Here is a 57,671-nt window from a genome sequence, read left to right on the forward strand (position 1 = left end):
TCCACTGCCAAAATTAATCGCACTTGTTGTACCATCAGCTATATCCGTTGTGCCGTCTAATACTTGGATTTCTGGTACAGATACGTTGTAAGTGACACTATTATCCGTACTGGTACTAACAGTATTGTTATTGCCTACCGTATCAGTAACCCCGTTAGCTTTGATGCTGGCAATGACGTTCCCGCTACCTGTCATGCCGTTGACTGCAACAGTGTAAACAGGGCCGCTACCTGTGATAGTGGGTGTTAATGTTCCTGTTGCTGTACTCGCAGTTAAGTCGATATCAGCAGCATCGAAACCTGTGACAGGTTCGCTAAATGTGACGGTAAAGTTGATGGGTGAAGTAGCTGTCGGGTCGGTTTGTGCTACTGCTTGATTGATGGTGACAGTGGGTACAACAGTATCAATGACTATTGCTTTAGAAGCACCTAATGAGTTAGCCGCAGCAGGTGCCGGCAGAGTCAGTGTCGCATCGTTGGTGGCGGTGTCTTTAATCGTGCCGCCGTTGAGTGCCAGGGCAGCAGTTGAGAGATAATCTAAATCTGCACTGGTGTTGCCTGTGGCTACGGTGTAGTTGAAGGTGAGGGTGTTACTACCGCTACCGCTGGCATAGTTGACTGGTGTTCCTGCGCCTCCTGTGGCTAGGGTTAGTTGCGGAGTGCCTGTGACGGTGACGGGTTCGCTGAATTGTACGGTGATGGGGATAATCTGACCGACAGTATAAGTGCCATCGGTTGTAGTTGAGGTGATGCTAGTGACTGTGGGTAGAACGCCATCGACTAATACACCCGTGGTTGCACCGACGCTGTTGAGTGTCAATATGGCGTTGGCAGTGGCCGCATTTTGAATGGTTGCACCGCCACTGAGGGTTAAGGCTGTGCCGACTGCGATGCCGTTGGTGTCTAGGTTGCCGGATGCAACTGTGTAGCGGAAAATTTGGGTGGTGTTGCTGGCCCCTGTACCGACGAGGGTGGCGTTGACAGTGCCACCAGTGTCGAGGGTGATGGGGAGGACTGCACTACCTGTGCCTTGGGTGATGGTGACTGCTTGGCTGAAGGTAACGGTGAAGTCGAGGTTTTGTCCGATTCCGTAGCTGCCGTTGGCGACTGGGGTGACACTGGTAATTGTAGGTACGGGATTAATTGTAATATCGGCGGTTTCGGTGGCGGTACTGAAAACGCTGGATGTGGTGTTGTTGGTTCGATCTGTGGTGTAATCTGCTGTGCCACCATTGGTGCCTGTAATTTGATCCCAAGCGGCAAAGGTAATAGCATTAGCAACAGTGCCGTTATAACCTGCGTTGGGCACAAATCGGATTTTGGTGTTGGCATCACTGGCTAATTGTAGGGCGTTGGTGGCTGAAACGGCTGGGGCGTTTGTCCAGGTGGTGCCGCCGTCGAGGGTGTATTGCCAACTGCCGTTAGTGGTGTCTAAGGCGGTGATGGCGATGCCTTGTGCTGCACTGGCGTTGGGATCGGTGATGCCTGCGCTGTTAGCGATAATCGTGCTGACAAGTGTGCCTGTACTGGCGCTGTCGCCTTGATTTTGGGCGCTGAGGGTGGGGGTGCCGGAATTATCTAATACGGGGGAGTCGTTGACGAGGACGCTGACGGTGGTTGCGGCGCTGGTGCCGCTAGTGTCTTTGGCGGTGTAGGTGAAGGTGTCAACGCCGTTGAAGTTGGCGTTGGGGGTGTAGAAGATTTCTCTACCGGGATCGATCGCGATCGAATTCGGATAGACATCACTATTCGCATTCGGGTTAAAGGTGGGATCGGCGGCACCTGTTGTGGGATTTAATTTGGCGATATTGTTGCGGGCACTGCCACCGATGTTGGTGAAATTGCCGCCCACTATGGGGTTGCCGCTGCTGTCACTGGCGATCGCAGAGACATCACTATTCGCATTCGGGTTGAAGGTGGGATCGGCGGCACCTGTTGTGGGATTTAATTTGGCGATTCTGTTGCGGGTAGTGCCACCGATGGTGGTGAAACCGCCGCCCACTATGGGGTTGCCGCTGCTGTCACTGGCGATCGCATAGACATCACTATTCGCATTCGGGTTGAAGGTGGGATCGGCGACACCTGTGGTGGGGTTTAATTTGGCGATTCTGTTGCGGGTACTGCCACCGATGGTGGTGAAAAAGCCGCCGACTATGGGGTTGCCGCTGCTGTCTAGGGCGATCGCTAAGACATCACTATTCGCATTCGGGTTAAAGGTGGCATCGGCGACACCTGTGGTGGGGTTTAATTTGGCTATTTTGTTGCGGGGACTGCCGCCGATGTTGTTGAAATTCCCGCCCACTATGGGGTTGCCGCTGCTGTCTAGGGCGATCGCTAAGACATCACTATTCGCATTCGGGTTGAAGGTGGGATCTACTGTCCCATCGCTATTCAATCGAGCGATTCTGTTGCGTGCAACGCCACCGATATTGGTGAAAGCACCGCCTACATAAATCCAGTCGTTAATAATAGCTGTGCCGTTGGTGGGGGGGATGGCGATGCTTTGGACATTCAGTCTGCCGGTGCCGGTGTCGTTGGCTAAAACATCGATCTGGGTGGAAGTTGGGGTGGCGCTGACCAAGAGGGCTTTGTTATCTGCCGCCCCTGTTGGTAGGGTGTAGCTGTAGTTGGGAACGTTCAGGGATTGGGTTTCTATGTTCCCGATTTTTACTTCTAATTCCCAGTCTCCGCCGGCGGCTGAATTCCCGGTTTTGTTATTCGAGGCGGCGATATTTGCGCCTGTTAATTGATGCAGCTTTTGGATGAATTGCAATCCAGTTTCTTTGGCTGCTACATTGCAGCCGTAGAGGAGAATGTCGGCATTTTTTGTTAATGCTTTCCCCCACTGTTTAATTTTGTTGCTCCATTGGGGTAAGTTCTGATTGCTTAAGGTTTCTGAGCCGAAGTGTAAAGTGCCGGGGCTACCGTGGGAGAGGATATGAATTGCTTCTATATCGCTTTGATTGGCTAAGGTGTTGGTAATTTGTTCGATGGCGCTCAAATTTTCATTTAAAATGAAAATTTGAGCGCCATCGGCGCTGTTGGTAAGGGTTTGATAATCTGGGACGGTGGAGTCTACGAAAAGGATTTGCTTAGTCATGGTAGATTACCTGATTTAGTTTTGTTTGGGATTGTCAAGATTACTCAGCTTGCAGTTGATTTTTTGCGATCAAGATGCTCAGAATTAGTTACCGTTTTGTTGCAGCGGAAATAAATACGGAAAACTCGTTATTTTTGCTCATGGATTACCACATTCGATCTATACCACGAAGGAGGCCGTGACATCGCACCCTAAATTTAAATAATCTCTCTTTGACAAGAGATTGCATTCAGCATCTGAGACGGTATCTGCTTGAAGCTGGATGTTGCATAATTTTACGGGATTATCGCTGGTTTTTTTGCAAAATCTATCTGGCGGTAGATGGCTGTGCACTGATGCTGGGAATTATATTTTGGCGAGATCGAGATTAGTGCGATCGCTATCACGGCTTCTAATGACATCGGCAATTGCTTTATGTCGCACAATGTGGTATTGTAATTGGGATAAAAAATGATGAATCAAAAAAATTGCGATCGCCCATAAGTAAGTAATGACCATAAATGCGATCGCGCCTACGATAATTTGATAATCCTGCAATTCTCAATTACCAGCCAAACAATCTAATTGTGCTTGCATTTGATTTGTCACTAAATCGAAACAAGCATCAACATAATCGCGATCGCCCGCCGCCTCCTTACCGTACCTCTCAAATACAATCGGTTTGCACACGCGAGTCCGAATCTGCACGGGTAAAGGCAGATGTGGCAAAGGCCCAATACCCAACCCCCAAGGCAATCCCAAATACACCGGAAACACCACCGGATCGATGCCAAACAACCACGGCATCCCCAATTCATGCAATTGCTTAACTTCTTCGTACAAATCCGCCAAAACTATTAAAGTATCGTGGGCACCGTGGGATATAATTGGTACAATTGGCACTTCTTCTCGCAATGCTAATTTAATAAATCCCTTGCGTCCAGCAAAGTAGATTTTATTGCGTAAGTGATAGGGGCGAAAAGTATCTTCTGCGCCACCCGGATAGACGAGAACCGGGGCATTTTTTCGCAAAGCTGCGATCGCCATTTTAGGATGCGCCTTGATCGCGCCACACCGAACCGCCATGCTAGCAATCTCTGGCGAAACCTTCCAAACCGTGGGGTGCATCAATCCATAGGCCAAGCGTTCCGTACCGTACCTGTGGAACCATTCGTATAGGAACATAAACATATCAGGAGCGGCGATTCCTCCGTTGTGAGAGCCGACAACGAGCATTTTTCCGCTCGCTGGGACGTGGTGCCAGCCGTCGCTTTGTACGCGAAAATAGTAGCGGTACAGCCATTCCCAGATTGGCAGCAAAAGTTGAATGAAGTCGGGATTGCGATCGTCTAAGGATAAACCGTCCAAGCGAGAGGTTTGACTGTGGTTGCTGGGAGTGGATGCAGGATGTTTCATTGATTGGTGCTTAAGTGCGATCGGCAGAAAAAAGTTATCTTAAGTAATCACTAATCACAATTCAAGAGAAAAGTCAACACAGTTTCATCAATTCCCTTGAGTTTAAGCGGCTTATATTTAACAATTCGATCCTCCTCAACATAATCTGCAACCGCCGCCGAAATTAGCACAGTATTTGGTTCCGCCACCTCTTGCAAACGGGCAGCAATATTCACACTTGGCCCGATCGCAGTATAGTCCGATCGCTCCGGCCCACCAAACATCCCCACCACCGCAGTACCCTGATGAATTCCGCAGCGAAACCGCACCGGAGGCACCCCATTATCCCCAACAATTCCCTGCTCCATCCAGCGCTCGTTAAGCTCCTTGAGAGCTCGCAGCATTTGCCTTGCAGCAGCTATAGCGCGGCGTACTTGCTCATTCGGCGTTAGTTCCTCCGGCGCGCCAAAGAAAGCCATTACCGCATCTCCCACAAACTTGTCCACCGTACCACCGCTGTCAAAAATAGCCTTAGTCATTGCCGCCAAATATTCATTCAAAAGCTCAGCTACCCGGCGCGAGCGCAGCGTATTTGCCATTTCAGTAAAACCGACAATATCGCTAAACAAAATAGTAATCAATCGCGGTTCCGGGCGCAAATCCAAGGCCAAATCTCCAGCCGCTGCGGCCTTCACCATCGAAGGCGGCAAAAATCGGCGCAGCACCGACTCAGTTAAATAACTGTTTAACTGCTGCACTCGGCGCTCGTTTTGTTTGAGAGCGATCAAATTCCGCACTTCTGCCAACAATTCGCGATCGTTAAAAGGCTTAGACAAATAAGCATCAGCACCCCGTTCTACTCCTTCAATTCGAGTATCTTCGTCAGCTTTCGCCGTTAGCAAAATTACCGGAGTTCCCTTCAATTCTTCATCCTGTCGAATCATCCGAATCAAATCCAAACCCGAAATTAAAGGCATCATTAAATCCGTGACAATTAAATCCGGTCTGCGGTTTTTGGCCACGGCAAATCCTTCTTGTCCGTTGCGAGCGAGCAAAACTGCAAAGCCGGAATTTTGGAGAATTCCCGACACATAAAAGCGCAAATCTGGATTATCGTCAACAACCAAAACCGTGCCGGCTGCTGTTTCTGAACTTACCGGTTGGATCGCCTCAAAACTCTCATTGGCAAATTCAGCATCAGACAAATCACCTTCCACATCTGCCAGTTCCACCGCAGCTTTTGATGAGTGAAACTCCGCAGGTATTTCTAGTACCCGTTCCGGGGGCAAGTGAGTCGAACCGAAGTGCAGCCAGACGGTAAAAGTAGTACCTTCGCCGTAAACTGACTCCACGGAAATTTGACCGCCGTGGAGTTCGACTAATTCTTTGACAAGGGCCAAACCCAAACCGCTGCCTTCGTAGGAACGGTTGGCAGAACCTTCGGCTTGGCGAAAACGCTCGAACAAATAGGGAATTTGTTCGGTGCGAATGCCGATGCCGGTGTCTTTTACTTGCAGCAAGCAATGAGCGCCTGCGGGTTCAACTGTCAGGGTGATTGTTCCGCCTTCTGGGGTAAATTTGACAGCATTTGATAGCAAGTTGTAAATAACTTTGTCAAATCTTTCAATATCCAAATAAAGTAAAGGACATTCTTGCAGTTGGGTAATTAATTGCAGTCCTTTTTTATCGCAGTAGGCGCGGAACGACTCTGCGGTAGAGTAACAGAAACTGACTAAATCGCAGGGGCGAAAACTTGGCTGCATCCGTCCAGCATCGAGTCGCTGCAAGTCCAGCAATTGATTTACCAAGCGCAGGAGACGGCGCGAATTACGCAAAGCTATTACCGCTTGTTCGTAGGGTAAGTCTTCTTGGCGGCTGCAAGCTGATTCTAGGGGGCCGATGGTTAGTGTTAGAGGTGTGCGGAATTCGTGGGAGATATTTTGGAAAAATTCGGTTTTGAGCCGATCGGCTTCTAGGAGCCGTTCTGCCTGCTGTCTGGTAGTCTGGTAGAGGCGCGACTGCTGCACGGCTAAAGCAGCTTGAGTTGCGACTATTTGAGCCAGGTCAATGTCTGAGAGTTTCCAGTGGCGGATGGTGTGATTTTGGCGCAGGGAAATGCTGCCGATGATTTGGCCTTCGGAGATTAAGGGAACGACTAACAGGGCGCGGGCTGGCGATCGCACTTGCAGTTCTGTAACATTCATATCGGGGTGTTCGTCGAGGTCTTCGATCGCCACCGGCTCTTTTGATACCATAACTTGCAGCAGCACCGGATTGCCCCGAATCGGCACCAAAGATTGCGGCAAGGAAGGATGGGCAAAAACCCAGCCACCAGCGTTCGCAGCAGCACTCTCAGCAGCAGTTTCAGGGCCAGGAGGGTTCGCAACTACCTCTGGATTGTCAATAAAACCCGGTTCTACAGCCACGATATCCGTATGTGTGTCGTAGAGCCCGACGCACTGGACGTATTCATCATCTTCTGTCCACAGAGATAGGGCGCAGCCGTCAACTTGCAAAGCTTGGCCTAGTTGTTGAGTAATGGCTGCAAAAATATTTTGGGGGTCGAGGCTCGATCGAATTGCCGTAGTAATAGTATTGACTAAAGCCTCGCGCTTGGCCAGCGCCCGCACCTTTTCGTAAGCCCTCGCTTGAGAAAGCGCCAAAGCAGCTTGGTCGGCCACCGTAATTACCAACTGTACCTCATGGTCTTGCCACTGGCGCGGTCGATCGAATTGGTGCAGCGCCAAGACTGCCATCAGTTCCATTTTATAAAACAGGGGTACCATCAAGCTCGATCGAATATTCGCAGCTTGGTAAGCCTGCAATCGCCGCTGATTGTCCCAGTTTAAAACTCTCTCATCAGTTTGAGCATCTTGAATCACCTCCACATCCAGAGTTTTCCAAACCAAATCCGCCAGCAAATCCGGCGCAAGTCCAGAATCATCTAGGGGTATGGCTTCCGGCGCATGGTAAACGAACTGTTCATCAGCCGCCCGGCCGTCTTGGAAAGGTCGCAGCAGACAGCAACTCACCTCAAACATCTGCCCTACGCTTTCCACAATTCTTTGCAGCATTTGCTGGTAATTGGGAGCCGATCGAATAGTATTAGTAACGGCATAAAGCAGCGATTCTTGCGAGAGAGCCCTACGCAGCTCATTCGTGCGCGCTTTCAGGACATTGTGAGTATCAACAGCTTGACTGACAAGAACCCTGAGTTCTTCAGCATCCCAAGGCTTGGTAACGTATTTGAATACTTTGCCAGCATTAATCGCTTCAACTAAATCTTCAACATCCGTATAGCCAGTTAAAATAATTCGGATCACATCGGGGTATTGAGCCGCCGTCAGGCTGAGAAACTCCGTACCGCTCATTTTTGGCATTCGCTGGTCGGAAATAATCACAGCAACTTCTCCCGCTTTTGCCAAAATTTCAAGGGCGGCGGGGCCAGATTCGGCTCTGAGCACTTTGTAGTCTCGATGGAAGGTGCGGTAAAGCAAGTCGAGGTTATCCGGTTCGTCATCGACGATCAGAATTTTTAGCTTAGGATTTGATTGGGAATTCATGCACCGTTCTCCTGTGCCCCGGGGCAGTTCGATTTAATAAGTCTGATGAAAGGAAGAATTCGCGGGTTTCAATTGCTGAAGTCACAATAATTAGTGAATCTGAAGTTGTTGTGACTGTGCCGAAGCAAGCATCAACCTTGATGTTCGATGTCTGGGTTTTCAATTTGGAATTCTTCTGATTCATAGTTGTCTCTCGTGCACCCCAATTTTATTATTTAATGATATTCAGATAAACTCGTCTTGCGGGAAGTGTCCTTGACCTCTCACCTCTATCCTGATCGTGGAAACACGAATCGGGCACTTTTAACTGCCGTCTGGACATCTCATAATACATAGAAATAACCGTCCTGATTGTGAGTTGATTTACCAATTTTATGTGCTATTTTCGCTCCTTTGCCTGTTGTATTTGGTGTGTGAAAACTGTCTGTAGCACGATACAAGAGAGAAACAACATCTTCCCCTGTGTTTTTTCTGCCTAGATGACAGCAACTTTAACATTTCCCCTGATGATATGGCTTTCCTCTCCCGCGCCTGTGCCCCAGACTGATATTCGGGGGTGGCCCACAGACAACACAGGCGGGGAAGTGCGAGTGACGCAATTGCTGTACCATTTTAGTAAGACTGGCACTTTTTGGGCCTCGTGCAGACCTTCGAGAAGCCAATTACTGCGGCGAAACACCGCACTCTTGAGCATCCATCTGTTAATCTTAGCTAGGGATGTACTCTGTGGAAACCGATCGATCAACTCGATCGAAGTTTTGAAGGTCTCGATCGCGCGCAGCACAGTATCGCAGCACAAGACCTAGCCCCCCGGCGCAACAGGTAAGGCCAGTTCGCGAGGGGACGGGATTGCCTAGCACTGCTGAAAGCTGGGTTGTCTGGCTCTGGGGCTGGTGGCCAACATCCCACCTGCGATCATGCCCGGTATTAGTCTGGCAGATAGTTGAGTTGGTCAATTACCACTGGATGGATAAATTATATTCGATCGGGTATTTCCGCAAGCAGAGAGCGGTAGGCTTCCGGGAATCAGACGTTAAAACCTTTTTGATTGTTTTTAATAAGTTTCCCGCTACCCACAAATCTAGTATTAGGGGATAGGTTTTGATTGGCAATAAATTTAGTTTAAAATGCTGAATATTTCCAATTTACATCAGATAATAGTTAAAGTCAAGCACAAAAAAAATGTGATTTAATCGAGTTCATAAACTATGCCTATAAGTTATACCATTTTAAATTTGAGATTTGAGATTTGAGATTTGAAATGAGCAATGACTGATGAATATCATGGTTGGGAGTTCGTCTAAAGTTACATTCTTTTTTGGAAAGTGATATTACTTAACAGTTGACAGTTGACAGTTGACAGATGAGTGCGAAGTTTTTAGGCAGGGGCTTAAATCCCCTGCCTAAAAACAATCCACCTAAAGGTGGGGGCTTAAATCTCCTGTGATGCAGGTTATCACCAGAAGTGAAATTTCTCAGATGGGCAGATCGGAACCCGCGTATAAAAATTAATATAGTGACCTGGAATTGTGAATCCTTCCTTTTTTTCCTCACCTTCTCACCAACAACAAACTCCCGGACTTTCTGGGTTTTCGATCCGGGTGGCTGCGTCGAACGACTTGACACAGCTAGCCGATATTTTGGCAATGAGTTTTCACTCCCGCGAGGGGTTTGTAGAATGGGTGTATCCGGTGTTGCGTTTGGGCATTTACGAAGATTTAAAAAATCGACTGCGTTCTAAGGCAGAACACTACATTTGTCTCGTTGCTGAGCTAGTCTCGCGGGAGTCAGGAATGCAGAATTATCGATCGCACCAAACTCAGTCTATAGCAGGAACAATAGAAATGGCTCTGCGTTCTCGATTCCCTTGGCAAATCCCGAATTCAGACTATCCTTACTTGTCAAATTTAGCAGTTCACCCAGAGTATCGGCGGCAGGGAGTTGCTCAACAATTGCTCAACAACTGCGAGGATACAGCCAGAGAATGGGGATTTTCCGAGATTTACCTCCACGTTTTGGAAAATAATCACGCGGCGCGACAATTGTACTATCAAGCCGGCTATCGCTTGCAACAGGTGGATTGGCATTGGACTTATTGGCTGTTCGGCCAGCCGCGCCGGCTGTTTTTACGCAAGCAGATTTCGCTCTCATCAACTCAGTATGGGTAGTGGTACAGAAATAAGGCTTTTCGCACGCTCAATCGTCATGCAGAAAGAGTTGTATCGAATTGCATCATTGAAGAAAGTAGGACTACCCAATTTCTACCTGCTGCTTCACTTCTAGTTCAACTTGAGCCTCAACAAATGTAGTATAAATGGGAATATCCGATCTTATTGCTTCAAAGCTAATAACCAGAGAATAGGATGCTTCAGCATCTGGATCGTTATTCCAACCTTCATGTCCAACTACTGCAATGCAGAATGCTTCTGTGAGTTCAAATGACTTGACAACACTCCAATCCTTTTGAACAGTTCCCGCGCTTCTAGAGACACCATCAATTTTTCCATAGTTTTTGGCTCTTTTACCAATAGTCCACCTAAAACCTCCCTCTCCCTTTTCTGAATTCTCTGTAGCATCATACTCTTTTAAAATTCTAGCCAAAAACTTTTCTGGATCTTCTCCCTTTTTGCTACAATCCCAATCGAGCCAAGTTGAAAGATATTTTCGGCGATTTCTACGAGTTCGACGCGGTTGTGCTTTGTAAGACAGAGTAACTTCTACCAGAATCTCATGTTCTTCTCCCTGAGTCCGCAATTCTTCTGGCAATTGTACTTGATAAACATGAGCTTGTCTGGCTTTGATATGACGGTTTCCTCTGGTAATCAAAGTGATACGATTGGGAGAATTACCTAAAGCGCGATCGAGATTTGGAATGCCATAACCAATTTGACGAATAACGTGTAGCTTCTTCACATTATCTGCCATCGTCCACTCTGGCCATCTGGCCGATTGCACTATCAGCGCACGATACAAAAGGCAACTCTCATCAGGTAACTCAGCAGCAATACACGCAGCAATATGACTTACTTTTGGTGTCGCAAATGATGTTCCAACATTGTCAGAAGCAACGGCTGGCCCACCCTTCAAAGTCGATCGCACTAATTCAGGACAAACTTCTTTAGGATGAGTAAGATTAGGTGGTGTACCTTCATCTTTTACGAAATCTCCACCATATTCAACTACTTCGGGCTTAATAGTTTCCCAAATTCCAAATCCAGAGCATGAAAAAGCTGAGGGTTTATCCTTCTGTGAGATGGAAGAAGAGGATAGTGTATGATAAGAAGCTAGAGAAATTGAGCCAACAGTTAAGGCTTGAAAGCTTTGTGCAGGGTTAGCAATTCTACAAGAATCTTCTAAAAGATAATCGGGACACAGCCGATTTGCAGCAAGATGCTCTTGGACAGATAATCTTGTAGATCCTATTCTGCCATTTAAGGGTAAATTACCTGCTGCTACAATCAATAGGATATCCTTTTCCCATGTCAAATTATCAATCCCTGCCGCCCAAGCACTCATATATTGTGTGCGGCACGGAACAGACCCAGTGATAGAATGGTTGAAAATTCTTGTTTTTGTTTTACTGTGATAAAACTCCACAATATCACCTAGTAAGTTGGGTGGAAATAGCTGTGTAGGTAGTTGACACTTAGCATCAAGGATTCTCGCATTTTGAATCCAGCAAACAGCTTTTTCGTTTCCAGTACGAGGTATCGTGATGGGGTAAAGGACTGCACCAGCTACTCTTGTTCCGTGTCCGCCATGAACATAGTCAGCAGTTTTCTCAGTTTCTCCTGGAACCCAAGACCTTGAATTGCCTGAATCAATTGCTGCCTTTAGAAGAGAATGACTCTCTTGAATACCACTATCTATAACGCATACGTTAGGAGCCTTTGATTCGGGCGGTTGTAATTCAAAAGGAGGAGTATCAACATCAGATAAATTTTCCCGCTCAACGAACTCAGCAACCTCATCAGGCCAACTCACATCAAAAATATAGGGGAAATTGAAAACTAAGTCTTTTAGTCCCTTGCCAGAAATTTGAATGCGGCAGGAAAAACTATCTGGTAGTTGAGAAGATTTAGGAATAGCTCCATCCACAATATTTAAAATCTCTCCCCGATAAGCTTGGACAAATTCCGTAAACTCATCTTCTCTTTGCGACTTGATATCATCCCATTGCTGGTAATTTAAATCACGTTTTTTACTCCATCTGGTGAATCTTTGAATAAATTTTTCATTACTTTCATTAGGCTTTATTTCTGGGCAATCAGGCAATTGTGACTTAGTTCCTAGACAAGCGATGCCTAGATCCACAGTATATATTCGATCATCTCTAATTTGCTCCCATTCATTAAGTATTTCTGGTGAAAGGATGTACTCAGGTCGCTTAATTCCATCAACAATATCCCATATTCCTGGAACTTTACCACCACCTCGCTCAGCATTAATAAAATTTTCTATCTTTTTTTGTAGTTCACTAAAGTCTGTATCATCAGCAGAAGCACCAATAATATATCCATTTTCTAATTCAGCAATTACCTCAATGCCATATTTTCTGAGATCCTCTAAATCGAATGCAATAGGGTCAATCTGTAAAATGATAGGTATAGCTTTTTCCGGCAGTGGTGGCTTTTCCTCTTCCTCTCTTTTTTCTTGATTATTTTGCCAATTCAAAATTAACGAGTCTAACGAAGTCTTTAATCTACTTCCATGTCCTTGCCGATTGCTAGCATTTGCTGATGTTATTGGATTTGGTTTTCCTCCTCCGTTTTGAGGGGCAGCAATTCCTTCTCTTACAATTTTTAGTTGAATATGTGGAAATCTATCAGAACGTTCAACCATTTAGTTCTCCCAACACCAAAAATTAAGTTTATGTTACCTTGATTTCTTTAATTGCTTCTTGCAAATGTTCGTGAATGACTAGCTCCTCTCGCTCAAGAATTGCCCGTTTAGCAGCATCTTGTGCAACCCTCACGGCTTGAGCAGCAGAAAAATCTCTCATCATATCAACGATCGCAGGCCAGTCGATCGAGCCAACTTCAATGGCAGATAGTGTTTCCTTTAAGATAAATTCTAACTCTTTTTTCCCCGGTTTGGGTACTTCAATCAAATCATCAAAACGCCTCCAGAGTGCAGTATCAAGAGATTTATTCAGGTTAGTAGCTGCTACAAGAAGACCCGATGTCGGTTCATATTCATCCAAGATTTGCAGAAATGTATTGACGACGCGCTTCATTTCTCCTACTTCCTGATAATCTTCTCTTGACTTAGCAATTGAGTCGCATTCATCAAGAAACAACAAGCAGGGATTTTTTGACGCATCCTCAAAAACAACTCTCAAGTTGCTCGCAGTTTCTCCTAAAAAAGATGATACCATTGCATCAAATCGAACTTTCAGAAGTGGTAAACCTGTATTCCAAGCTAAACGTTCTGCTCCCAGTGTTTTGCCACAGCCGGGGAGACCATACAGCAGAATTTTTTGCCTGTAGCGGAGCCCGTGATGAGCAAGCCTATCTCTTGCTGCATACTCGCGCTCAATTCGCTGGAAACGTTTCTCAATAACTTCAGGCAGTACCATGTGATGCCGCAGTTTTTCTCTTGGTATGACAGTAACTAAAGGAAGATTAAATCGCTTACTGGTTGGCAGCTCACTTAGGGCTTGTAGGCTTTTTGGTACTGCCGAAGTAGATGAGCTTTTGGAGGTAGATTTCTCTTTCTGGCTCTTCTTCGTAATATTCTCTAATTGGTCTGCTAGGAGCGTGTGTCCCTTTTTGCGTTCTTCCTCGATAACTAGATATGTCAATTTGTCGATCGCCTCTGTGTCGGAACTGGCGATCGCTTTAAATAGCCTTTTAAGAACTTCTGCTTTCATAGCGCCTCTCACTATAGTAGAGAGTACACTACTAATGATAACTTGATTTATTAATCAACGTACAAAATCAATTAAATTAGGTGGGGGCTTGCGCCCTCACCTAATTTAGAGATGATTAGGTAGGGGCTTGCACCCTCACCTAGTCTACAGATGATTAATAATCGAAGTCGCCGCCGCCCATGCCGCCGCCGCCGCCAGAAGCAGCGCCTTCTTTGGGTTCGGGCTTGTCAACAACGATGCACTCGGTTGTCAACACCATGCCGGCAATAGATGCAGCATTTTGCAGAGCAGAACGAGTTACCTTAGCTGGGTCAACGATACCAGCTTCAAACATATCGACAAACTCATTTGTCGCTGCGTTGAAACCGACGTTGAACGGCTTTTCTTTGACGCGCTCAGCAATGACAGCGCCATTCAAACCAGCGTTTTCAGCAATGCGCTTCAGAGGAGCAGCCAGAGCCCGTGCCACAATCAAAGCACCGGTCAATTCTTCGCCCTTCAGATTGGCGTTCGCCCACTCTTCCAATTGAGGAGTTAGGTGAGCCAAAGTTGTACCGCCGCCGGGGACGATGCCTTCTTCGACAGCAGCTTTGGTGGCGTTGATTGCATCTTCAAGACGCAATTTGCGATCCTTCATTTCGGTTTCGGTAGCTGCGCCGACTTTGATGACTGCGACGCCGCCAGCCAATTTGGCCAAACGTTCTTGCAGCTTTTCTTTGTCGTAGGAAGATTCGGTTTCGTCCATTTGACGACGAATTTGTTCGCAACGCGACTTGACGGCGACTTCGTTACCTTCGGCAACAATTGTGGTGCTGTCTTTGGTGATGGTGACGCGGCGAGCTTTGCCGATCATTTCGAGCTTGGTATTTTCCAGTTTCAAACCGGCGTCTTCGGTGATTAGTTGACCGCCGGTCAATACGGCGATATCTTCTAACATGGCTTTGCGTCGATCGCCAAAACCAGGTGCTTTCACAGCAGTCACGTTCAACACACCGCGCAGCTTGTTGACAACGAGAGTAGCTAAAGCTTCTTTCTCAATGTCTTCTGCAATGATCAGCAGCGGGCGGCCGGAACGAGCTACTTGTTCGAGCACGGGTACTAAATCCTGTACCATACCGATTTTTTTGTCGGTCAGCAAGATGAAGGGTTCTTCTAGAACTGCTTCCATCCGTTCGGTGTCGGTGACGAAGTAGGGAGAAATGTAGCCTTTGTCGAAGCGCATCCCTTCGGTGATTTCGAGTTCGGTGGTCATAGACTTCCCTTCTTCCAGGGAAATTACGCCTTCCTTGCCCACTTTGTCCATTGCGTTGGCAATCATTTGGCCGACTTCATCGTCGTTACCAGCAGAGATTGAGCCTACTTGAGCGATGGATTTGGAATCTACTACTTGTTTGGCGTGTTCGGCAATTTTTTCTACCAAGAAGCCGGTTGCTTTGTCAACACCGCGTTTGAGGGCGATCGCATTTGCGCCGGCTGCTACGTTCCGCAGGCCTTCTTTGACCATTGCGTGAGCTAGAACAGTAGCTGTTGTGGTACCGTCGCCTGCTGCGTCGTTGGTTTTGGAGGCTGCTTGACGGATCAAGGCAACGCCTGTATTTTCTACATGGTCTTCTAGTTCGATTTCTTTGGCGATGGTAACACCGTCATTGACGATTTGAGGAGCGCCAAATTTCTTTTCGAGAACCACGTTACGGCCTTTGGGGCCGAGGGTTACTGCTACTGCTTCGGCGAGAATGTCCATACCGCGTTCGAGGGCGCGACGTGCATTTTCGTTATAGATGATGCGCTTAGCCATAGTTTTTGGGGATGATAGGGTTTGAGATTTGGGATTGGGGGGTGGATGTTAGTCATTTGTCCTGTGTCATTAGTTGTTTGGCGGCGTTCGCTTTAAACTAATGACTGATGACTAATGATTGATGACTAATGATTAATTAGTTAACGATCGCCAGAATGTCTTTTTCGGCTAGCAAGACGTATTCGTCGGTGCCGAGTTTGATGTCGGTGCCTGCGTACTTCGAGTAGAGAACTTTGTCGCCGACTTTGACTTCCATTTCCACGCGCTTGCCGTCGTCATTGCGCTTGCCGGGGCCCACGGCCGCGACTTCGCCTACTTGGGGCTTTTCCTTTGCTGTGTCGGGCAGAAGGATGCCGCCGGCGGTTTTTTCTTCGCTAGCGCTTACTTTCACGAACACGCGCTCGCCTAAAGGTTTAACGGTAGAAACACTCAGTGATACTGCTGCCATAAATAAATCTCCAGATTACAGTTCCTAGTCAGTTAGCCGTTCGGAGTCGCTCTGAAAGCAACAGCCGACTGCTTACTACTGACATATTAGCACTCTCGACTCCTGAGTGCTAATTTAGCTTTAGTTAGGGGCGATCGCAACTTATCTGTCTGTACGGGTTCCCGAACCGAGAATGAGTGGAAGGGGCTGAAATGGGGACAGGGAGAGCGGGAGAGTGGGAGAGTGGGAGAGTGGTGATGACTTTCGATCGCCGAAAAATTAGTGTTGACAAATGAATATAATGACAAAAAATCAGGATGAATCTTGCAGCCAAGGCTTGAGGGCTTGTGTCAAAAGCCTGGGAATCGATCGAATTGATCGACATATTTTTATCTGCGCCGACCAAACCGTACCCAAGTGTTGCGATCGAGAAAGCAGTCTGGTGGCTTGGAATTACTTAAAAAAACGCTTGCAAGAATTGGGGTTGGACAAGCCAAATCCCGATCGGCCGAGCTGCATTTTTCGGACTAAAGCCAACTGCCTGCGAGTGTGCTCGTCTGGCCCGATTATGGTAGTGTATCCAGACGGAGTGTGGTACCGCGATGTTACGCCCCCCGTCATCGAGAGAATTATTCAGGAACATCTCCTAAACTCAAAGGTGGTTGAAGAATACGCTTTTTTAACTCATCCTTTGCCGGAGCCTGCTGAGGCGAAAGCAAATATTTAACGATAGCGCTGTGAAAAAGCACAGCATGATAAGTAAGGTGTTAGCTTTAACGCGGTAAAGTAGAGAGCGTGAGCGCGTTGTTCGATCGCACCTGAGTCGCGATCGAACAACTGTAGTTTCCTGTCTTTGTCTGGTAGTCCTGCTTCTCGCTTTGGTTTTTTTTAGGAGGTACATCGAAGTAGTTCGATCGCCCTCTGGCGAAAGTTTACCCAAAAGTTTCTCAGTAGCGGACATCAGGCAGTTTGCCAAACTACACTATAAATAGTTAAATACGTAAGTAGGGAGCCTGCTTAAATTTCTCTATATCAGAAGTATCATTTAAAACCGGGGCATCAACTTGTAATTGAACCGATCGAGATTAAATATTTAACTTGGACTCTCTAGCAGGAGTCTTCCATCAATCAAGGCCGATCGTGACGACGGGCGATCGTCCATTACAGGTTTTGGCTCCGTTCCCAGTCGCAAGACATTCACAAACGGGCATCGAACACTGGTTGGGAAGCGGTAATACCCGCCCCGCTTTCCCCTCGCCACCATCCCTTCACCCCACCGCAGTCCTCCACCCCCAGCCGGGGTGACAGGGGACTGACGGCAAAAACAGGAGTGAAAACAAGGAATTGTGCGGGATACTTTAGCGGGAAAAAGCATGAAGGACAATAATTCAGGAGACCAAAAACGGCTGATGCTGGTTGACGACGACCCAAACTTGATCTTGCTAGTCAAAGATTACTTAGAATTTCGGGGTTACAACGTCTTTACAGCAGAAAACGGCAGACACGCTCTAGAAAAACTCGAACAAGAAGTCCCCGATTTGATCATCTGTGATGTGATGATGCCGGAAATGGACGGGTACACTTTAGTCAAACACATCAGAGAAGACCCTCGCACGAGCTGGATTCCAGTTCTTTTCTTGTCGGCCAAAGGTCAAAGTTCCGATCGAGTAAAAGGCTTGAGCACAGGGGCTGACGTTTATATAGTCAAGCCTTTTGAACCGGAAGAACTGGTAGCCCAAGTAGAATCTTCTCTGAAAGCAGCATCCCGCTTGATTCGCCACTCAAATCCAGGTATTGAGAGCGGCCCGAAAATTAAGGCGCGCCGCAATGTCGAATTGACTCCCACGGAGTTAAAGGTGGTACAGTTGCTAGCCCAGGGTATGGCAAACCGCCAGATCGCAGAGGTGATGAATGTCAGCCAGCGGACGATAGAGAGCCACGTTAGTAATATGTTGGGCAAAACAGGTTTGCACAACCGGACAGAGTTAGCTCGCTGGGCCCTGGAAAGCAAAAAGGCTTGATCCTAGACCCTCTGCTATCAGATCAGGGGAGCATTCATCGACTGCAATGGGCTGCTGTATCCCAGCCTGCTGGGCGGTACGTCGGTAGTTGGAAGCCCTATTAACCTTGACACCGCAGTCGCCCTGGAGTTACTGGGCGTCGGGTTTGATCGGGGCCTGTCGATGGAATCCAAGCAGCCTTCAAAGAACCCTCTGGCGGTAGAGCCGAAAATATGAAATACTGAGGGGATAGAGTTTTCTGAAGTTTAATCTATTGCCTCAGTTAGCTCCATATTGCTAAAATGTGATATTTAGATTAATTTCTTTCTACAATTATTAGGTCTAAGTTCTATGACAAACTTAATGAACCGCCTTTCTATTTTTGTGGACGGGAACAATATGTTCTACGCTCAACAAAAGAACGGTTGGTTTTTTGATCCACGCAGGGTGCTCGAATATTTCAAAACTTCGCAGCCGAATGTCATCTTGATTAATGCTTTCTGGTATACGGGTTTGAAAGACCCGCAAGATCAAAGGGGATTTCGAGATGCTTTGATTAGTCTTGGTTACACGGTTCGCACTAAGATTCTTAAGGAATATTACGATGATGCTTCGGGCCGATATTCTCAAAAGGCTAATTTAGACATCGAGATTGTGGTTGATATGTTTAATACGGTGGATCAGTACGACCAAGTTGTGCTGTTTAGCGGAGATGGGGATTTTGAGCGGGCTATAGAGCTACTGCGATCGAAAAATACTCATATTACTGTGGTATCCACCGAAGGCATGATTGCTAGAGAATTGCGAAATGCTACTGATAGGTATATCGACCTAAATGAAATTCGGGAACATATCGAAAAGATGGATTATTAGTCAGTTGACAGTTGACGGTTGACAGTTGACAGTTGACAGTTGACAGGGAAGCAGTACGATTTCATTAGTCATTAGTTATTAGTTATTAGTCAGCAGTCAGCAGTCAGCAGTCAGCAGTCAGCAGTCAGCAGTCAGCAGTCAGGCGTTATGGGTTGTTAATTATTAATTATTCGTTATGGGCGCGAAACACAAGACTGGTGACTGGTACTAATTGCCCAGAACAGCGGACAAGTAAAAATCAGGAGAACACTTTTTTAGAGCTATGAAAACTCAACCAAGTCAAGACCGGATTATTATTTTCGATACGACTTTGCGGGACGGAGAACAATCTCCGGGTGCATCTCTGAATGTGGATGAAAAGCTGACTATTGCTCGCCAGTTAGCAAGATTGGGCGTGGATGTGATTGAAGCTGGTTTTCCTTTCACCAGCACGGGAGATTTTGAGGCTGTCCAAAAAATAGCCCGATCGGTTGGTACGGAAAATGGGCCGAGAATTTGCGGTTTGGCAAGGGCGAGAAAGCCGGATATTAAAACAGCAGCCGAAGCTCTGAAACCAGCCGTAAATTCGCGTATTCATACGTTTCTGGCTACGTCTGATATTCACTTGGAGTATAAGCTGAAAAAGACGCGGGCTGAGATTCTGGAAATTGTGCCGGAAATGGTGGCCTACGCTAAGTCTTTTGTGGATGATGTGGAGTTTTCGCCGGAAGATGCTTGTCGTTCGGAACCGGAGTTTTTGTATCAAGTTCTGGAACGGGCGATCGCAGCCGGTGCAACTACTGTTAATATTCCCGATACTGTGGGCTACACTACTCCGAGTGAGTTTGGGGCTTTGATTCGGGGAATTAAGGAAAATGTGCCGAATATCGATCGCGCAATTATTTCGGTTCACGGTCACAATGACTTAGGATTGGCTGTTGCTAACTTTTTGGAAGCTGTGAAAAATGGCGCCAGACAGTTAGAATGCACGATTAATGGTATTGGCGAACGGGCGGGAAATGCGGCTTTGGAAGAGTTGGTAATGGCGCTTTACGTGCGCCGCCAATATTTTAATCCGTTCTTGGGCCGGCCTGCGGATTCTGACGAACCGCTGACAAATATTGACTCGCGCCAAATTTACAAAACTTCCCGCTTGGTTTCCAATTTAACGGGAATGTTGGTGCAGCCAAATAAGGCGATAGTCGGGGCCAATGCTTTCGCCCACGAGTCGGGAATTCACCAAGACGGGGTGCTGAAAAATAAGCTGACATACGAGATTATGGACGCTGAGTCGATCGGCTTAACGGAAAATCAAATCGTATTAGGCAAATTATCCGGCCGCCACGCATTTCACACTCGCTTGAAAGAGTTGGGTTTTGAAATGGCCGACGATGAGCTGAATAAGGCTTTTGTCAAGTTTAAGGATTTGGCGGACAAGAAAAAAGAGATTACTGATTGGGATTTGGAGGCGATCGCCAATAACGAAGTCCACCAAGCGCCGGAACTTTTCCGGTTAGAATTGGTGCAGGTTTCCTGTGGCGACAAATCTCGCCCGACAGCAACCGTCACGGTGCGGAATCCGGCGGGGGAAGAATTGACCGATGCTGCGATCGGCACTGGCCCCGTGGATGCCATTTACAGGGCCATTAACCGCGTGGTAAATGTACCGAACGAGTTGATCGAGTTTTCTGTACAATCGGTGACAGCGGGCATAGATGCGATCGGCGAAGTAACAATCCGCTTACGTCATGAAGGCAAAGTATTTTCTGGACACTCAGCAAATACCGACATCATCGTAGCCTCCGCAGAAGCATACATCAGCGCCTTAAATCGCCTGTATCAAGTCTTGCAAGCTAATACTGAAAAATTCTCCGAAAAGCCAACTCAGATCAGAAATGAAGTTGTTGCAGAAGCACAGCGCTGATAAATTGATTATCAGCCATCTTGCTTAAAACAAACCGCAGACGAACCCAGAGGAAAGCAGATAAATATCAATTAATCTGCGTTAATCGACGTTCATCTGCGGTTTAAAATTAATTATGTCATTAATAACAAACCCTTAAAAAATGCAAGAAGAAACTTTAAAAAAAGAGCGACAATTCCACGATGCTTGGGCATCTACCATCGACATTGACGGCATTCGAGTCAATGATTACTTTGAAGCTTGTACCGCCCCGGAAAATAGATTTATCCTCAAACAAATGGGCGATATTACAGGTAAACGCCTGTTAGATTTAGGCTGCGGCGCGGGGGAAAATAGCGTTTATTTTGCTAAAAAAGGCGCGCATTGTGTAGCCGCAGACTATTCTCAGGGCATGGTAGATGTAGCCCTGAAATTGGCAGAAAAAAACGGCGTTATCATAGAAGGTTGCACTGTCAATGCAATGGCGCTAGATTTCCCGGATAACTGTTTTGATATTGTTTACGCTTCTAACTTGCTGCACCATTTACCGGAACCAGAAAAGGCAATTCGCGAAATGCAGCGCGTGCTAAAACCGGGTGGAAAAGCTTGTTTTTGGGACCCGATGAAGCACAATCCGGTGATTAATGTTTACCGCAGGATGGCTACTGAGGTGCGGACTGAGGATGAAACTCCTTTGGATATTAATATTGTGAATTTTGTCAAGTCTTTGTTTTCTGAGACGACTTATGATACGTTTTGGCTGACGGCGCTGTGGATTTTTTTGCGCTTTTATTTAATCGAAAAAGTGCATCCGAATGATGAGCGTTATTGGAAGAAGATTATTCTTGAACAAGAAAGGTTGAAACCAGAATATTCTCGGTTGGAAGGGTTGGATGGGTTTTTGAAGAAGTTGCCTTTGATGAAGCGCTTGGCTTGGAATTTGGCTGTGGTAGCAACGAAGTAGTTAAAATAAGGAAGAAGGAAGAAGGAAGAAGGAAGAGGGAAGAAGGAAGAAGGAATAAGAAGGCTTTAGTGGTAGGGTGCGTCAGTTTTTAGATTCTTGCATCAGCGCCGAAAGTATGATTTTGACGCACCATTTATTGTCCGGTGCGTCAGTTGTGAGATTGTTGGTTTGTCGCAAAAATAATCCTAGCTGACGCACGCTACTGAAAACTATAAAAAGAAGTACAATAAGTCTAAGCATTTAATTAAGAGGCTAATTATGCCAGAAACTATTACTGCTGTCTACGAAAATGGGGTTTTTCGCCCTTTGAGTTCTGTGTCTTTCCAAGATGGGGAAACTGTGCTACTCAAAATAGTGCCGGAAGTTTCAGCGGAACAGCTTAAGAACGATCGCGAATTAACGATTAAGCTGATGGATAAACGCGGGTTAATCCGTTGGCCAAATAAGCAGAGTCAAATCGATCCAGCCGAATTAGCGCGACGCGAAAAAAATTGGCGCGAACTGTTTGAAAAACTAAAGGGAAGACCTGGAACACCTGTCTCTGAAATAGTTATCGAGGATCGCGGCCCGTGGTAAATGCTTATTTTCTCGATACCAGCGCTTTGGTTAAACGATATGTGCCGGAAATAGGAAGTAATTGGATTCAATCAATTGCTGATGTGGATAGCAATAACGATTTAGCTATTAGTCAGCTTACATGGGTGGAGGTACACAGCGCATTTGCGCGCCGTCAGCGCGAGGGAAGTCTGTCTGCTGGTGAACTCGATTTATTGTTGGAAAAGTTTCGCAATGACTTTAATACTCAATACCGAGTAATCGAAGTTGACCCAGCGTTGATTGAAAGGGCGGGTCAACTGGTTATTCAATACCCGTTACGCGCCTATGATTCTGTACAATTGGCATCGGGTTTGTACGTTCAATCTGTTTTAGCATCAATGCCAGAAACTCAACTAATTTTTGTTTCGGCGGATAACAGGTTGCTGAATATTGCTCATTCTACCGGGTTGGCGATTGATAATCCTAATAATTATCCGTAATCAAATGGTTTGTAGTGAGGACTTTAGTTCTCCGATAGATGCGGACTGAAGTCCTCACTACGAACCTATATTGCTGGGGTGGTTATCTAGAGGATTTCTTTCAAGGTTTTAAGTAATATTTGATTTTGTTCTTCCTTACCTATACTAATTCGCAATTTGTCTTTTAATCGCGGCTGATTGAAGTATCTAATCAATATTCCCCGTTTTTTCAGTGTTTGATAAATCCTTTCTGCATCGCCGTTGGGCGGCCTGACTAACAAAAAGTTGGTTTGCGATGGCCAAACTTCAAAGCCTAATTCCTTGAAAGTAACGGCTAGTTGTACTCTGGAAGCCTTAATCTTTTCGGCGTTGGCTGTTTTGTGGTCTTGATCTGCGATCGCCCCCGCCGCCACCGCATAGGCTACAGCATCCACATTATAACTGTCTTTAATTTTATTTAACTCAGCTAACAACATCGGATTTGCTATAGCAAAACCTAACCGCAATCCTGCTAGCGAATAACCTTTTGAAAGCGTCCTCAAAACTATAACATTACTATACTTCTTTGTCAAGTCCAAAGCATGATTTTCTGCGAAATCTACATAAGCTTCATCGATGACAAGAATGCCCGATAACTCTTGAGCCAGTTTCTCCAAATCTGCCACAGATATCGCTGTTCCCGATGGACTGTTTGGCGAAGCTACAAATGTCACAGCACCTTGAGATGCTATTAGCAAATCTACTGGTAACTTGTAGTCATCGGGATAGGGAACTTCGACAAATTCTACATCCTGAATTTGTGCCAAAGTGCGGTACAATACATAGGTAGGTGAGGGACAAACAATTTGTTTTCCGGGTTCGCCCACAGCGCGAACAATCAAGTTTAATAAATCATCGCTGCCATTACCTACCGCAATCCAATCGTCAGGAACTCCCAAAACTTGACTAGCAGCAATGCGGAAAATTTTACCAGTGGGATCTGGATAGCGCCGCAACATTTCTCCGTCTATTTCCTGAAGCACTTTTAAGGCTTTTGGAGAAGGTGGATAGGGATTTTCATTAGAATTTAATTTAATAATTTTTGTGTCTAGCGGTGGCTGTTCCCCCGGCACGTAACCGGACATTTCGTGGATGCTTTGGCGAAAGTAATTCATCTATTATTTGCGTTAATCTGCGGTAAAAAAATCATATCAAACAATTAGTAACAATCCGAGTTACACCCAAATCAATTAACTTTTGCATATCTGCTGGATCGTCCACTGTCCACGCCACAATGTCAACTCCTTGAGTGCGGGTTTCTGCAATCAGTGCGGGATTTTCCAGCAAGACGCGATACTGGCTGCTAATCAAATTATCGCAATTCACCACAGCTTGAGACAATTGAGTTTTGTATGCTTCTAGATTAGCAACGATTTGCCCGATCGCCAAATCGCCATCTACCCGCCGCACTTGTGCCAAAAATCCATCATTAAACGAGGTAATAACGCATTTTTCTTTGATTCCTGCACCATTCAAAGTATTGACAAAATCCGCAACTTCTGCATCTGACCATTCGCAGTGCGGTTTGACATCAAAGTAGAGAAATTTGTCAACATTTTTCAGGATAGCTAAGGCGGCTTTTAGGGTAGCGATTTTTTCTGCTGAAAATTCATCGCTAAACCATTTTCCCGCATTGAGTGTCTGCAATTGTGACAGGTTTGTTTCCCTGACTTTACCGGAAACTCCGGTGATTCTATCCAGTGTTGCGTCGTGAAAAATTATCGGTATGTTGTCGGCGGATAGCTGGATGTCAAATTCGATCGAATCGGCTCCACGGGCGATCGCCTGTTCAAATGCTGCTAAAGTGTTCTCAGGGGCGATCGCCGAAAATCCCCGATGTGCGATAATTTCTAAATTCACTGTTTCGCGCCCTCTAAAAAATCTGCCACAGTTTGATTAAAAGTATCCGGTTGAGTCAAAAAACACCAGTGATTCCCCGGTACTTTTTGAATTACTAGATTTTTCAAGTATCTCTGATAGGGTTGCATTTGCCAATCCATGCGATTTACGCCTTTTTCCGGCTGTACAAACAAAGTTGGAATCTGAATGTTTTCAGTTAAACCGGCAACTTTCATGACTTCGGCAAATATCTGATTTCTAGCGGGAATCACAAATTTACTTCCCCAACTTCCGTCTGACTTTTGTTCGATTTGGTGTTGGAATATCATTTGCTGCACTTCACTCCAACCCGCGTATTCTCCCGATTGTTTGGCTGCTGCTTCTGCTTGGGCTAAAGTCGCAAACGGGCCCATACATTTGAGACAGTCTAATTTTCGGTAAACTATTGGTAGACTGAGTTTCATCACAGCGGGCAGCTTGGTGATGAAGATTGGGTCTACTAAAATCATACTGGAAAAGCGATCGCCATTCTGCCGCGCCCAAATCGGTGCTAGTTTTCCCGTCCAAGAATGTCCTACAATATGGGCATCAGGCCAGTTGAGGTGTACCATCAAAGCTTCCAAATCTGCGATCGCCCTTGTAAAAGTATAGTCTATTTCCGGTTTACTGCTCTCTCCGTGACCGCGCATATCTGGCGCTACAATATGATAGCGGTTCGACAAGTAATTGCCCAAGCTATTCCAGACAACCGCACTATCCGCTAAACCGTGCAGCAGCAGCAAACGCGGAACTTTTTCAGTCCCTGTTTGTGACTTCCATTCTAGGTAAGAAAGTTCGATATCTGGCAATTTTAAGCTGTGGCGTTTAGGCATGATTAGCGGTAATTTTTAGTATATTTTTCCCCAAAAAAAGAGGGCGGATTTTGTACGGAGATTATTTGTTCGTTGTTGAGATTTATCGCTAAACCCGCCCCAACAAAAAAAATGAGGTGAGAAACCCGGTTTCTTGCCAGATCCTTCGCTGTCAAACCAAAGATTTCGAGAAACCGGGTTTCTGAGGCTGAAAATCCTAAATCTTCCCTTTTAAGCTAAACAAAAGAAACTGAGTTTTCTGCGCTTCTTCAAAATTGTCATCGCTGACCAAAACTACACTTTTGCTGCCATCTGGCAACTGCGGGCCGAGAGTCATCCCCTCTAAATTGTACAGCGGAATTCCCAGTTCGCTCAAGTCTAACAGTAACTTTTTTCTCACAGGTTCGACCATTCCCACTTGCCCCTTAAAACTCTGGATTCTGGAAGTATCTGTAGCCGCCCCAACCGCTACTTGATAAATTTTAGCACCGTATCCCGACAGTCCAAAAGAACGCTCTAAACTCAAAAATTGACCGCCACCAATAGTTACCAATTCTGTTAATCCGTTCAAAACAGTCATCGGAACTTGGTCTAGTTTGTAAAGATTTTCTGAGACTAATTGCGGTGTTTTATCGACGATGATATAATGTAAAAGACGGAGTTTGGTTGCCTGTTCCGGGTCTAAATCTTGAATTAACGGTGCTGCCGTCGCTGTAAACAATCGAAACGGATCGAGACCGCCCGGACTAAAGGTTTCTGGATCGATACTTAAAGATTCAAAACCTAAATTTTCCTGGACTCCTTGCTGTTGTTTTTCATCGCTGGGATCGGGAATGTAGCGCTTTGGGATCGGCAAATTTCCTCGCAATTTCCCGGTAGTGAGGTCAAATTCTCCTAGAAAAGGAGGGCTGCCTTCGCTGGCAACAAATACTGAATTCCGGGGAGAAAGGGCGATGCCTTCGGGATTGATGGAACCCCAAGGGAAGGTTTCACCGTCTGCTTTTTTGAGGGAGGTAACGCCTTCAACTGCAACTTTTTTCAGGCGAATATTTGCTGGATCGCTGGATGTAAGATCGAGTCGGAGACTGTAAAATCTGGCTTCTCCGTTTTCGCTTTTGTCGTCGGAAAGAGCGTAAAAACGATAAGCTTTGGAAGTTACTCCACTAATACCTTTTGCGTCGTAGGTGATTCCTGAGAAACCGCCGACTGGTGCTCCTTCAAAATTGATTTTGGGCAATTGGTACTCGCCCAAAAAGTCTAGGGATATTTCGGGAAAAGAGCGGTCTTTAGCAACTGCGGGAGGCGCGCAAGCTGTGCAAACTGTTAACAAAATTAGGGCTAAACTGAATAAGCGCAAAATGCGTTGGCGAAGCCCGCCCCTACGGGGGCTACGCCAACGAAGAGGATCGCCCAACGCCTTTAAATGCCAAGAATTGCTCAGTGCGGTAAGTTTTATTTTGTTGCTCTTGTTCAATTGTTTGCTTTTGTGCCATCTTTGTGACATAATTTATACCCTTTTGTAAATATGCAAAACTTGATGTTTCGTGCGGGGCTGCCGAATCGCGGCAACCAAATTTTGAGAATGAGAAATTCTGTACCAATTGGGTGCTTGCTTTTCTTGTGGCTGTGTGCTGGTTCTGTTGCTAGCGCCCAAACTAATCCACCAGGCCTCGATCAATTTTCTCCTAATCCTCTAGAAATTACCACCCCCGATCCCCTAAAACCCGCCAGTGAATCTTTGAGTAACACTCAGCGGGACGAACTGACAGCGGCTTTGGAACAGTTAAACTTAGAAGCAGCGGCTAAACTGCAAGCTGGAGATGGGGCTGGTGCTTTTGATATTTGGTTCCGAGAATTACGGCTGCGTAGGTATCTTGGCCCGGCGGCGGAAATTGCTGCTTTGAGTCGGGTGGGAAGTATTGCTTGGAGTAGCAGTAAAAACCTTGAACTACAGCTTATTACTAAACGGTTGCAAGCAATTCACAAACAAGTCAAATCCCAAGTACCAATTAATACTGAGTTGCTCCCGGCTTTGGCTGCGGCTTTTCAGCAGGTGCGCGCTAAAGGCCCGACTGTAGAAGTTTACCAACAAATTCTCGAAAATGCGCGCCAAAATCAAGATATATTGGCTGAGGGTCGGATTTTAAAGGCGATCGCACTTATTCACATCAATTGGCTGAGTTACGATAAAGCCGCTCCCGTGTATGAGGAATTGGCAACTTTAATTCAGGAAAACCGCGCTTTATTTGTGGCTAATGCTGCTGTACCAAATTCTGCTATAACGGCGGGAAACGGTGCGCCGCCACAGCCTGTAACTCCTCCTACTGAGGTGGATACTCTGAAACAGTTAGCCTACGCTTACCAGCAGTCGAAACAACCCCTAAAGGCGATCGCAGCTAGGGAAAAACTAGCATCTGTGTATCTTAACCTGCAAAACCCGACTGCTATACCACCGCTCAAAATTGCGATCGCCAACGATTACCAAACTATAGGTCAAATCAACTTAGCAGCTCAATACTATCAGGAAGCGTACAATTTAGCCGTCCCTATTCAACAGTATGCCCAGGCTAGCGAAGCTTTGGATAAATTAGCATTGCTTTATCGATCACAAAAACAGTGGGAACCGACTGTGCGGATCTATCAAATGCAGTTGCTGCTGGAAGAACGCGCTTATAATTGGTACGGATTGATGAGTGCTTACGACAATCTCGGTCAAGTTTATCAGGAGATGAAGGCTTACGATAAAGCTTTGGAAGCTTATCAAAAAGGGTTGGAAGTGGCTCAAAGATTGGGACACCGAAAAGAGTATTTTGACAAAAAGATTATTAAGGTTAACAAGCAATTGCAAAGGACTTCGTAGTTATCAGATCCGGCTTGATTAGTTCTTATATATTCAATGTTTGTAGGGGCGGACTTAGCACCAAATATTAACATTTGGCAAACAATCTTAATACAAAAACCGCCCTTCCGATGTTTGGTCGAGCCCACAAACAATTCAATCCAAGGTGTGGATTTCGCACCCTAGAAAATATTAATTAAGGTGCGCAATTCGCACCAGAAACATTATAAAATGTCGTAATTCTTGATAAAGATTCGCAGCTAGCTTAGCACTGAGGCTTGCAGAGAGCAAATAGGATTTTATCTTTGCTGAGGGCGATCGCCTAACTTAACTGATTCTATTTGTTACAATTACTATTTGGATGTATTGTACCATTTTTGCGATCGATGACCATTTCCTCACCCGTAGCAGACACCGAAAACGAACCCCGTCGCGAAACAGACTGGCGGTTATTCATGAGGTTGGCATCTTACGCAACCCGCAGCAAACGCTTGCTGATTATTTCGATCGCACTATTAGTACCGCTAGCAGTCTCAGGAGCAATTCAACCGATTCTGATCGGACAGGCAATTTCGGTAATTCGAGCGGAACCTACATATCAATTCTTGCGAGGATTGCCTTTATCTGCTGCATTAAACATTTTAGCAGTTTTGCTGATGCTAACCATAACATTTAGATTAGCACTGCAATCAGTCCAAGGATATTTAGTCACGAAAGTAGGGCAAATTATTACTACTGACATTAGAAATGATTTGTTCGCCCACGTCACATCGCTAGCAGTGAGATTTTTCGATCGCACTCCTGTCGGTAAATTGATGACTCGCCTCACTAGCGATGTCGAAGCATTGGGGGAAGTATTTTCAAGCGGGGCGATTGGGATTGTTAGCGATTTATTTTCAATTTTAGTGATTGCCATTTTCATGTTTACCATGCAGTGGCAATTGGCTTTAATGTTAGTGCTGATGATGATACCAATTACCGCCCTCATAATTTATTTCCAGTATCAATATCGCATCGCCAATTATACTACCAGAGAAGAACTTTCCGATCTTAACGCCCAACTGCAAGAAAACCTGACTGGTATTGGCGTAGTGCAGCTATTCCGCCGCGAAAGATTCAACTCCGAATTATTTAGTGTCACCAACAAACGCTACATTAAAGCAGTTGATAAAACTATCTTTTACGACTCAGCCGTATCTGCGACATTAGAATGGATTGCTTTAGTGGCAATTGGAGCCGTTTTGTGGCTGGGCGGTGAAAAAGTTCTGCAAGGTACTCTTAACTTTGGTACTCTGTCTGCATTTATTTTATTTGCTCAACGTCTCTTCGATCCGCTACGGCAATTTGCGGAGAAATTCACCGCCATTCAAGCAGGATTTACCGCCGTCGAACGGATTAGCGATATTCTCAATGAACCAATCGAAATTAAAGATCCAACTAGCGGGGAGAAGGAAGAAGGAAGAGGGAAGAAGGAAGAAGGAAGAGGGAAGAGGGAAGAGGAAAGAAGGAAGAAGGAAGAGGGAAGAAGAGAATATTATTCGCCGTTGCTGATGGCAGGTCATCCAGAGGCACTTGCCTATAATTTATCTTCAAATGAGGAAGAATTGGTAGAGAATAATCAAACTCCTGTAACTTCTGAATATCGCCTATCAAGTAACAATCAAAAATCCCTAGTTTCCCATGCCCAATCAAAGCAATCTGAATCGGGAGAGATCCAATTTGACAATGTGTGGTTTGCCTACAAAGAAGACGAATATGTACTGCAAGACCTTAATTTTACCATCAAATCTGGCGAAAAAGTAGCATTAGTTGGCCCCACTGGTGCGGGTAAAAGTTCGATCATCCGTCTCCTGTGCCGCCTTTATGAGCCGACACGAGGACGGATTCTGGTTAATCATGTGGATATTCGCGATTTGCCTCAAGCAGAATTGCGCAGACACGTCGGCGTGATTATTCAAGATGGCTTTCTATTTGCTGGCGATGTGAAGAGCAATATTAGCCTGGGCGAAAGTTACTCGATGGAGGAAATTCAAGCCGCAGCAGAAAAGACGAATGTTGCTCGTTTAATTGAAGAGTTGCCCCAAGGTTATGATACGCAATTGCGGGAACGGGGAACCAATCTTTCCGGGGGACAAAAGCAATTGTTAGCGTTTGCGCGCGCCGCCATTCGCAACCCCAGTATTTTAGTTCTAGACGAGGCAACTGCTAGTTTGGATGTAGGGACGGAAGCTTTGATTCAAGAGGCTCTGGAGCGTTTAATGGTGGACAGAACGGCTATAATCATTGCCCACAGGCTCTCGACCATCCGAAATGTCGATCGCATTTTGGTACTCAAACGCGGGCAGTTAGTAGAGTCTGGCAGCCACGAAGAATTGTTGCAGCAAGAAGGTTTGTATGCCAGTTTGTACAAGCTGCAAATGCTGGGAAGTTGACAGTTGACAGTTGACAGTTGACAGTTGACAGTTGACAGTTGACAGAAGGAATATTTTTCCTAAACTTGGCAAATTTGCGGTTTTAGATTTTAGATGAGAGAACAAATCTGAAAGTTGAAATCTAAAATCTAAAATCGGATCACTTGCCAAAAATGATTTTCGACAGAGTTTCGGGCAGGTGAGTTATATGTTGGAAAAGCTGATTTGGCCCGATGCCAAACAATAACTGCATCGCCAGCACAATTGCTGCTAGAGCAATCGCTGTACCCACGCTGGCTTTCAATACTTTAAAAGCCCAATTGAATACCAGCCAAGATACAAGTAAGGAAGCAATTAAGATAATTAATTCTATTGGCATATAACATTTTTTACTCTGATGTTTAATTCAAGCAATACTGCCACGCTTCCGGGTTTCCTTATTAGAAATGCCGACATTTTTCAAGCCGGCTTTAATCATTTGCTGCTCTAACAAAGCGAAAAAGCTACTTCGATCGCCTCCGGTGACAACTGCTTGGTTGTGGGCTTCTGCTAGCGTCACCGGATAGCCACCGCCTTTGTGTACTTGAGCCAGCATCATTCCTAATGCTAAATCTAGCTGTGCGCGATCTTGTGCTACCCATTCCGGCACTTCTATTCTAGCAATTTCTGTGCCAACATGAACGTAACAAAAATAGATGGGATTAAGGCCGTATAAATCTAAAATTCGAGAGTGGGATTTCCATAATGGGCTTCTTTGTCCGGGGGACAAAATTGTTGCCCACAAGATGGCATCTCGCAAGGGTTCAAATTCTTGACAAGGTGCTTTTTCGTCAAAAGCACTGGTGGCGGAAAATCCGACGTTGGGGCAGTTTGTCATGCAGTCTGGTACTTCGTGGGTGCAAGCTTGAAATCGCAAAAAAGATAAGCTTTCGCTGCTGCGAGAGGCGCTTAAGTATCCTAATAAGGGAATTTTTACTAAGCGCAATTTGTCCCACGCTTCTAAAATTGGCGGCAAAATTCGATCGCGCGCTTCGCTAGGTAACTGTTCCAAAAACCAATAAATCAGGGAACCATCTACCATTGCCAAAGTTGGCGCTGGCAGTTGATTGTCGTTAAATTTTGCCCAATTGCAGCCCATTTCTGCGAGGGCAATGGCTTCGGAAACGGCGCGTCGGTATCCCATCCACTCTTCGGTTCTAATGCCCCACTGGCGCGAAGCATACAAGTCTTCGGGTTTGTAGAAAACTTCGGGCACGCTGTCTAAAACTGGGTGGCGACTTTGGCCGTAGTGCAGCATGACTGTACCGACGTTGATCAGGTAGCAGTAGGCGATTTCGTGGTGGCTGGGCGAAATTTGCGATCCGTCTGTGGCGAAGACTGTGTGAGCGGCGGGGGGTGCGGTGATGTAAGTGCGATCGGACAAAGGCTCGATCGGCGTGGCAGCATTGAATAAAGTGCGATCGTTCCAACTTTCTTGCAATTCCACCAAATTTTCCTGTCCCGCAGCCGCCTGCAACAGTAAACGTTGAGCTACTTCCAAGCGTTTGCGAGCCGCCAGAGCCTCCACATTCAAATGTTGGCTCATTCCCTGCATTCCCTTCGCTGCTTTAGTTAAATCGAGCATTGGTTTAGTTGACAGTTGACAGTTGACAGTTGACAGTTGACAGTTGACAGTTGACAGTTGGGGCGATGCCAAGAATGCCCGCCCTCAGTTGACAGCGACCTCTTCCTGGAAGGAAAAGGATTGGATGAATCAATCGTCTTCTTTTAATTTCTCCCGATCGGGGCTCCGGCTTTAAACCAATTCTTTCTGGCAATTTATCTGACTTACGACACTCAAAAAATCGGTTTATGTATACTTCTTGCCTAATTTTTTGATTCCAGCTCAACCACAGATCTAAGGCAGATTAACGCAGATATTTTTCTATTTCTGCGATAAATTTTATCTCAAAAAAAATCGATTTTTTTTTCGGGGCTTCCTTGCTTTTGTCTGAAATTAGTGTTATATTTACTTTATAATGGGATGGTTGCAAAAATAATATTTTGACAACCATCCCATTATTAAATAATACCATGTCAATGGTAAGAAAGTCAACAAAAAAATGAAAAAGTTTGAGGATTTTTTTTGCTTTTTACAAGCAAAAAAAACTACCTGAAAACAAGTCTAACATCAATCTTTGTCGGGCAGCCAATCGGCAAAATCTCCGGCAAACTGCGACAGAGAAAGCAATTGAACGGGTGGATTTTGAGCCACAGATTGCCGTTCTGCCAAAGTATTGTAACCCCAATCAGCCAAAAATAACTTCACCTGAGATAAATCCGGCTGCTGCTTCACAGAGAGCAAAGTTTTTAACCGGTCTTCCACAAACCAAATAGTCGTATCTTTGCCAGAAGTGGCCAAAAACTCCCGCAAAATTTGGTGTTTTGGCTTGTTGTATTCCTTGCCAAAAATCAACTCCGACGGCATTTGTACGCCCGCTAGCTGCAAGAGTTCTCGCACAAAACGTCCTTCCTTGGTTGTGACGATCGCCACTTTTACCGAACTTTCCTGCAATAATGATTTCAGGCGATCGGCTACTCCTGGATAAAAGCGGTGCAAAGACAGCCACCCAGCTAAATCCTCAGCAATCCAATTATCGCGCAGTCCGTCTAACATTGCGCCGACAGACTGGGCTTTTAAATTATTTTCGGTCAATAAATGCGGGACAATATTCGGCCAATCTAGCAAAATTTGCTTTTCGGTAATTCCTGTCACTAGGGCGCGAATCAGCAGGGGCATTTCCCAACCGGTTTCGATGGCGGGCCGCACTCGGTAGAAACTCAATGCTAAATCTGGATCGGGGACTGTTTCGATTGGTTTCCAGATTTGACAGTAGGTACGCCAAGCGGTTTGGAAATATTCGATTAGTCCGTCACAAATTACACCGTCAAAATCAAGGGCTAGAATTGTGGGAAAGTTGTTAGTCATCAAGCGATTTTAGATTTGGGATTTGGGATTTGGGTGAATAGTCTCGATTAAAAAGACTGAACTAGCGGTTGATCCGCAACTGATTCTAGTTTTTGGGACTGCAACAATTGCGTCCACTCTGCTTTCAGCATCGGATCGTCAGGAGCTTGTCGCCGCATTTGGGCTAGAGTAGTCAGAGTGTCGTACCAAATCGCATTTTTAGCATAGGCGATCGCCCTAGCCATAGGGTCGGGATTTGCCAAATCCTTTTTGAGAGTTTCCTGCGGTTCAATTCGCTCCACGAACCCTACAACATAATATTCCAAAGAGCGATGACATCGGGTGGTCTAAAATTAACATTTTCACTCAGTAGAATTGGCGGAGACTGAGCCTGCATCGGTGACAGGAAATTAGGGAGAGTAAGTGCGATCGCCAGTGCAACCCCATTGAGAAAACGTTTCATTTTTTGATCACCAAAGCACAGGGGATTTAAGCCCCCAACTTTAGGTGGGTTGTTTTTAGGCTGGGGATTTAAGCCCCAGCCTAAAAACTTCGCTGTCAACTGTCAACTGTCAACTGTCAACTGTTAATAATCCCTAGGATTTTGAATGTCAGCGGGCGATCGGCTTAATTTGTCAATCTTCAGCTTATAGGAAGAAGAACAAATTAAGCCTTGAGAAATAGGGAGGCTTAAAAAGACTGAACTAGGGGTTTATCGGCGATTGCTTCTAGTTTTTGGGACTGCAACAATTGCGTCCACTCGGTCTTCAGCCGCCCATCATCGGGTGCGAGGCTGCGCATTTGGGCGAGAGTCGCAAGAGTCTCGTACCAAATGCCATTTTTAGCATAAGCAATCAGCCTCGCCCTGGGGTCGGGATTTGCCAAATCGCTCTTGAGACTTGCCGATGGTTCAATTCGCTGCATCCATCCTTTAATAATATAATCTCCCGATCTTTCCTGAGGATCGCAAGCCAGTGCAAACGACCAGACATATCGCTTACCAACCTCAATATTTTTGGTCTTGTCTTTGTCAGAAAAGCTAACTCCCACAATTCCGGCTTTGTCAATTTTTAAACTAGATTCGTAGACTACTTCCGATTCATCTTCGTTTAGCAAAACAAACTCTACTTGAGCCGCAGGTTGAGAAACATATACAAAAAATGTAGGCGACTCTGTTAGCGTTAAGCCAATATTGCTTTCAGGTATTAAGGGAGTAATGAATAAACCCTCGCGCAACTGACAGCCTCGATGCGTCCCCCCTTGCCGATTGTCGGGCGCTGTGACATCTGGGGGTGTGAAATTAACATTTTGATCCAGGGGAGTTGGTGCAGGCACAGCCTGCATCGGTGAGAGCAAACTGGGGAGAGTAACTGCGATCGCAAATACAGCGATCACCAGTGCAGTAAAATGTAGAAAACGTTTCATTTTTACACCACATAGAATAAAAGTTGGGTTGGCATTTGTACTCCTGACTAGGAGTTTGAATCAAGCGCGGGCGATCGGCTTAATTTATCAATCTTCGGATCGTAGCAAGAAGGACAAGAGAAAGCCTTGACAAATAGGGAGGCTTAAAAAGACTGAACTAGCGGTTTGTCGGCAACTGATTCTAGTTTTTGGGACTGCAACAATTGCTTCCACTCGGCCATCAGACTCGCATCGTCAGGAGCTTGTCGCCGCATTTCGGCTAGAGTAGCAAGAGTCTCGTACCAAATCCCATTTTTAGCATAAGCGATCGCCCTAGTCATAGGGTCGGCATTTGCCAAATCGTTCTTGAGAGTTTCCTGCGGCTCAATTCGCTTCACAAACGCTTTAACAAAATAATTCCCCGACGGATCTTCATTGCAAGCCACCGAAAACGACCACTGATATCGCTTCTCAACCTCAAGAGCTTTTTGGCGCTCATCTTGGTTAGGAATACTGACCTCAACTATCCCTGGTTTGTCAACTTTGAAAGTAGTTTTGTAAACGTCGGTTCCTTTTCCATCTTCAGCTTGTAAAGTAAACTCAACTTGAGTAAAAGGGTGAGAAACGTAAGCCAAGAATGTTGGCGACTCTGCTAGGGTTAAACCAACATTGCTTTTAGGTATTAAAGGAATAATAGATAAATTTTTCGGACACACGCAAGGAGATGAATCCTGCGGACAAGTATCGCCTCGATGCGTCGCCGATTGCCTGTTGTCGGGGGCCTCTACATCTGGAGGTTTAAAATTAACATTCTGGCTCAGCAGAATTGGTGCAGGCACAGCCTGCATCGGTGGCAGCAAACTGGGGAGAGTAAGTGCGATCGCCAATACGGCGATCGCCAATGCAGTAAAATTTAGAAAACGTTTCATTTTTTCACCAAATTATAGAGATTTTATAGATCGCGGCTCTACTTTTAGCCCGGAGTTTTCACCTTCCTAGCGCGATCTGGTCAAGTTTTGATTTTTCACCAAAGCACAGGGGATTTAAGCCCCCACCTTGAGGTGGATTGTTTTTAGACAGGGGCTTAAATCCCCTGCCTAAAAACTTCGCTGTCAACTGTCAACTGTCAACTGTTAAATCGCCATCAAAAGACCGACAAAAGTTCAAGAAATAGCGATATTTAAAGAAGCCAAAACCAGCGGTTGACCTGCCACTGATTCCAGTCCTTGGGACTGCAACAATTGCGTCCACTTGGCCATCAGCCTCGCATCCCCCGGTGTCTGTCGTCGCATTTGGGCTAAAGTAGCGAGAGTTTCGTACCAAACCCATTTTTAGCATAAACGTCGAGCCTCGTCATCGGGTCGGGATTTGCCAAATCGCTATTGAGAGTTGGCTGGGGTGCTATGCGCTGCACGAGCCCTTTCACAACTGTATCTGCCGATCGATCGTCCGGTTCGCAAACCATCGAAAACGACCACACGTAACGCTTGCCAACTTCCAAGGATTTCTTGCTGTCGTCCGTAACCGGAATGCTAATTCCCACAATACCCGATTTGTCAACTTTAAATATTTTTTTATAGACAACTTTGTCCTCGTTTTCTGTCAGCAAAGTCAACTCTATTTCTGCCGAGGCTTGAGGGAGATAGACAAAAAATGTGGGATAATCTCTGAGGGTTAAACCGATATTAGTTAGAGGCATTCAATGAGTAATAGATCAACCCGCCGGACAAAGATTGCTACCACAATATGTCCTTGCTTGTCGTCCGGGGGCTGTGACATCGGGAGGCTGGAAATTAACATTCTGACTCAGCACCATCGGCGGGGATTGTGCCGGCACTAGCGCAAGTGAACTGGGGACGGTAGATGCGATCGCAGATACGGCTACCGCAAGTGTAGCCCCATGTAGAAAATGTTTCATTTTTTTGTACCTTTCAATATAATATTGCAAACATAGACACTCCCTGCTGGCGACCAATATTTTTGAGAAGCTAGTCTCAGAGCGCAGATACAGAAGTTGAACCTTGACATATCAATAACATTAATTAATTGGATCTGCAACTGGATTCTGGGGACGGCCAATCCAGGGGTAGAGGTCGCGACTATGATTCCATACACATTCGCTGATAGCGAACTGTAAAATTTTGTTACAAAGCGGTCGGAGTTTCCGGGTGATCTAAGATGGAAGAAGTCTCGTGTAGCTGGCTGCAAGTAAAATAACTGCTGTTCGGTGAAATAAGTCAAAATTTTATATTGTGGCAATGAGTAAAATATCTAACACAATTCGATCGGCAGCGACTCACTTGAGTCAACTGTATAAACCATCACTCTTATTTGCTAGGTCTGTATTAATTGCCAGCGCGGCAGTAACATTATCGTTGGTCGGCGCCAAACACCTAGGAATACTCGAACCAGTAGAATTAAGTGCTTACGACCAAATGCTGAGGTGGCGTCCAGAGGAAAAGCCAGACCCGCGCTTGCTAGTTGTAGGGATTACCGAAGGAGACATTCAGAAACTGAAACAGTGGCCGATATCCGATCGCAAAATAGCTGAAATCTTACAAAAACTGGAAAAAATGCAGCCGGCAGTCATCGGTTTAGACGTACTGCGAGACGTACCTTTAGGAGACGGGCGCGACGAATTAACTAAAGTTTTACAAAAAAGCGATCGAATTATCGGGGTATGTTTAGTCACCGATGGCAGCCCGGACAATCCCGGTTCTCCGCCTCCTCCAGGAATTCCCACAAACCGAGTGGGATTTGCAGATTTCGGCATCGATCCCGGCGGCATACTCCGCAGGGCTTTATTATTTATGAAACCGCCGACAATCAAGGGCGAATCTTCGGTAGAAAAACATCTGTGTAATGACAATTCTCAAGTTTTAAATTCCTTCAACCTCCAGCTATCACTCCGCTACCTGCACCAGCAAAAAATTGATCCCCAACTCGCACCAGATCAATCTTTATGGTTGGGTAAAACCAAATTAAAAAAACTAGAAACTAATGACGGAGGATACAGAAATATTGATAATAGGGGATATCAAATACTAATTAACTATCGCTCCAGAAGCAAGGTCGCCAACCAAGTCACAATTATGGATGTTTTAGAAGGGAAAGTTGATCCCAAGTTAGTTAAAGATAAAATAGTGCTGATCGGTTACACCACAGAAACCGTTAAAGATTTATTTTATACTCCTTACAGTGGGGGGCAGCAAAAAAATCAATTCATGCCGGGGATCGTGGTACACGCACAAGTAATCAGCCAAATTTTGAGTGCTGTTTTAGACAAGAGACCGATGTTTTGGTTTTGGCCGGAATGGGCAGAAATCTTGTGGATTTCGGGATGGTCAATTGTGGGAGGAACTATCGCATCACGGATGGCTCACCCAGGGAAGTTGGCGCTGACATTCGGGGCAATGCTGTCGGGGTGTTGCGCGCTCGGTTTTGGGATTTTTCTGTTGGGAGGGTGGGTGCCTGTGGCAGCGCCAGCCTTAGCATTAATCCTAACTGGCGGCAGCATTGTATCAGCAGACAGATTTAGTAAATCGGGATACGGGAAAGTAATTAGCGATCGAGTAAAACAAGTCTTCAAAATCGAAATAGACCAAGCCCAAAAAGAACAGCAAGTCGCAGAAATTGTAGAATCAGATTTCTTTAAAGAATTGAAGATCAAGAAAGATGAACTGAAAATTAGCAAAAAAAATAGCTCTGAAAAAGCACCCTCGGAGACCCAAGAAATAACGGTCGGTGCTGCGGATATTCCCCAGGCTGAAAGCGAGGCAGATGAATACTTAGCTCAGTTGCAGGAAAATGCCAAAAAGTACAAGCAGCGCGCCACCACGACTGCATCGGAAAGCGACTCAAAAACGGAAATCGCGATCGATCCTGGCGTGAGTGCTAGTTCTGACCAAACCGAACCCGATGAGGGGTTCAGCGATTTGCAAGCCAGGGCAAAGCAGATGCGGCAGCGCAGGAGCGCAGACAAGAGGATAAAAGATGAAAAGATTGATACTTTAACAGACCAGGAGGATTTGAGAGACAAGGAAAATTGATAGAGAACTCAATGCAATCACGAATTGCATAATAATAATTGATTCTCCCCGTTTCTACCGGTCAAACTTGCAGAAGTTATCGTCAAATATGACTTACATTCCATTTTTACGCTGTTACAGTGGGCAAACTACTACGCCCTCTATCTCTCTTGCGAATCAGGTTGTTGAGATTACTTTTGGTTGTAGACTACAGTTTGATACGCCTCTGATTAATTCCTTAGTTTCTAGGGTCTGATTGATGGCAGACTTCGCAGCTAAGCAGGGTTCCCACCTATAGAGGACATACATCAACAACCGATCTCAATAAAAGTCCAGCATCTAAAAAACTTGAAAGTCCATAAATGACTAAACTTAAATAGATAATTGTTCAATCTTGGCAATACGCATATCATGTCTAAAATCATCTCTGTCCACTCTTACCGGGGTGGCACTGGCAAATCTAACATGACCGCAAACCTGGCATCTATTATCGCTCGCGGCGGACATAGGGTCGCCATTGTGGACACAGACATTCAATCGCCCGGGATTCACGTACTGTTCGGTTTCAGCGATAAAAACATGGATCGCTGTCTGAATGATTACCTGTGGGGCCGGTGTCCGATCTCGGATACGGCTTACAATGTGAGTTCGCTGCTGCCAAAATTAGCCCGTAACGGCAGCCTCTACCTGATTCCTTCGAGCATTAAAGCAGGGGAGATAGCGCGAGTGTTGCGGGAAGGCTACGACGTGGGACTGCTTACCGACGGCTTTCAAGAACTGATCGATGTTCTGAACTTAGACTACCTATTTATCGACACGCATCCGGGACTCAACGAAGAAACCCTGCTCAGCATTACGATTTCCGACATCCTGCTGCTGATTCTGCGTCCGGATCAGCAAGATTTTCAGGGAACGGCTGTCACGGTAGATGTGGCCCGCAAATTAGAAGTCCCCAAGATTTTGATCACGATTAACAAAGCCCCAGAATCCTTGGATTTCGACGATTTGAAGCGGCAAGTAGAGAGTATTTATGACATCCCAGTTGTAGGGGTGCTGCCCCACAGCGACAAGATGATGCTGTTAGCGAGCAAGGGGGTGTTTGCCTTGCACTTCCCTAAGGACCCTCTAACTCAGGTGGTGGAAGGGATTGCCAAACAGATTTTGGGATAATTTGATGTAATCAGAGCGGTGGGGTCTCAATTCCTGGGGCGCGATGTCCTGCAAGCGCGATCGCGAGTGCTGTGGAGGAACTTTTTCGGCGACAATATTTGCTTAAGGAGTCAGGAGAATGGCGACAAAATGAGATACAAATAGATTATGATAATTTGTTAAAAAACTTTAGGAGGAGAACTCATGGATTTTGACTGGCGCATACTAATAGTATTGAGTCCCGTTTTGTTGGCGGGCGGCTGGGCTGCATACAACGTCGGCACTATAGCTCTCAAACAAGTGGAGAAATTGTTGAATAAGGAAACTTAAACTCAGCATTTTCACCGTAATTTCGTAGCCGACTGTTTGTTGAGATACAAAAACAGTCGGCTGATTTGTGCATTGGCTTTCAGCAGAGGGAGGGCTGATGCCATTTGAGATTTGAAATTTGAAATTTGAAAATAGCGCATAACTTACTACATCAGGGTTTGGATCATGGGTAAAGCAGTTGCATCCTGTTTGGAAAATTGTATGATGTTTAGCCCTCGATCGCAATGTACGACTCCAGACAGATAGGGCGAAAGCCAAATAAAAGTTATAAAGAAATTTGTGCAGAAACTGGGTGCGATCGACCAAAATATTTAGTAGCAAGCGATCCAGGGTAAGAGAAGCCAATTGGCAACAGTGCTGGTAAGCGCGTAACTGGAGAGCTTGATATTTTGCGATCGGCTCAGCATTTGTGATGAGATGGCGATACAAATATTTAGCAAGCACGTTCCCGCAGAAAATATGAGACAATCGCAAAAGTATTTGGTCTGAAAATCGCCCTACAAACTGCGAAGTTTAACCTGTAGGGAATATCGGTCAAATTGTCAATGTTTAACTCCTATATCTTTAGATAGATTATGCTTTTTCCCCGAGCTAGCGGCATTTTACTCCACCCGACATCTTTCCCCAGCCGATTTGGCGTTGGGGATATGGGAATAGAAGCATATCGCTTTATTGACTTTTTAGTAGAGAGCGACCAGCAATACTGGCAGATATTGCCACTGGGCCCGACTGGATACGGCAATTCTCCTTATTCGTGCTATTCAGCAATGGCAGGAAATCCGCTGATGCTGAGCCCGGAAATTCTGCGGGACGAGCAATTGCTCAGCGATGAAGATTTAAATGGTTCGCCGGAATTTCCGCTGGATACTGTAGAATTCGATCGGGCGATCGCGCACAAAATACCACTGCTCAAAAAAGCCTGCGAAAACTTCAAAGCGAAAGCATCGCCGGTGCAGCAAAGAGAATTCTCGGCTTTTTGCGAGAGCAAAGCGACTTGGCTGGAAGATTATGCCTTATTTATGGCACTAAAAGACAGCTTCAACGGCTCTAGCTGGCACACTTGGGAACCAGAAATTGCCCGACGCAAACCGGAGGTGCTAGACAAGTGGCGGCAGCAGCTAAATACTGAGATTTATTACTACAAATACGTCCAGTTCGAGTTTTTCCGCCAGTGGACAGAGTTGAAACGCTATGCGAACCTGCGCGACATTAAAATTGTTGGTGATATTCCGATTTATGTAGCTCACGATAGCGCTGATGTGTGGTCGCATCCTGATTTATTTTGTTTGGATGAAGCAAGCGGAGAACCAGCTTTAATGGCGGGAGTTCCGCCGGATTACTTCAGTGCAACAGGTCAATTGTGGGGCAATCCTGTTTACAATTGGGAGGCTTTGGAAGCAACTAATTTTCAGTGGTGGGTGCAGCGTTTTGAGGCGATTTTCGCTTATGTAGATGTGACTCGGATTGACCACTTTCGAGGATTTGATGCTTACTGGGCGGTGAAGCGCGGGCAGAAAACTGCGATGGAGGGAGAGTGGATTAATGCGCCGGGAACGGCTTTGTTTGAGGTAATTAATGAGAAGTTTGGTAACTTGCCGATTATCGCTGAGGATTTGGGGGTAATTACTCCGGAAGTGGAAGCTTTGCGCGATCGCTTCGAGTTTCCGGGAATGAAGATTTTGCAGTTTGCTTTCGGCGCGGGCCCTGGCGATCCTTTTTTGCCTTTCAATTACGTTCGCAACTGCGTAGTTTACACGGGTACTCACGACAATGACACGACTGTCGGCTGGTTCAATCAACTGCAACACTACGAAAGAGATGAGGTTTTGCGTTATTTGGGCTGCATCGATCCCCAAGGAATTCACTGGTCTTTAATTCGCATGGGTTGGTTTTCTATTGCTAATTTGGCGATCGTGCCGTTTCAAGATTTGCTGGGTTTGGATACGGACGCGCGGATGAATTTTCCGGGGAAAGCAGAGGGAAATTGGGGCTGGCGGTATCGGCGCGAGGCTTTGAATTGGGAGGTGCGCGATCGGATCAAAACTATGACTTACATCACCGGGCGCGCTCCCCAGAGAAATTGAACAAACATTGGTAATAGGTAATGGGTAATTGGTAATTGGTACTCAGTCAATAAAGACCGACATTCTAATTAAAAACTGTGGATTTCCAGCCATTACCGATTACCTATTCCCGATTACCTATTCCCGATTCCCGATTCCCGATTAACCTTCATTTTTGGGCTTTACTGAAGGTTTGAGCTTGTCTGCGGTAACAACAACTTCTTTGGCAACTCCGGGTTCTCCGAGTTGTTCGGCTTGTCCGTTATTCACAGCAATCATTACCCCGCCGGCGTTACCAGCTACAACTACCAATTTGTTTGTGGCCTGCCAAGTGCGCACAGTGCCGACTGGCAAAGTTCCCTCAAACTGGGGTTTGCCATCAACTTCAATCTGGATCCAGGATTCTGCCTTAAAAGTGAGGCTAACCATGACTGGTTGATTGCTAGATTTATCTAAATTTTGACCAGTTCTTGCTGCTTCCAGAGCATCGTAACTATCGGCTTTATGATTTTTTAAGGCGCTCGATGTCTCAGCAAATAAACGAGCTTGTTCTTGCTGCTCAAGTGCTGGTTCTTTGGTTCCCGCACCGTTTTTTGCTGTCAGAGAACCGCCCATTAACTGAGATAAGACATTGACTGAACAGATAATTAGAAATGTGTAAAAGAGGTACAGGTGCATCGGCCGCAATTGTGGCCCATTCTGCCAGGATAGCTGGGTGGCCGATCGCGCTGGCGGTTCGATCGGGAAAAAGTCAGCAAACTGAGCTGCGTCCAAACCCATTGCTTCGGCGTACCGCTTGATCAAACCCTGAGTGTAAATGGGTTCGGGGAGTTGATCTAGTTGGCCGTCCTCGATGGCTTGCAGCAGATTGCGCCGAATCATGGTTACCACGGCTACTTTGTCCAAACAAATCGACTGCTGTTCCCGGTACTGGCGGAGTTGAGCGCCAATTTCCGCTAGCTTCTTCTGGGGTGGTTCTGGCTCTTGGGAGTGCTGTTTCTGCTTAGTTATTTTGAAGAATAAAAACAATAAATTCTTTGTCATCTGCTGTGCTCCTGGGGATTCAGTGGCACGCTGATTGATGTTAGGTTGACTAGATTCCATAAAAAAATAATTTCTGAATCTTCTAGGGGTCGGTAGCAGCCCGGTGGCAATATTGGCCCAGCGGGCGGCTGCAATTGAATCGGGCCAATGGCTGTGCGGTGCAGGCGCACTACGGGATATCCCAACTGTTCGGCGGTTCGCCGAATCTGTCGGTTTCTCCCTTCTGATAGAATGACTTCTAACAGAGTTTTGTCTCGCGCGCGATCGAGAACTCTAACTTTGGCGGGCAAAGTCTTTCTACCGGACAAGATGATGCCCTGACGCCAGGCTTGCAGTATGGGTTCCGGGGGATCGCCGAGCACCCAAACCTGATAAGTTTTGGCGATCGAGTGACGCGGATGGGTCAAACAAAATGTCAGCTTACCATCATTGGTGAGCAAGAGGGCGCCTGTGGAATCTGCATCTAAGCGTCCTACGGGGTGGATGCCTTGACCTGAGCGCAGTTGGGGTGGCAGTAGGTCGAGAACTTTCGATCGAGCTCTGGGATCGCTGCAAGTAGAAACTACGCCTGCCGGTTTGTTGAGCAACAGATAAAGCTCTGCCGGTCGATCCGTTGCTTTGACTGGGACTCCATCGACTTCGATGAAATCGCGATCGGGATTTGCCTTTTGTCCTAAATGAATAATATTGCCATTAACTCGGACTCGTCCAGCTACAATCATCTGTTCTGCAAGACGGCGAGAGGCAATGCCCCACTGGGCGAGGATTTTTTGCAGCCTTTGGTCAGACATGACGGGAGTGTGGAAACCGCCAACGGAGAGCGGTGGGGGGAGGAAGTACGACACGGTTAATGGATTAACCTTACTATCAATGCTCAATTCCTGGTTGGGAATAAATTTTAATGCTGGATCAATCCTTACAGGGCGTTGCGCCCGGTGCAGATTGTCCTTATGGCATAACCCTGAATGTTGTGCAAAAACTACGAGGAAAAGACTCGTGGCAGGCGATTGCCTGCACCCTTAGTTTGTTGCTGGTTTGAGATGTGTGGGTCTGACCCGACTATTCACCAACACTACCATAAAACCGGTACTGCTGGTTAATTTTATACGCTCGATCGCGAAATTTATCTGGGGATCGCATAACTCGCCAACTCAGGAGAGATCCTGAGGGGGGAAAGGGTGAAAATTTTGCTGCTTCAGGCGTTGCTGATTCCTGATTTCTGCTTCTTTGGTTATGTTATTTAGGGGTTACACTCATCAACCCGGTTATCAGGCAAAATCAAAGGTTGACGGCGATATATCTGTGCAGAAATCGGGTTTCTGAGGCCGGATGCGCGAGTCCTAGTTGAGTTTCTGTGCTTGAATATTAAGGGTTTGTATTCTGAAATTGTTTATGACTGTCGATCGTAACTCTCTTTTATTTGACAATAGAGCTGGCGCTGCTGGCGCTGCTGAAACTCCTAATCTCGGCGAGGAACCGGGGACACCGCCACCGAGCCAAGGCAGCCGGATCGCGAGTTCGGTGCTGTCTCCGGCGGTGCAGTTGTTGCTGCGATCGCAAGTTCAGCAGGTTGACGAGTTGAAGGTGAAAATTGAGGGGAGCGATCGACAAATTTTCAGCGGTGCGATCCCCAAGGTAACAGTGGCTGCGAGCGGTGCTGTGTATAAAGGATTACACTTAACAGAAGTTGCCCTAGAGGGCTGTGGCATTCGCATCAATCTCGGTCAAGCTCTCAAAGGCAAACCACTGCGGCTGCTCGAATCCATTCCCGTAACAGGCGTTTTGAGGCTCAGCCAAGCGGATTTGAATGCGTCGCTGAAAGCGCCTTTGCTGGCTGATGCTTTGAGCGAGTTTTTGCTACCAATGCTGCCGTTGACCGATCGCGAAAAGTCGCTGAAGTTAGAAAATTCGCAGATCACAATTGAGGCAGGGAAGTTGACGCTTTCGGCGACTCTTTTGGGCGCTGGCGACACGCAAATTCCTGTTGTATTGCGGACTGGTTTGCGGATAGCCAGCGGTCGCGAATTGGTGTTTGAAGCACCGGAAATCGAAGTTGATCTAGAATTAAAGAGCAGTGATGTCAATGATTTTAAAATTGATTTTGGGCAGGAAGTCGAGATTGAGGACTTAATTTTGAGTCCGGGGGAGATTGTTTGTCGGGGTTCAATTAGAGTTTTGCCTTAGCCGGATCTCACCCGATTAGACAGGATTGCATAAATCTTTGATTGATAGATCGACCGCAGATGAAAGGCAGATCCACACAGATCAACGCAGATGCTTTTCAAGATAGTTTATGACTTTGGCAATTCAAGTTTATTCGCTCCGACTTGTCAAAAGAAAGACTCGATCGCGGGCAATAACAAAGTCACAAAATAGTAGACTAATGGTGCGGTAAAAACATAACTGTCAGTGCGATCGAGAATGCCGCCGTGACCGGGGATCAACTGTCCCGAATCCTTAACCCCCGCGTCTCGCTTCATCATCGACTCAGTTAAATCTCCCAACAAACTAGCAACCCCAATCAACAGACCAAAAGCAGCCCCAGTATAGGGCCAGCCCGGCCATTGTAAATACCAAGACCCGGCGACGGCCACGGCGATGCTGCCGCAAACACCAAATACGGCACCTTCAACGGTTTTTTTGGGGCTGATGTGGGAGAGGCTAGTGCGACCGAAGAATTTGCCGACAAAGTAAGCGCCAATGTCAGCGGCCCAAATGCAGAAGAAAGCCAGCAGCAGCGAAGTGAATCCTAAAGATAGGTTGCTGTGACTTGTCCAAGACAGGGACGGGTGAATGTTAACGGGCGCATTGCTGGCTACTGTTTGGGAAAATTGGGTTGTAGCAATATTTGCCTGGTCGAGACCGACTCGCAGCCGTACCCAATAGCTGGGCAAATAACCGCCGTAGAACAATCCTAAAATTGAGGAGGCAATATCGGCAATCGTCGATAATTTAGGTTGGAATAACAGGTAGAAACAGATTAAGGTTCCGGCTAGGGGAAACATGGCATCTACGAGTTGCGGGGCCAAGGCCGCAGTAATTAGCAGACCTTGACTGACAGCTAAGGTCGTTTTGGCAGCGGGTAAAATCCCTTTAGCCCGGGCTAATTCAAAATACTCCAATTGACCTAGGTAGACGATGACGCAAAAGCCGAGGGTGAAGTACCATCCCCCCATAATAATCATTCCCAAAGCAAGGGCGATCGCAACTATTCCACTCAGGATACGAGACCAAGGCATAAAATGAATTTCTCACAGCAGATGGCGGGTCAGTCGATTTTAGATTTGAGATTTGAGATTTACAAGGGCAGATGAATCTGGGAGGTTGAACCTTAGTCTAAAATTGTGGTTTTGGGCAGGGGTTAGTCGATTTGGGATTTGGGATGCAAGGATTGTTAAGGTACGGGTTTCTCGCTTGTACAGCCAACCGCATCACCAATTGGCGATCCAAAATCTCAACTCAGGCGATCGATCCAGCTATGGTCGCCCTTACTCTAAGTATGAACGTTAAGCGAACGTAAAAAAGGTTAAGAATTACATTTAGTGTTTGATTCTCAGTCATCCAGCGTCTGGGCCCACATCATCATCTTTGATTTGGTGTGGAAGTATGTCAGTCTAATGACTGATGACTAATGACTGATGACTAATGACTAATGACTAATGACTAATGACTAATGACCAATGACTAATCAAGCTTTTCGCCGCTGAGAATAAAGATGGGATTGACGGCTGCAAAGGTTTGACTCAGGCCGCGAGTCTCTAAGCGGTTGACGGCGGACTGGACTACTTCGATGTTGCGGACTTGCAACTCGGCGAAGCTTTCGGAAAGGGCGTAAAGATTTTCTAAATTCGATGCTGTGGCGACAACTCGACCGCGGGGCTGCAAGTACCGCCAGACTTCCTTGAGAATCATTTTAATGGGGCGACCTCCTTCGATGCAGACTCGGTGGGGGGCTTGGGATAGGTTTTCGAGGCATTCTGGGGCGCTACCTTCGATGACTTCTACGTTTTTGAGCTCGAATCGATCGCAATTTCTGCGAATCAAGCTGGCTACTTCTTCGTCCCTTTCGACGGCGATAATCCGACCTTTGGGACAAAGCAAACCTGTTTCTACAGCAATTGTACCAGTACCTGCGCCGATGTCCCACACTAATGAATCTGCTTGCAGTCGCAGGTGGGAGAGTAACAGCAGTCGGACTTCTCGCTTACTCATGGGAATTCCCGGTAAACGTTCAAATAAGTCATCGGGAATACCAGGAGTCACGTAGGGCCAAAGCATAGTTTTATTTTTAATGGAAGGAAGAAGGAAGAAGGAAGAAGGAAGAAGGAAGAAGGAAGAAGGAAGAGGGAAGAAGGAAGAGGGAAGAGGGAAGAGGGAAGATTTTTCCCATCTCCCACTATCCCTCATTTCCCCATTTCCCCCAATCCTTAATGTTTACTCTCGCACAACTTTGAGGGTTTGGAGGCTTCTATCGCTGCAACCTGTGATTTTTCCGCCTGCTGCAAGGACTTGTTGCAGGTAGTCAAGGGCTTGTGGGGTAATGATTTCACCGGGCATCAAAACTGGTATTCCTGGGGGATAGGGACAGATGAGTTCGGCGCTGAGGCGATCGACCGCTTGGTCTATTCTTACCGTTTCCGCCGGGGAAAAGAAGGCCTCGCGGGGGGAAAGTGGGGGAGTGGGAGAGGGGGAGAGGGGGAGAGGGGGAGAAGGGGAGAGGGGGGGATAGAAAAAATCTTCCTGATCCCTGATTCCTAATTCCTTAAACATCGATCCGTTAAATCCGTTAAATCCCGCACATTGCTTGCTGCCGAACTTGCTTCTTCCTGCTAAAAGCGTAAAAGCTTTAACTAGATTTTCAATATCTGATTCTGTATTTCCCAAACTTATAATAAATGTTAAATGCTGCGGCATGGGAAGTTCTGCGGTGACTCCAAGTTCCGAGTGTAGAATTTCATCAGCAGCAAATCCTGTAATTCCTAAATCGGATACTTTTACTGTTAGCCTGGTTCTGTCTAATGTGGCAAAACCGGGCGTGTTTGATAGTTCTAAAACTGATAAGCCGGGAATTTGACTGAGACGATCGCGCGCTTTGTCTGCTAATAGTAAGGTTTGCGCCATTAATTCCCTGCCGTGGAGGGCCATTTGTTGGCGGGCGGCGTCTAATGATGCTAATAATAAGTAGCTGGGACTGGTGGATTGTACTAGCTGCAATGCTCGATCGAGTTTTTGGATATTTATCCGATCGCCCTTAAGGTGCAGCATCGATGCTTGTGTCATTGCACCGAGGGTTTTGTGGATTGATTGTACCGTTAAATCTGCCCCGGCTGATAGGGCCGGTTCTGGTAAGTTTGGGTGAAAGTTAAAGTGCGCGCCGTGGGCTTCGTCTGCTAATAACGGGATGTTGTATTGATGGGTAATTTGGGCGATCGCCCGCAAATCCCCGCAAACGCCGTGATAGGTTGGGTAGACCACCATTACTGCTTTCGCGTCGGGATGTTGTTTTAGGGCTGCTGCTGTGGCTTCTGGGGTGATGCTGTTGGCAATATCCCAAGGGCGATCGTACTCTGGATTGACAAAAATTGGAATTGCACCGGATAAGATTAAGCCGGATATTGCCGAGGAGTGGATATTTCGAGGCAAGATAATTTTATCGCCGGGCCCGCAAGTCGCTACAATTGCTGCGATGATTCCGCCAGTCGAACCGTTGGCTAAAAAGCGAGTTGAGTCTGCTGCAAATGCTGCTGCTGCTAACTCTTGAGCTCGCGCAATTACATTTTCTGGGTTGAAGAGATTGTCTAATTCCGGCAATTCTGGCAAATCTGAGCGAAATACTGCGGCACCGAATAAGTCCACTAGCTGCTGGGAGATGCCTTGTCCGCGTTTGTGTCCGGGGGCGTAAAATGGGCTGTGATGGTGGTTTGTGCGATCGCGCAGGGCATCTAATAGCGGTGTTTGTTGTTGAGGGTTTGGTGCTAACACGCTTATATAATTTAAAATTTTAGATTTTAGATTGGGGATGACTCACTGGATCTGGGTTGGGATATTCCCTAATACTCAAGGCCTAATTATAGGCGGACGTAACAGTTAATTATCGCTATTTAGATAGATGTGTAATTTATTGTTGGTTTAGGATAATTGTACAACGATCGCCTAAATATTTGATTGACATTGCAACCGCAGATGTTGGCAGATAAACACAGATGAACGCAGATAAATTTAAGACTTTAATTGCAATCTTTGCAATTAAATTTTACGGCAATTAAACAATGTCACACATTAGTTGTTTTTATTTTTATAAATGACTGGAAGTGGCGACAAAATGTTTGAGAAACTTCTCTATTAGCTGAGCTAAAAACTAACATGATTTTTCCCAACCCTACTCCGTTTCCAGGCCCGCAGATTCCCACTACTGAACCGGGGCTGCCAGAAATTCCTTCGTCGCCACCGGTGCCTGGCTCGGTACCACAACCGATTCCTGCGCCGTTTCCTGAGCCAATTCCCGCACCGGTGCCGGAACCTGTACCTTCTCCGATTCCTCAAACGGTTCCTGGGCCTATTCCTCAGACAATTCCTGAACCTATCTAAATTAGGTTTTAGTCGATCGCGAAATTTAAGATTGTTTGTGAGGTCGATCGCAAAAACCGGGTTTCTCCCAAGTCCCCAATCTTTTTGATGAATATCAGACTTGAAAAAACTCGGTTTTTGTCTAAATTATCGATTACTTGAAGTTGAGCGCACTCTCTTTACAAAGGTCAACAGCAGCCAACTCAGTGGCGTTGCCGTCAGAGTATTCGGCCCTGACCTGGAAAACACAGCCCGCATCCGAGCCGGCGTAGTCAGCTTGATTCCACTCAAAATCTGCTATTTCCCGATCGGCAAGGGGGGCCTTTAGCTCGTTTTTTCCCCAAGTATCCTTATCGGGAGGAGCCATATAGACGGCTGTCATCGTCCTGCCGCTGTTATTAACCACCGAAATTTGGATTGTCCGAGCGAAAACGCTAGCTGCTGTCAGCGCTAACAGGGGTAGCGACAGCCCCGCAGCGATCGTTACTTTGCTTAACAACTTGTTAACCATTTAGCCATCTACCTCAAGTTCGATATTTATTCAAGCTTAGCTTTAGAAGTTAGAAAAGAGAAGTCAGATATATTGCTATTGCTTATGATATTTTGAGACAGTGAAGTGATATGTTTCTAAATAGCTATGCTTACTGCCGGAATTGTCGGACTGCCTAATGTTGGCAAATCTACTTTGTTTAATGCTTTGGTGGCTAATGCCAAGGCGACTGCTGCTAATTTTCCATTTTGTACGATCGAACCCAATACGGGTATCGTGGCAGTACCAGACGAACGGCTGAAGGTGCTGAGCAATATTGGTAATTCTGCCCAAACTGTGCCGACGCGGATGGAGTTTGTCGATATTGCGGGTTTGGTGAAGGGTGCGAGTCAGGGGGAAGGGCTGGGAAATCAGTTTTTGTCTCACATTCGGGCTGTGGATGCGATCGTCCACGTTGTCCGCTGTTTTGACAATGATGATATCATTCACGTTGCAGGTTCTGTCGATCCCCAACGAGATATTGACATTATCAATCTGGAACTGATTTTAGCAGATTTAGCTCAAATTGAACGCAGGCTCGATCGCACTCGCAAACAAGCCCGCAACAATAAGGAAGCTCAAGCAGAAGTGGACGTGCTTGAAAAATTGGTTGTAGTTTTGAATGCCGAAAAACCCGTGCGCCAGTGCAGTTTAACTGACGAAGAAGCTGAATTAGTTAAAGGTTTAGAATTGTTAACAAACAAGCCGATTATCTATGCGGCTAACGTGTCTGAAGACGATTTAGGAACTGGAAATAGCTATGTCGAACAAGTGCGGGAAATAGCAGCTAAAGAAAATGCTAAGGTTGTCATAGTTTCGGCGCAAGTTGAGTCAGAATTGGTGGATCTACCAGAAGAAGAACGGGCGGATTTCTTAGAATCTCTGGGGGTGAGTGAAGGTGGCTTAAAATCTTTGATTCGAGCTACTTACGACTTATTGGGTTTGCGGACTTATTTCACTAGCGGGCCGCAGGAAACTCGCGCTTGGACGATTATCGCCGGAATGTTAGCACCGCAAGCTGCGGGGGTGATTCACTCCGATTTTGAGCGGGGTTTCATCCGGGCCGAAACTGTAGCTTATGAAGATTTGGTTGCTACGGGCGCGATGAATGCTGCTAAGGAAAAAGGCTTAGTTCGCAGTGAAGGAAAGCAGTATGTTGTACAAGAGGGCGATGTGTTGTTGTTCCGATTTAATGTGTAGTCTTTTAAGGAGATAAGCAAATGGATATCGTTTCGCTGGCAATTGCTTGGCTAGTAACATCGGTGAGCTTTTTTATTATTTCCAAGTTACCCATCGGGGTGGACATTGACACTTTTGGAAAAGCGATGGTTTCGGCGGCAGTTTTTGGATTGCTGAATGCTTTGGTGCGGCCGCTTTTTGTGGTTTTTGGTTTTCCCTTTGTATTGGTAACTTTTGGTTTGTTTATGATTGTTATCAACGCTGCTATCTTTGGATTGGCGGCTTGGCTAGTCGAAGGATTTCGCTTGCGGTGGGGAATTTGGAGTGCTTTGTTGGGCGCTGTAGCCCTCGGTTTTATTAACTCTATTCTTTATCAGTTGTTGAGTACGCTGCCAAGTCGGTAGAGAAAGTAACGCGGAAGGGGCGGGTTTATCTGTCTTGTTAGCTATAGCAAATATCCCCGGCTAAACCCGCCCCTAATGACTAATGACTAATGACCAATGACCAATGACCAATGACCAATGACCAATGACCAATGACCAATGACCAATGACTAATGACCTATGAGGAGTAATTGTCAGGGATAAAAGCATCTCGACTGCGACTATTTTCCACAGGCCAGTCTGGATGTTCCCCGCCGATAATCAATTCTTCAACCGTCACGAATTCTTTGCTTAGTTGCTGGAAAACATTAATTAAAATATCGATGCCGATAGCGTCGCTAGTCCCTAAATCAAACCAACAGCGAGCCCAAGCACCTTGATACTCCATTTCTCCCATATTGTGCATCAAAGCCATCATGCTTTGGTCGGCTAGATTAACATCGTAATCCATGTCACTGATATCTAAGCCTTCATCTTGAACTTGCAAATTTTCTGCATTAAATCCTCCGAGTTTTCCCAAGAAAAACCAAGAGTCAAATACTTCTTCAACATACTGTTTTTCACCGTTTGAAGGCACGTTGCTAAACTTCAGCCAAATCCAGAGGTCAAAGGGGTTAAACTCGCGAAACTGTACTTTCATGGTGTTTTGGTATTTTTATAGTGGTGGTAAAGCCGTCGGCCCCCAGATGCCATCTGCATCTCTAATTTTATCGCGCATTGGGTCGCAGTTGCGAGGTTGGCTGTCGAGACGGTTGCGGGTTTTGCACTGCTGAAAGAAGATTTCGGCTACTAAACTGCGCGGTAGTTGGTCTGGTTTTACTAAGGCTGCGTCGAAGTTTTGGCGGGCTTCTTCTAGTAGGGTTTTGTTGGTGTCTTTTCCCCTGGCTTGGGAAAATAAGATTTGTGCTTTGAGATAAAGAATTTCTGGATTGTTTGGTGTTTCTGCTAGGGATTTGTTGGCAAATTCTAGGGCGCGATCGTATTTTTTCAAGTCTCGATAGCCTACTGCCATGCCGCGATAAGCTAAGTAGCGGGGAGAAGCTTTTTCTTCGAGTCGTTTAATGGCTTCGCTGGGGTTGGAAAAGGGCAGGTTTGTGGCTAGCATTAAGTCCATGTAGCCTTTGAGCAGGTTTAGTTCGGGGTCGTTGGGAGCTATTTTTTCGGCTTCATCTAGGTATTGAAATACTACTCGCAGTTTGTTGAGTGCTTGGGGCGCGCCTTTGGCTGTTCCTTCTTTGGCTATGGCATTTGCTCCTTCTAGAAAGTGACCGACTGCTGTGTATAGGTTACCGCGTAATGGGTTGGTTTTGCTCAAGTTTTCGCCTACTTCGCGGGTTTTTTGCGCGTAGGAATTCATCGACTTGAAGTCCTGCTCGATGTAGGATAGGGAGGCTGCCATTGCATAGGCTAGCGGCTCGTTTGGTTCGGCTAATAGTGCTTGTTGAACTTGGACTTTTGCTTGTTTGTAGTTTCCTTGTTCAAACATTGTTTTGAAGGCTGCTTCGGTGTTTGGCCCGATCGCCTGTGGGTTGCTGCTGCGAAAGGGATCCCCCGCTACTGCGGAGTTAATGCAGAGGCCCAAGACGATCGCACTTGCTCCAAGGGCGATCGCCCGCACTGTCTGTTTAGAATTTAACATTTGTTTCCCAAGCGATGCTAAAGGGTTTTTTGTCATGGTCAATTCCCACTCGTGTAATATAGTGTAAACTAGAAACCTATGAGTTGCGTTCTCAGACCAAGAGAGCCGCGAGCAAAAAAAGAATTGAATTTGCTTGATTTTTTCCGGTTTTTGCGGTATATTTTAATAATGGGACTGTGACTAATTATATATGAAGAGACGGATTTCCATTATTAAAATATACCATGAAACAGGTTAATAGTCAAACGCCAAAGCTCGAAAAAAAAACGAAAATTTTTGTAAAGATTTATGTAAATTTTATGTAAAATCATTTTGGGCGATCGGCATGATTTTAAAACAGCCTTAACTATTAATAGCACAACCAGAAGCTGAAGGATACGAGATTACCGATTACCGATTCCCGATTCCCAATTCCCAATTACCAATTGCGTTAATGCTTTATCTAAAAAACTTAGTTTATCATCCTACAGCCTGTCCGAATGCTATTCTTAAAAATGTTAACTTAGAACTGCCATCGCAGCAAATGGGGCTGATTGTAGGGCGCAGCGGTTCCGGCAAAAGTACGCTATTAGAAATATTAGCAGGTTTAGCAGAAAAAACTAGCGGCGACATCCGCTGGCGGGAACAAGAGTTAACACCGGAACACTTGCAACAGTTAGGAGGTTTAGTGTTCCAGTTTCCCGAAAGGCATTTTTGCGGAGGCACAATTTTAGAAGAATTGCGACTTGGACATCCTGAATTGGGACAAGAACAAATTAACTCAGCAATGGCAGAAGTGGGACTCGGACATTTGCCACTGAAGGCTTCCCCGCACGCTTTGAGTGGTGGACAACAGCGCCGGGTAGCCCTGGCGGTGCAGCTAATTCGCCAGCCGCATTTGCTGCTTTTGGACGAACCGACGGCGGGTTTGGATTGGTCGATGCGTCGGCAGTTGGTAAGCTTGTTGGGTAAGTTGAAAAGTCACTGGACTTTGTTGATTGTCACTCACGATGCTAGCGATTTGTTGGGCGTTGCTGATAAATTTTGGACTTTAGATCATGGCGATTTGCAGGAGGTCGATCGGGCTAAGTTAGAAGCTAAGGAAACGAGTTTTATTTAGGTATTTTTTAGGTTTGACTCGATTTTACGGCGAATAGAATTCGCGCCTACACAAACAATGTCCGCCTGCGCGGACTGAATAAAAGAGTAGAAATAAAATTCGCATTTAGCTCTTCTCCTATCCAATTGCTAGGGATAAACAAAAGGTTCGTAGTGAGGACTTTAGTCCTTCTTGATGCGGACTAAAGTCCTCACTACGAACCTGTCTTAGAAAAAAATGGTGAATATAATTTACCTGCGAAACGAATTCAGCCGATTATAACGGCATATAAAAGTTACAAGAGAATCAGATGAATGAGATTGAAATGCCCGTGTTGCCAGAAATGAATGAGTTGTGGCAACAAACGCTTAATTGGCAGCCGAATGAGTCGCAGCAGCAACAATTTCAGCGGCTTTATGAGTTGATTGTTGAGGGAAATCGTTCCTTGAATTTAACTCGAATTACTGAGCCTGTTGAGTTTTGGGAAAAACATTTGTGGGATTCTCTGCGGGGAATTGCGAGACTGTTGCCACCTCATCACAATTCGACAGAAAATGCCGATTTGCCCGCTGAATCGGTGTTGAAAGCGATCGATATCGGGACTGGTGGCGGTTTTCCGGGTTTGCCGATTGCGATCGCCCTACCGCATTTATCTGTCACTCTCCTGGATTCTACTCGCAAGAAAATCACTTTCTTGGACACGATTTTGCCGTCTTTAGGGATAGAAAATGCGGTGACTTTGCTGGGCAGATCGGATGAAATTGCCCGACAGTTGCCGCACAAACAAGCTTATGATTTCGCACTTCTCAGGGCAGTTGGAGCAGCTTCTGTGTGTGCTAAATGCGCCCTGCCACTGCTGAAAAATAATGGTTTGGCTGTACTTTATCGGGGGAATTGGACGGCGGAGGAAGAGACGGAGTTGCAAAGTGCGATCGAGCGTTTGGGCGGCACACTTGAGTCAGTCGAATCATTCACAACGCCGACGAGTCAAGGCGCGCGCCACTGCGTTTACTTGCGGAAAACTGTACAGCAGTTCGATCGCCCGATTCTATAGTAGGGACATGGCACTGCCCATTAGTGTCAACTTAAGCCTGAAAACCTTTGTATCTCTCGTTTTTAGCAGAGGCCAGATCCCCCTAAATCCCCCTTAATAAGGGGGACTTTGAGAATGCTCTTGTCCCCCCCTTCTTAAGGGGGGCTAGGGGGGATCTGGCCTGGTAAACAGCAGTCTGTAACTACGTTTGACGTTAAGTTGACACCTATGGGCACTGCCGTGTCCTGTATTTGATCTAATTGAAAACTAACCGATCGCCTTTTCGTAGCGCTTGTTAACTTCCGTCCAATTAACCACATTCCACCAAGCTTTCAAATAGTCAGCGCGGAGGTTTTGATAGTTGAGATAATAAGCGTGTTCCCAAACATCATTGCCCATGATTGGATAGTTGCCATCCATGAAAGGAGTGTCTTGATTAGCAGTAGTTGCAATCTCTAGTTTGCCTGCTTTGTTGCGAACCAGCCAAACCCAACCGCTGCCAAAACGCTTAGTTCCAGCCTCGTTAAATTTGGCTTGAAAATCGCTAACACTGCCGAATTCTTGCTTGATTGCTGTGGCAATTGATCCTGTGGGTTCGCCGCCGCCTTTAGGACTCATAATTTCCCAAAACATACTGTGATTGAGGTGTCCGCCGCCGTTATTCCGCACGGCTGTGCGAATATCTTCCGGCACTTTGCTCAAATCTCTGAGCATATTTTCCGCACTAATATCTTTAAGTTGCGGGTGTTTGCTGACAGCTTCGTTGAGGTTTTTAACGTAGGCGGCGTGATGTTTGTCGTGGTGAAATTGCATTGTCCGCGCGTCGATGTGCGGTTCTAAAGCGTTGTATTCGTAAGGCAGAGGTGGCAGTGTAAAAGGCCCTGGAGTTTGAGCTATTTTTGTGTCTTTGGGAGCTGAACTTGCTTGCACTACAGTATTTCCTGATGCTTGGCAAGCACCTAGGGTAATAGATCCGACACTAGCTGTCAGCAAATACAAAAAATCTCGGCGTTTGAGAGTCATAAAAGATACCTAAGTTGATTATTAACTGTTCGCTCTCAGATTAAAGCAAAATGGGAGGGAGTTTGGAAAAAAAAGTTCTATCGCCCGAATGGATGAGACGGATGGGTGATGGTTGTGAGACTTTTTTGAGTATACGCTAATTGTGTGCGCCTGAGTAAAACTCATGTGTTCCGGTTAACTAACCCGATTTCTTTGTTGAAACCGGGTTTTTTTTGATTATTCTTGGGAAAGACGCTGCACGGATTCGCCTCCAAAAAGCCGATCGGCTGCTTGGAGAATACCGGGAATTTTGGCTGCGTGGGGGCTGTGGGCGAGACAGCGGCGCAAGTCTAATTCATCGATGCGATCGGCTTTTTTGCCAGGAAACCAGTGGCTGGCGTTACCTAAAAGGTTGTAGCGCATCTTGCAATAGTCGATCGCATCGTAAGCAT

Annotated in this window: 52 protein-coding genes and 1 pseudogene (1 of these 53 cut by a window edge); 21 read left to right on the forward strand and 32 right to left on the reverse strand. The window is 46.1% G+C overall.

Annotated elements, in window-relative coordinates; translation table 11 throughout:
* The 5 genes from QUB52_RS02785 to QUB52_RS02805 form a co-directional block, all read right to left on the reverse strand.
* Positions 1-3,099 (reverse strand): DUF4347 domain-containing protein (locus tag QUB52_RS02785; RefSeq protein ID WP_332976109.1); only part of this gene is annotated, 3,099 nt, incomplete at its 3' end.
* A 345-nt stretch (positions 3,100-3,444) separates the two neighbouring features.
* The gene (locus QUB52_RS02790) at positions 3,445-3,636 is read right to left on the reverse strand and encodes a hypothetical protein (protein WP_332972365.1); all 192 of its coding nucleotides are present in this window, start codon (positions 3,634-3,636) and stop codon (positions 3,445-3,447) included.
* 3 nt (positions 3,637-3,639) lie between these two features.
* Positions 3,640-4,494: a lysophospholipid acyltransferase family protein gene (locus tag QUB52_RS02795; RefSeq protein ID WP_332972366.1), complete on the reverse strand. Its 855-nt coding sequence runs from the start codon at positions 4,492-4,494 to the stop codon at positions 3,640-3,642.
* A 50-nt stretch (positions 4,495-4,544) separates the two neighbouring features.
* On the reverse strand, positions 4,545-8,036 hold the full coding sequence (locus tag QUB52_RS02800; protein ID WP_332972367.1) for a response regulator: 3,492 nt from the start codon (positions 8,034-8,036) through the stop codon (positions 4,545-4,547).
* Between the two features lie 475 nt (positions 8,037-8,511).
* Complete coding sequence (locus QUB52_RS02805; protein WP_332965695.1) at positions 8,512-8,835, reverse strand: hypothetical protein; 324 nt, start codon at positions 8,833-8,835, stop codon at positions 8,512-8,514.
* 730 nt (positions 8,836-9,565) lie between these two features.
* Between QUB52_RS02805 and QUB52_RS02810 the strand changes: the two genes are divergently transcribed.
* Positions 9,566-10,204 (forward strand): GNAT family N-acetyltransferase, encoded by a 639-nt coding sequence (locus QUB52_RS02810; RefSeq protein WP_332972368.1) that lies wholly within the window; start codon positions 9,566-9,568, stop codon positions 10,202-10,204.
* 82 nt (positions 10,205-10,286) lie between these two features.
* Here the strand turns inward: QUB52_RS02810 and QUB52_RS02815 are convergent, their stop codons facing one another.
* From QUB52_RS02815 to groES, 4 genes are all read right to left on the reverse strand, one after another.
* Complete coding sequence (locus tag QUB52_RS02815) at positions 10,287-12,878, reverse strand: S8 family peptidase (RefSeq protein ID WP_332972369.1); 2,592 nt, start codon at positions 12,876-12,878, stop codon at positions 10,287-10,289.
* A gap of 28 nt (positions 12,879-12,906) precedes the next feature.
* Positions 12,907-13,908, reverse strand: coding sequence for an ATP-binding protein (locus QUB52_RS02820; RefSeq protein ID WP_332972370.1), 1,002 nt, complete (start codon positions 13,906-13,908; stop codon positions 12,907-12,909).
* Positions 13,909-14,062: 154 nt separating this feature from the next.
* Positions 14,063-15,703, reverse strand: coding sequence for a chaperonin GroEL (gene groL, locus QUB52_RS02825; protein ID WP_265235779.1), 1,641 nt, complete (start codon positions 15,701-15,703; stop codon positions 14,063-14,065).
* Positions 15,704-15,839: 136 nt separating this feature from the next.
* Positions 15,840-16,151, reverse strand: a complete 312-nt coding sequence (gene groES / locus QUB52_RS02830) for a co-chaperone GroES (protein ID WP_194008182.1) — start codon at positions 16,149-16,151, stop codon at positions 15,840-15,842.
* A gap of 280 nt (positions 16,152-16,431) precedes the next feature.
* On the opposite strand from groES, the gene QUB52_RS02835 reads away from it, so the two are divergent.
* The 8 genes from QUB52_RS02835 to QUB52_RS02870 all read left to right on the forward strand — a co-directional run bounded on the left by QUB52_RS02835 (position 16,432) and on the right by QUB52_RS02870 (position 22,886).
* Positions 16,432-16,857, forward strand: a complete 426-nt coding sequence (locus tag QUB52_RS02835; protein ID WP_265235780.1) for a (2Fe-2S) ferredoxin domain-containing protein — start codon at positions 16,432-16,434, stop codon at positions 16,855-16,857.
* A 646-nt stretch (positions 16,858-17,503) separates the two neighbouring features.
* Positions 17,504-18,151 (forward strand): response regulator transcription factor, encoded by a 648-nt coding sequence (locus tag QUB52_RS02840; RefSeq protein WP_265235782.1) that lies wholly within the window; start codon positions 17,504-17,506, stop codon positions 18,149-18,151.
* A gap of 330 nt (positions 18,152-18,481) precedes the next feature.
* Positions 18,482-19,003 carry a LabA-like NYN domain-containing protein gene (locus QUB52_RS02845; protein ID WP_006633075.1) on the forward strand — a complete coding sequence of 174 codons (522 nt, stop codon included), beginning with the start codon at positions 18,482-18,484 and terminating at the stop codon, positions 19,001-19,003.
* A gap of 262 nt (positions 19,004-19,265) precedes the next feature.
* Entirely contained in the window at positions 19,266-20,906 is a 1,641-nt protein-coding gene (locus tag QUB52_RS02850; RefSeq protein ID WP_332972371.1) for a 2-isopropylmalate synthase, read from the forward strand.
* Between the two features lie 142 nt (positions 20,907-21,048).
* A complete protein-coding gene (locus QUB52_RS02855; RefSeq protein WP_332972372.1) occupies positions 21,049-21,849 on the forward strand; it encodes a class I SAM-dependent methyltransferase in 801 nt (266 codons plus the stop codon).
* Complete coding sequence (locus QUB52_RS02860) at positions 21,819-21,941, forward strand: hypothetical protein (protein WP_332965708.1); 123 nt, start codon at positions 21,819-21,821, stop codon at positions 21,939-21,941. The genes QUB52_RS02855 and QUB52_RS02860 overlap by 31 nt, the downstream gene beginning before the upstream one ends.
* Before the next feature lie 166 nt (positions 21,942-22,107).
* Positions 22,108-22,425, forward strand: a complete 318-nt coding sequence (locus QUB52_RS02865) for an antitoxin family protein (protein ID WP_332972373.1) — start codon at positions 22,108-22,110, stop codon at positions 22,423-22,425.
* Entirely contained in the window at positions 22,419-22,886 is a 468-nt protein-coding gene (locus QUB52_RS02870) for a type II toxin-antitoxin system VapC family toxin (protein WP_332972374.1), read from the forward strand. Before QUB52_RS02865 ends, QUB52_RS02870 begins: the two co-directional genes overlap by 7 nt.
* Positions 22,887-22,972: 86 nt before the next feature.
* On the opposite strand, the gene hisC is transcribed toward QUB52_RS02870, so the two are convergent.
* From hisC to QUB52_RS02890, 4 genes are all read right to left on the reverse strand, one after another.
* Positions 22,973-24,019 (reverse strand): histidinol-phosphate transaminase, encoded by a 1,047-nt coding sequence (gene hisC, locus QUB52_RS02875; protein ID WP_332972375.1) that lies wholly within the window; start codon positions 24,017-24,019, stop codon positions 22,973-22,975.
* Between the two features lie 31 nt (positions 24,020-24,050).
* On the reverse strand, positions 24,051-24,764 hold the full coding sequence (locus QUB52_RS02880; protein WP_332972376.1) for a glycerophosphodiester phosphodiesterase: 714 nt from the start codon (positions 24,762-24,764) through the stop codon (positions 24,051-24,053).
* On the reverse strand, positions 24,761-25,615 hold the full coding sequence (locus tag QUB52_RS02885; protein ID WP_332972377.1) for an alpha/beta fold hydrolase: 855 nt from the start codon (positions 25,613-25,615) through the stop codon (positions 24,761-24,763). The genes QUB52_RS02880 and QUB52_RS02885 overlap by 4 nt, the downstream gene beginning before the upstream one ends.
* A gap of 196 nt (positions 25,616-25,811) precedes the next feature.
* A complete protein-coding gene (locus QUB52_RS02890; protein ID WP_332976111.1) occupies positions 25,812-27,068 on the reverse strand; it encodes an esterase-like activity of phytase family protein in 1,257 nt (418 codons plus the stop codon).
* Between the two features lie 108 nt (positions 27,069-27,176).
* Here QUB52_RS02890 and QUB52_RS02895 point away from each other — a divergent pair, with 108 nt between their 5' ends.
* Together QUB52_RS02895 and QUB52_RS02900 are read left to right on the forward strand one after the other, a co-directional pair.
* Positions 27,177-28,454 carry a tetratricopeptide repeat protein gene (locus QUB52_RS02895; RefSeq protein WP_332972379.1) on the forward strand — a complete coding sequence of 426 codons (1,278 nt, stop codon included), beginning with the start codon at positions 27,177-27,179 and terminating at the stop codon, positions 28,452-28,454.
* 365 nt (positions 28,455-28,819) lie between these two features.
* On the forward strand, positions 28,820-30,865 hold the full coding sequence (locus tag QUB52_RS02900; protein WP_332972390.1) for an ABC transporter ATP-binding protein: 2,046 nt from the start codon (positions 28,820-28,822) through the stop codon (positions 30,863-30,865).
* A 139-nt stretch (positions 30,866-31,004) separates the two neighbouring features.
* Here the strand turns inward: QUB52_RS02900 and QUB52_RS02905 are convergent, their stop codons facing one another.
* The 9 genes and pseudogenes from QUB52_RS02905 to QUB52_RS02950 all read right to left on the reverse strand — a co-directional run bounded on the left by QUB52_RS02905 (position 31,005) and on the right by QUB52_RS02950 (position 37,113).
* On the reverse strand, positions 31,005-31,223 hold the full coding sequence (locus QUB52_RS02905; RefSeq protein WP_332972380.1) for a hypothetical protein: 219 nt from the start codon (positions 31,221-31,223) through the stop codon (positions 31,005-31,007).
* A gap of 27 nt (positions 31,224-31,250) precedes the next feature.
* Positions 31,251-32,468: a DNA double-strand break repair nuclease NurA gene (locus QUB52_RS02910; protein ID WP_332972381.1), complete on the reverse strand. Its 1,218-nt coding sequence runs from the start codon at positions 32,466-32,468 to the stop codon at positions 31,251-31,253.
* Between the two features lie 546 nt (positions 32,469-33,014).
* Positions 33,015-33,812, reverse strand: a complete 798-nt coding sequence (locus QUB52_RS02915; RefSeq protein WP_332972382.1) for an HAD family hydrolase — start codon at positions 33,810-33,812, stop codon at positions 33,015-33,017.
* A gap of 47 nt (positions 33,813-33,859) precedes the next feature.
* Positions 33,860-34,117 (reverse strand): DUF928 domain-containing protein, encoded by a 258-nt coding sequence (locus QUB52_RS02920; RefSeq protein ID WP_332972383.1) that lies wholly within the window; start codon positions 34,115-34,117, stop codon positions 33,860-33,862.
* Positions 34,099-34,254: a hypothetical protein gene (locus QUB52_RS02925; protein ID WP_265235796.1), complete on the reverse strand. Its 156-nt coding sequence runs from the start codon at positions 34,252-34,254 to the stop codon at positions 34,099-34,101. Before QUB52_RS02925 ends, QUB52_RS02920 begins: the two co-directional genes overlap by 19 nt.
* A 227-nt stretch (positions 34,255-34,481) precedes the next feature.
* Complete coding sequence (locus tag QUB52_RS02930; protein WP_265235797.1) at positions 34,482-35,216, reverse strand: DUF928 domain-containing protein; 735 nt, start codon at positions 35,214-35,216, stop codon at positions 34,482-34,484.
* A gap of 143 nt (positions 35,217-35,359) precedes the next feature.
* Positions 35,360-36,124, reverse strand: coding sequence for a DUF928 domain-containing protein (locus tag QUB52_RS02935; RefSeq protein WP_332965723.1), 765 nt, complete (start codon positions 36,122-36,124; stop codon positions 35,360-35,362).
* A gap of 234 nt (positions 36,125-36,358) precedes the next feature.
* A pseudogene (locus tag QUB52_RS02945) lies at positions 36,359-36,894 on the reverse strand (DUF928 domain-containing protein).
* Between the two features lie 15 nt (positions 36,895-36,909).
* On the reverse strand, positions 36,910-37,113 hold the full coding sequence (locus tag QUB52_RS02950; protein ID WP_332972385.1) for a hypothetical protein: 204 nt from the start codon (positions 37,111-37,113) through the stop codon (positions 36,910-36,912).
* A 340-nt stretch (positions 37,114-37,453) separates the two neighbouring features.
* Here QUB52_RS02950 and QUB52_RS02955 point away from each other — a divergent pair, with 340 nt between their 5' ends.
* From QUB52_RS02955 to malQ, 4 genes are all read left to right on the forward strand, one after another.
* Positions 37,454-39,244 carry a CHASE2 domain-containing protein gene (locus tag QUB52_RS02955; RefSeq protein WP_332972386.1) on the forward strand — a complete coding sequence of 597 codons (1,791 nt, stop codon included), beginning with the start codon at positions 37,454-37,456 and terminating at the stop codon, positions 39,242-39,244.
* A 390-nt stretch (positions 39,245-39,634) separates the two neighbouring features.
* Complete coding sequence (locus QUB52_RS02960; protein ID WP_265235803.1) at positions 39,635-40,393, forward strand: MinD/ParA family ATP-binding protein; 759 nt, start codon at positions 39,635-39,637, stop codon at positions 40,391-40,393.
* A gap of 183 nt (positions 40,394-40,576) precedes the next feature.
* Complete coding sequence (locus tag QUB52_RS02965) at positions 40,577-40,702, forward strand: photosystem II protein Y (RefSeq protein WP_265235804.1); 126 nt, start codon at positions 40,577-40,579, stop codon at positions 40,700-40,702.
* A 575-nt stretch (positions 40,703-41,277) separates the two neighbouring features.
* A complete protein-coding gene (malQ, locus tag QUB52_RS02970; RefSeq protein WP_332972387.1) occupies positions 41,278-42,786 on the forward strand; it encodes a 4-alpha-glucanotransferase in 1,509 nt (502 codons plus the stop codon).
* A gap of 141 nt (positions 42,787-42,927) precedes the next feature.
* Here the strand turns inward: malQ and QUB52_RS02975 are convergent, their stop codons facing one another.
* Together QUB52_RS02975 and QUB52_RS02980 are read right to left on the reverse strand one after the other, a co-directional pair.
* Complete coding sequence (locus tag QUB52_RS02975) at positions 42,928-43,869, reverse strand: helix-turn-helix domain-containing protein (protein ID WP_332976112.1); 942 nt, start codon at positions 43,867-43,869, stop codon at positions 42,928-42,930.
* Positions 43,806-44,600, reverse strand: coding sequence for a pseudouridine synthase (locus tag QUB52_RS02980; RefSeq protein WP_265235807.1), 795 nt, complete (start codon positions 44,598-44,600; stop codon positions 43,806-43,808). Before QUB52_RS02980 ends, QUB52_RS02975 begins: the two co-directional genes overlap by 64 nt.
* 601 nt (positions 44,601-45,201) lie before the next feature.
* Here QUB52_RS02980 and QUB52_RS02985 point away from each other — a divergent pair.
* Positions 45,202-45,993 (forward strand): LmeA family phospholipid-binding protein, encoded by a 792-nt coding sequence (locus QUB52_RS02985; protein ID WP_332965729.1) that lies wholly within the window; start codon positions 45,202-45,204, stop codon positions 45,991-45,993.
* 146 nt (positions 45,994-46,139) lie between these two features.
* On the opposite strand, the gene QUB52_RS02990 is transcribed toward QUB52_RS02985, so the two are convergent.
* The 3 genes from QUB52_RS02990 to QUB52_RS03000 all read right to left on the reverse strand — a co-directional run bounded on the left by QUB52_RS02990 (position 46,140) and on the right by QUB52_RS03000 (position 49,791).
* Complete coding sequence (locus tag QUB52_RS02990) at positions 46,140-47,048, reverse strand: phosphatidate cytidylyltransferase (RefSeq protein WP_265235809.1); 909 nt, start codon at positions 47,046-47,048, stop codon at positions 46,140-46,142.
* A gap of 445 nt (positions 47,049-47,493) precedes the next feature.
* Positions 47,494-48,087 carry a precorrin-6Y C5,15-methyltransferase subunit CbiT gene (cbiT, locus tag QUB52_RS02995; protein ID WP_332972389.1) on the reverse strand — a complete coding sequence of 198 codons (594 nt, stop codon included), beginning with the start codon at positions 48,085-48,087 and terminating at the stop codon, positions 47,494-47,496.
* A 156-nt stretch (positions 48,088-48,243) separates the two neighbouring features.
* A complete protein-coding gene (locus QUB52_RS03000; RefSeq protein ID WP_332976114.1) occupies positions 48,244-49,791 on the reverse strand; it encodes an aminotransferase class I/II-fold pyridoxal phosphate-dependent enzyme in 1,548 nt (515 codons plus the stop codon).
* 381 nt (positions 49,792-50,172) lie between these two features.
* Here QUB52_RS03000 and QUB52_RS03005 point away from each other — a divergent pair, with 381 nt between their 5' ends.
* Entirely contained in the window at positions 50,173-50,397 is a 225-nt protein-coding gene (locus tag QUB52_RS03005; protein WP_332974249.1) for a gamma-aminobutyric acid A receptor, epsilon-like protein, read from the forward strand.
* 133 nt (positions 50,398-50,530) lie between these two features.
* Here QUB52_RS03005 and QUB52_RS03010 read toward each other — a convergent pair whose 3' ends face one another.
* Complete coding sequence (locus QUB52_RS03010) at positions 50,531-50,887, reverse strand: hypothetical protein (protein ID WP_332974251.1); 357 nt, start codon at positions 50,885-50,887, stop codon at positions 50,531-50,533.
* A 126-nt stretch (positions 50,888-51,013) separates the two neighbouring features.
* Between QUB52_RS03010 and ychF the strand changes: the two genes are divergently transcribed.
* Together ychF and QUB52_RS03020 are read left to right on the forward strand one after the other, a co-directional pair.
* Positions 51,014-52,105: a redox-regulated ATPase YchF gene (gene ychF / locus QUB52_RS03015; protein WP_332974253.1), complete on the forward strand. Its 1,092-nt coding sequence runs from the start codon at positions 51,014-51,016 to the stop codon at positions 52,103-52,105.
* Positions 52,106-52,125: 20 nt separating this feature from the next.
* Entirely contained in the window at positions 52,126-52,488 is a 363-nt protein-coding gene (locus tag QUB52_RS03020) for a phage holin family protein (RefSeq protein ID WP_265235270.1), read from the forward strand.
* A gap of 157 nt (positions 52,489-52,645) precedes the next feature.
* Here the strand turns inward: QUB52_RS03020 and QUB52_RS03025 are convergent, their stop codons facing one another.
* Together QUB52_RS03025 and QUB52_RS03030 are read right to left on the reverse strand one after the other, a co-directional pair.
* The gene (locus QUB52_RS03025; protein ID WP_265235271.1) at positions 52,646-53,107 is read right to left on the reverse strand and encodes a DUF3531 family protein; all 462 of its coding nucleotides are present in this window, start codon (positions 53,105-53,107) and stop codon (positions 52,646-52,648) included.
* Positions 53,108-53,122: 15 nt separating this feature from the next.
* Complete coding sequence (locus QUB52_RS03030) at positions 53,123-54,142, reverse strand: Sll0314/Alr1548 family TPR repeat-containing protein (RefSeq protein ID WP_442923206.1); 1,020 nt, start codon at positions 54,140-54,142, stop codon at positions 53,123-53,125.
* A 397-nt stretch (positions 54,143-54,539) separates the two neighbouring features.
* Here QUB52_RS03030 and QUB52_RS03035 point away from each other — a divergent pair, with 397 nt between their 5' ends.
* Both QUB52_RS03035 and rsmG read left to right on the forward strand, forming a co-directional pair.
* Positions 54,540-55,205: an ABC transporter ATP-binding protein gene (locus QUB52_RS03035; RefSeq protein WP_332974257.1), complete on the forward strand. Its 666-nt coding sequence runs from the start codon at positions 54,540-54,542 to the stop codon at positions 55,203-55,205.
* 289 nt (positions 55,206-55,494) lie between these two features.
* The gene (gene rsmG, locus QUB52_RS03040) at positions 55,495-56,238 is read left to right on the forward strand and encodes a 16S rRNA (guanine(527)-N(7))-methyltransferase RsmG (RefSeq protein WP_332974259.1); all 744 of its coding nucleotides are present in this window, start codon (positions 55,495-55,497) and stop codon (positions 56,236-56,238) included.
* A gap of 246 nt (positions 56,239-56,484) precedes the next feature.
* On the opposite strand, the gene QUB52_RS03045 is transcribed toward rsmG, so the two are convergent.
* Complete coding sequence (locus QUB52_RS03045; protein WP_332974261.1) at positions 56,485-57,240, reverse strand: superoxide dismutase; 756 nt, start codon at positions 57,238-57,240, stop codon at positions 56,485-56,487.
* Positions 57,241-57,456: 216 nt separating this feature from the next.
* Positions 57,457-57,671: the 3' end of an aldo/keto reductase gene (locus QUB52_RS03050; protein ID WP_332974263.1), read on the reverse strand. Its footprint extends 967 nt past the window's final position; only the last 215 of its 1,182 coding nucleotides appear in the window; its start codon lies beyond the right edge, outside the window; it ends in the stop codon at positions 57,457-57,459.

Origin of the sequence: Microcoleus sp. A6-C6 (genome assembly GCF_036705955.1) — a bacterium.
Taxonomy (GTDB): Bacteria; Cyanobacteriota; Cyanobacteriia; order Cyanobacteriales; family Microcoleaceae; genus Microcoleus.

Excerpts from the sequence above, each read along its gene's own strand:
- QUB52_RS03030 (WP_442923206.1), bottom strand. The coding sequence starts at position 54,142 with ATGACAAAAAACCCTTTAGCATCGCTTGGGAAACAAATGTTAAATTCT.
- QUB52_RS02975 (WP_332976112.1), bottom strand. The coding sequence starts at position 43,869 with ATGGAATCTAGTCAACCTAACATCAATCAGCGTGCCACTGAATCCCCA.
- QUB52_RS02795 (WP_332972366.1), bottom strand. The coding sequence starts at position 4,494 with ATGAAACATCCTGCATCCACTCCCAGCAACCACAGTCAAACCTCTCGC.
- QUB52_RS02910 (WP_332972381.1), bottom strand. The coding sequence starts at position 32,468 with ATGCTCGATTTAACTAAAGCAGCGAAGGGAATGCAGGGAATGAGCCAA.
- malQ (WP_332972387.1), top strand. The coding sequence starts at position 41,278 with ATGCTTTTTCCCCGAGCTAGCGGCATTTTACTCCACCCGACATCTTTC.
- QUB52_RS02905 (WP_332972380.1), bottom strand. The coding sequence starts at position 31,223 with ATGCCAATAGAATTAATTATCTTAATTGCTTCCTTACTTGTATCTTGG.
- QUB52_RS03045 (WP_332974261.1), bottom strand. The coding sequence starts at position 57,240 with ATGACTCTCAAACGCCGAGATTTTTTGTATTTGCTGACAGCTAGTGTC.
- groL (WP_265235779.1), bottom strand. The coding sequence starts at position 15,703 with ATGGCTAAGCGCATCATCTATAACGAAAATGCACGTCGCGCCCTCGAA.
- QUB52_RS03010 (WP_332974251.1), bottom strand. The coding sequence starts at position 50,887 with ATGGTTAACAAGTTGTTAAGCAAAGTAACGATCGCTGCGGGGCTGTCG.
- QUB52_RS03035 (WP_332974257.1), top strand. The coding sequence starts at position 54,540 with ATGCTTTATCTAAAAAACTTAGTTTATCATCCTACAGCCTGTCCGAAT.
- QUB52_RS02965 (WP_265235804.1), top strand. The coding sequence starts at position 40,577 with ATGGATTTTGACTGGCGCATACTAATAGTATTGAGTCCCGTTTTGTTG.
- QUB52_RS02895 (WP_332972379.1), top strand. The coding sequence starts at position 27,177 with ATGAGAAATTCTGTACCAATTGGGTGCTTGCTTTTCTTGTGGCTGTGT.
- QUB52_RS02850 (WP_332972371.1), top strand. The coding sequence starts at position 19,266 with ATGAAAACTCAACCAAGTCAAGACCGGATTATTATTTTCGATACGACT.
- cbiT (WP_332972389.1), bottom strand. The coding sequence starts at position 48,087 with ATGCTTTGGCCCTACGTGACTCCTGGTATTCCCGATGACTTATTTGAA.
- QUB52_RS02865 (WP_332972373.1), top strand. The coding sequence starts at position 22,108 with ATGCCAGAAACTATTACTGCTGTCTACGAAAATGGGGTTTTTCGCCCT.
- QUB52_RS02915 (WP_332972382.1), bottom strand. The coding sequence starts at position 33,812 with ATGACTAACAACTTTCCCACAATTCTAGCCCTTGATTTTGACGGTGTA.
- QUB52_RS02855 (WP_332972372.1), top strand. The coding sequence starts at position 21,049 with ATGCAAGAAGAAACTTTAAAAAAAGAGCGACAATTCCACGATGCTTGG.
- QUB52_RS02960 (WP_265235803.1), top strand. The coding sequence starts at position 39,635 with ATGTCTAAAATCATCTCTGTCCACTCTTACCGGGGTGGCACTGGCAAA.
- rsmG (WP_332974259.1), top strand. The coding sequence starts at position 55,495 with ATGAATGAGATTGAAATGCCCGTGTTGCCAGAAATGAATGAGTTGTGG.
- QUB52_RS02845 (WP_006633075.1), top strand. The coding sequence starts at position 18,482 with ATGACAAACTTAATGAACCGCCTTTCTATTTTTGTGGACGGGAACAAT.
- QUB52_RS02935 (WP_332965723.1), bottom strand. The coding sequence starts at position 36,124 with ATGAAACGTTTTCTAAATTTTACTGCATTGGCGATCGCCGTATTGGCG.
- QUB52_RS02820 (WP_332972370.1), bottom strand. The coding sequence starts at position 13,908 with ATGAAAGCAGAAGTTCTTAAAAGGCTATTTAAAGCGATCGCCAGTTCC.
- QUB52_RS02955 (WP_332972386.1), top strand. The coding sequence starts at position 37,454 with ATGAGTAAAATATCTAACACAATTCGATCGGCAGCGACTCACTTGAGT.
- QUB52_RS02900 (WP_332972390.1), top strand. The coding sequence starts at position 28,820 with ATGACCATTTCCTCACCCGTAGCAGACACCGAAAACGAACCCCGTCGC.
- QUB52_RS02885 (WP_332972377.1), bottom strand. The coding sequence starts at position 25,615 with ATGCCTAAACGCCACAGCTTAAAATTGCCAGATATCGAACTTTCTTAC.
- ychF (WP_332974253.1), top strand. The coding sequence starts at position 51,014 with ATGCTTACTGCCGGAATTGTCGGACTGCCTAATGTTGGCAAATCTACT.
- QUB52_RS02815 (WP_332972369.1), bottom strand. The coding sequence starts at position 12,878 with ATGGTTGAACGTTCTGATAGATTTCCACATATTCAACTAAAAATTGTA.
- QUB52_RS02990 (WP_265235809.1), bottom strand. The coding sequence starts at position 47,048 with ATGCCTTGGTCTCGTATCCTGAGTGGAATAGTTGCGATCGCCCTTGCT.
- QUB52_RS03020 (WP_265235270.1), top strand. The coding sequence starts at position 52,126 with ATGGATATCGTTTCGCTGGCAATTGCTTGGCTAGTAACATCGGTGAGC.
- QUB52_RS03025 (WP_265235271.1), bottom strand. The coding sequence starts at position 53,107 with ATGAAAGTACAGTTTCGCGAGTTTAACCCCTTTGACCTCTGGATTTGG.
- groES (WP_194008182.1), bottom strand. The coding sequence starts at position 16,151 with ATGGCAGCAGTATCACTGAGTGTTTCTACCGTTAAACCTTTAGGCGAG.
- QUB52_RS02925 (WP_265235796.1), bottom strand. The coding sequence starts at position 34,254 with ATGAAACGTTTTCTCAATGGGGTTGCACTGGCGATCGCACTTACTCTC.
- QUB52_RS02980 (WP_265235807.1), bottom strand. The coding sequence starts at position 44,600 with ATGTCTGACCAAAGGCTGCAAAAAATCCTCGCCCAGTGGGGCATTGCC.
- QUB52_RS02840 (WP_265235782.1), top strand. The coding sequence starts at position 17,504 with ATGAAGGACAATAATTCAGGAGACCAAAAACGGCTGATGCTGGTTGAC.
- QUB52_RS03005 (WP_332974249.1), top strand. The coding sequence starts at position 50,173 with ATGATTTTTCCCAACCCTACTCCGTTTCCAGGCCCGCAGATTCCCACT.
- QUB52_RS02930 (WP_265235797.1), bottom strand. The coding sequence starts at position 35,216 with ATGAAACGTTTTCTACATTTTACTGCACTGGTGATCGCTGTATTTGCG.
- hisC (WP_332972375.1), bottom strand. The coding sequence starts at position 24,019 with ATGAATTACTTTCGCCAAAGCATCCACGAAATGTCCGGTTACGTGCCG.
- QUB52_RS02800 (WP_332972367.1), bottom strand. The coding sequence starts at position 8,036 with ATGAATTCCCAATCAAATCCTAAGCTAAAAATTCTGATCGTCGATGAC.
- QUB52_RS02950 (WP_332972385.1), bottom strand. The coding sequence starts at position 37,113 with ATGAAACATTTTCTACATGGGGCTACACTTGCGGTAGCCGTATCTGCG.
- QUB52_RS02835 (WP_265235780.1), top strand. The coding sequence starts at position 16,432 with ATGACAAAAAATCAGGATGAATCTTGCAGCCAAGGCTTGAGGGCTTGT.
- QUB52_RS02985 (WP_332965729.1), top strand. The coding sequence starts at position 45,202 with ATGACTGTCGATCGTAACTCTCTTTTATTTGACAATAGAGCTGGCGCT.